The 56,259-nt window shown below is 74.2% G+C and carries 52 protein-coding genes (1 of these 52 only partly in view); 24 read left to right on the top strand and 28 right to left on the bottom strand.

Features of this window, described 5'->3' with window-relative positions:
* Positions 1-493 carry the 3' end of a discoidin domain-containing protein gene (locus Sya03_RS29165; protein WP_203941659.1) on the top strand. 2,543 nt of this gene lie to the left of the window's left edge, so 493 of the gene's 3,036 nt are visible here — the last part of the coding sequence; its start codon lies beyond the left edge, outside the window; the stop codon is at positions 491-493.
* A 12-nt stretch (positions 494-505) separates the two neighbouring features.
* Here Sya03_RS29165 and Sya03_RS29160 read toward each other — a convergent pair whose 3' ends face one another.
* Genes Sya03_RS29160 through Sya03_RS29145 form a run of 4 tightly spaced genes read right to left on the bottom strand, consistent with a single transcriptional unit; the run spans position 506 to position 5,865 of the window.
* The gene (locus Sya03_RS29160; RefSeq protein WP_203941658.1) at positions 506-1,114 is read right to left on the bottom strand and encodes a prepilin-type N-terminal cleavage/methylation domain-containing protein; all 609 of its coding nucleotides are present in this window, start codon (positions 1,112-1,114) and stop codon (positions 506-508) included.
* The gene (locus Sya03_RS29155) at positions 1,111-2,670 is read right to left on the bottom strand and encodes a ricin-type beta-trefoil lectin domain protein (protein ID WP_203941657.1); all 1,560 of its coding nucleotides are present in this window, start codon (positions 2,668-2,670) and stop codon (positions 1,111-1,113) included. The genes Sya03_RS29160 and Sya03_RS29155 overlap by 4 nt, the downstream gene beginning before the upstream one ends.
* Positions 2,667-3,269, bottom strand: coding sequence for a type II secretion system protein (locus Sya03_RS29150; RefSeq protein WP_203941656.1), 603 nt, complete (start codon positions 3,267-3,269; stop codon positions 2,667-2,669). The genes Sya03_RS29155 and Sya03_RS29150 overlap by 4 nt, the downstream gene beginning before the upstream one ends.
* Before the next feature lie 19 nt (positions 3,270-3,288).
* On the bottom strand, positions 3,289-5,865 hold the full coding sequence (locus Sya03_RS29145; RefSeq protein WP_203941655.1) for a LamG-like jellyroll fold domain-containing protein: 2,577 nt from the start codon (positions 5,863-5,865) through the stop codon (positions 3,289-3,291).
* Positions 5,866-6,130: 265 nt separating this feature from the next.
* On the opposite strand from Sya03_RS29145, the gene Sya03_RS29140 reads away from it, so the two are divergent.
* Positions 6,131-6,514, top strand: a complete 384-nt coding sequence (locus tag Sya03_RS29140; RefSeq protein ID WP_203941654.1) for a hypothetical protein — start codon at positions 6,131-6,133, stop codon at positions 6,512-6,514.
* Positions 6,515-6,825: 311 nt separating this feature from the next.
* Positions 6,826-7,347 (top strand): carbohydrate-binding protein, encoded by a 522-nt coding sequence (locus Sya03_RS29135; protein ID WP_203941653.1) that lies wholly within the window; start codon positions 6,826-6,828, stop codon positions 7,345-7,347.
* 24 nt (positions 7,348-7,371) lie between these two features.
* Here Sya03_RS29135 and Sya03_RS29130 read toward each other — a convergent pair whose 3' ends face one another.
* The 4 genes from Sya03_RS29130 to Sya03_RS29115 form a co-directional block, all read right to left on the bottom strand.
* A complete protein-coding gene (locus tag Sya03_RS29130) occupies positions 7,372-8,349 on the bottom strand; it encodes a glycosyltransferase family 2 protein (RefSeq protein ID WP_203941652.1) in 978 nt (325 codons plus the stop codon).
* Positions 8,349-9,338 (bottom strand): glycosyltransferase family 2 protein, encoded by a 990-nt coding sequence (locus Sya03_RS29125; RefSeq protein WP_275411490.1) that lies wholly within the window; start codon positions 9,336-9,338, stop codon positions 8,349-8,351. The genes Sya03_RS29130 and Sya03_RS29125 overlap by 1 nt, the downstream gene beginning before the upstream one ends.
* 102 nt (positions 9,339-9,440) lie before the next feature.
* On the bottom strand, positions 9,441-10,040 hold the full coding sequence (locus Sya03_RS29120; protein WP_203941651.1) for a hypothetical protein: 600 nt from the start codon (positions 10,038-10,040) through the stop codon (positions 9,441-9,443).
* A 180-nt stretch (positions 10,041-10,220) separates the two neighbouring features.
* Positions 10,221-10,817 (bottom strand): hypothetical protein, encoded by a 597-nt coding sequence (locus Sya03_RS29115; protein WP_203941650.1) that lies wholly within the window; start codon positions 10,815-10,817, stop codon positions 10,221-10,223.
* A 123-nt stretch (positions 10,818-10,940) separates the two neighbouring features.
* On the opposite strand from Sya03_RS29115, the gene Sya03_RS29110 reads away from it, so the two are divergent.
* The gene (locus Sya03_RS29110; RefSeq protein WP_203941649.1) at positions 10,941-13,652 is read left to right on the top strand and encodes a GH92 family glycosyl hydrolase; all 2,712 of its coding nucleotides are present in this window, start codon (positions 10,941-10,943) and stop codon (positions 13,650-13,652) included.
* A 39-nt stretch (positions 13,653-13,691) separates the two neighbouring features.
* Here Sya03_RS29110 and Sya03_RS29105 read toward each other — a convergent pair whose 3' ends face one another.
* The 7 genes from Sya03_RS29105 to Sya03_RS29075 all read right to left on the bottom strand — a co-directional run bounded on the left by Sya03_RS29105 (position 13,692) and on the right by Sya03_RS29075 (position 19,052).
* Positions 13,692-14,540, bottom strand: coding sequence for an ABC transporter permease (locus Sya03_RS29105; protein ID WP_203941648.1), 849 nt, complete (start codon positions 14,538-14,540; stop codon positions 13,692-13,694).
* Entirely contained in the window at positions 14,537-15,508 is a 972-nt protein-coding gene (locus tag Sya03_RS29100) for an ABC transporter ATP-binding protein (protein WP_203941647.1), read from the bottom strand. The genes Sya03_RS29105 and Sya03_RS29100 overlap by 4 nt, the downstream gene beginning before the upstream one ends.
* The gene (locus tag Sya03_RS29095; RefSeq protein WP_203941646.1) at positions 15,505-16,596 is read right to left on the bottom strand and encodes a hypothetical protein; all 1,092 of its coding nucleotides are present in this window, start codon (positions 16,594-16,596) and stop codon (positions 15,505-15,507) included. Before Sya03_RS29095 ends, Sya03_RS29100 begins: the two co-directional genes overlap by 4 nt.
* Positions 16,580-17,191 carry a sigma-70 family RNA polymerase sigma factor gene (locus tag Sya03_RS29090; protein WP_203941645.1) on the bottom strand — a complete coding sequence of 204 codons (612 nt, stop codon included), beginning with the start codon at positions 17,189-17,191 and terminating at the stop codon, positions 16,580-16,582. The genes Sya03_RS29095 and Sya03_RS29090 overlap by 17 nt, the downstream gene beginning before the upstream one ends.
* Positions 17,192-17,325: 134 nt before the next feature.
* Positions 17,326-17,631 (bottom strand): BON domain-containing protein, encoded by a 306-nt coding sequence (locus Sya03_RS29085; RefSeq protein ID WP_203941644.1) that lies wholly within the window; start codon positions 17,629-17,631, stop codon positions 17,326-17,328.
* Positions 17,632-17,758: 127 nt separating this feature from the next.
* Entirely contained in the window at positions 17,759-18,379 is a 621-nt protein-coding gene (locus tag Sya03_RS29080) for an NADPH-dependent FMN reductase (protein ID WP_203941643.1), read from the bottom strand.
* Between the two features lie 64 nt (positions 18,380-18,443).
* Positions 18,444-19,052: a maleylpyruvate isomerase N-terminal domain-containing protein gene (locus tag Sya03_RS29075; protein WP_203941642.1), complete on the bottom strand. Its 609-nt coding sequence runs from the start codon at positions 19,050-19,052 to the stop codon at positions 18,444-18,446.
* A gap of 112 nt (positions 19,053-19,164) precedes the next feature.
* Between Sya03_RS29075 and Sya03_RS29070 the strand changes: the two genes are divergently transcribed.
* From Sya03_RS29070 to Sya03_RS29055, 4 genes are read left to right on the top strand one after another with little or no spacing between them, the layout of a single operon-like run.
* A complete protein-coding gene (locus tag Sya03_RS29070) occupies positions 19,165-20,382 on the top strand; it encodes a GAF domain-containing sensor histidine kinase (RefSeq protein ID WP_203941641.1) in 1,218 nt (405 codons plus the stop codon).
* A gap of 43 nt (positions 20,383-20,425) precedes the next feature.
* Complete coding sequence (locus Sya03_RS29065; protein WP_203941640.1) at positions 20,426-21,043, top strand: hypothetical protein; 618 nt, start codon at positions 20,426-20,428, stop codon at positions 21,041-21,043.
* The gene (locus tag Sya03_RS29060) at positions 21,040-22,533 is read left to right on the top strand and encodes an RICIN domain-containing protein (protein ID WP_203941639.1); all 1,494 of its coding nucleotides are present in this window, start codon (positions 21,040-21,042) and stop codon (positions 22,531-22,533) included. The genes Sya03_RS29065 and Sya03_RS29060 overlap by 4 nt, the downstream gene beginning before the upstream one ends.
* The gene (locus Sya03_RS29055) at positions 22,530-23,138 is read left to right on the top strand and encodes a type IV pilus modification PilV family protein (RefSeq protein ID WP_203941638.1); all 609 of its coding nucleotides are present in this window, start codon (positions 22,530-22,532) and stop codon (positions 23,136-23,138) included. The genes Sya03_RS29060 and Sya03_RS29055 overlap by 4 nt, the downstream gene beginning before the upstream one ends.
* 5 nt (positions 23,139-23,143) lie before the next feature.
* Here Sya03_RS29055 and Sya03_RS29050 read toward each other — a convergent pair whose 3' ends face one another.
* Complete coding sequence (locus Sya03_RS29050) at positions 23,144-23,635, bottom strand: MarR family winged helix-turn-helix transcriptional regulator (protein WP_203941637.1); 492 nt, start codon at positions 23,633-23,635, stop codon at positions 23,144-23,146.
* Positions 23,636-23,728: 93 nt separating this feature from the next.
* Here Sya03_RS29050 and Sya03_RS29045 point away from each other — a divergent pair, with 93 nt between their 5' ends.
* Positions 23,729-24,802: an EamA family transporter gene (locus Sya03_RS29045; RefSeq protein ID WP_203941636.1), complete on the top strand. Its 1,074-nt coding sequence runs from the start codon at positions 23,729-23,731 to the stop codon at positions 24,800-24,802.
* 147 nt (positions 24,803-24,949) lie between these two features.
* On the opposite strand, the gene Sya03_RS29040 is transcribed toward Sya03_RS29045, so the two are convergent.
* From Sya03_RS29040 to Sya03_RS29015, 6 genes are all read right to left on the bottom strand, one after another.
* Positions 24,950-25,255: an SCO0607 family lipoprotein gene (locus Sya03_RS29040; protein ID WP_203941635.1), complete on the bottom strand. Its 306-nt coding sequence runs from the start codon at positions 25,253-25,255 to the stop codon at positions 24,950-24,952.
* Between the two features lie 74 nt (positions 25,256-25,329).
* Positions 25,330-27,747: a VIT domain-containing protein gene (locus tag Sya03_RS29035; protein WP_203941634.1), complete on the bottom strand. Its 2,418-nt coding sequence runs from the start codon at positions 27,745-27,747 to the stop codon at positions 25,330-25,332.
* A 75-nt stretch (positions 27,748-27,822) separates the two neighbouring features.
* Positions 27,823-28,665, bottom strand: coding sequence for a MerR family transcriptional regulator (locus tag Sya03_RS31425; RefSeq protein WP_239107933.1), 843 nt, complete (start codon positions 28,663-28,665; stop codon positions 27,823-27,825).
* A gap of 102 nt (positions 28,666-28,767) precedes the next feature.
* Positions 28,768-30,189: a DEAD/DEAH box helicase gene (locus tag Sya03_RS29025; protein WP_239107932.1), complete on the bottom strand. Its 1,422-nt coding sequence runs from the start codon at positions 30,187-30,189 to the stop codon at positions 28,768-28,770.
* A 586-nt stretch (positions 30,190-30,775) separates the two neighbouring features.
* On the bottom strand, positions 30,776-31,618 hold the full coding sequence (locus tag Sya03_RS29020) for an ABC transporter permease (RefSeq protein WP_203941632.1): 843 nt from the start codon (positions 31,616-31,618) through the stop codon (positions 30,776-30,778).
* Positions 31,615-32,595: an ATP-binding cassette domain-containing protein gene (locus Sya03_RS29015; protein ID WP_203941631.1), complete on the bottom strand. Its 981-nt coding sequence runs from the start codon at positions 32,593-32,595 to the stop codon at positions 31,615-31,617. Before Sya03_RS29015 ends, Sya03_RS29020 begins: the two co-directional genes overlap by 4 nt.
* Positions 32,596-32,708: 113 nt before the next feature.
* Here Sya03_RS29015 and Sya03_RS29010 point away from each other — a divergent pair, with 113 nt between their 5' ends.
* Positions 32,709-33,515: a zf-HC2 domain-containing protein gene (locus tag Sya03_RS29010; RefSeq protein ID WP_203941630.1), complete on the top strand. Its 807-nt coding sequence runs from the start codon at positions 32,709-32,711 to the stop codon at positions 33,513-33,515.
* 16 nt (positions 33,516-33,531) lie between these two features.
* Here the strand turns inward: Sya03_RS29010 and Sya03_RS29005 are convergent, their stop codons facing one another.
* The 4 genes from Sya03_RS29005 to Sya03_RS28990 all read right to left on the bottom strand — a co-directional run bounded on the left by Sya03_RS29005 (position 33,532) and on the right by Sya03_RS28990 (position 35,122).
* Positions 33,532-33,846: a hypothetical protein gene (locus tag Sya03_RS29005; RefSeq protein WP_239107931.1), complete on the bottom strand. Its 315-nt coding sequence runs from the start codon at positions 33,844-33,846 to the stop codon at positions 33,532-33,534.
* Between the two features lie 83 nt (positions 33,847-33,929).
* Entirely contained in the window at positions 33,930-34,163 is a 234-nt protein-coding gene (locus tag Sya03_RS29000) for a hypothetical protein (RefSeq protein ID WP_203941629.1), read from the bottom strand.
* A gap of 55 nt (positions 34,164-34,218) precedes the next feature.
* A complete protein-coding gene (gene mscL, locus Sya03_RS28995) occupies positions 34,219-34,662 on the bottom strand; it encodes a large conductance mechanosensitive channel protein MscL (protein WP_203941628.1) in 444 nt (147 codons plus the stop codon).
* Positions 34,663-34,768: 106 nt separating this feature from the next.
* Entirely contained in the window at positions 34,769-35,122 is a 354-nt protein-coding gene (locus tag Sya03_RS28990; RefSeq protein WP_203941627.1) for an STAS domain-containing protein, read from the bottom strand.
* A gap of 184 nt (positions 35,123-35,306) precedes the next feature.
* On the opposite strand from Sya03_RS28990, the gene Sya03_RS28985 reads away from it, so the two are divergent.
* The 9 genes from Sya03_RS28985 to Sya03_RS28945 are packed head-to-tail and all read left to right on the top strand — an operon-like array spanning position 35,307 to position 43,670.
* Positions 35,307-36,167: an STAS domain-containing protein gene (locus tag Sya03_RS28985; RefSeq protein WP_203941626.1), complete on the top strand. Its 861-nt coding sequence runs from the start codon at positions 35,307-35,309 to the stop codon at positions 36,165-36,167.
* 1 nt (position 36,168) lies between these two features.
* Positions 36,169-36,582, top strand: a complete 414-nt coding sequence (locus tag Sya03_RS28980) for an STAS domain-containing protein (protein ID WP_203941625.1) — start codon at positions 36,169-36,171, stop codon at positions 36,580-36,582.
* Entirely contained in the window at positions 36,579-36,983 is a 405-nt protein-coding gene (locus tag Sya03_RS28975; RefSeq protein WP_203941624.1) for an anti-sigma regulatory factor, read from the top strand. The genes Sya03_RS28980 and Sya03_RS28975 overlap by 4 nt, the downstream gene beginning before the upstream one ends.
* The gene (locus Sya03_RS28970) at positions 36,980-38,002 is read left to right on the top strand and encodes an ATP-binding SpoIIE family protein phosphatase (RefSeq protein ID WP_203941623.1); all 1,023 of its coding nucleotides are present in this window, start codon (positions 36,980-36,982) and stop codon (positions 38,000-38,002) included. The genes Sya03_RS28975 and Sya03_RS28970 overlap by 4 nt, the downstream gene beginning before the upstream one ends.
* Positions 37,999-39,333, top strand: a complete 1,335-nt coding sequence (locus tag Sya03_RS28965; RefSeq protein WP_203941622.1) for an ATP-binding protein — start codon at positions 37,999-38,001, stop codon at positions 39,331-39,333. The genes Sya03_RS28970 and Sya03_RS28965 overlap by 4 nt, the downstream gene beginning before the upstream one ends.
* 5 nt (positions 39,334-39,338) lie before the next feature.
* On the top strand, positions 39,339-40,904 hold the full coding sequence (locus Sya03_RS28960; RefSeq protein WP_203941621.1) for a SpoIIE family protein phosphatase: 1,566 nt from the start codon (positions 39,339-39,341) through the stop codon (positions 40,902-40,904).
* A 32-nt stretch (positions 40,905-40,936) separates the two neighbouring features.
* On the top strand, positions 40,937-41,473 hold the full coding sequence (locus Sya03_RS28955; protein ID WP_203941620.1) for a PadR family transcriptional regulator: 537 nt from the start codon (positions 40,937-40,939) through the stop codon (positions 41,471-41,473).
* Positions 41,470-42,159, top strand: coding sequence for an ABC transporter ATP-binding protein (locus Sya03_RS28950; protein ID WP_203941619.1), 690 nt, complete (start codon positions 41,470-41,472; stop codon positions 42,157-42,159). The genes Sya03_RS28955 and Sya03_RS28950 overlap by 4 nt, the downstream gene beginning before the upstream one ends.
* Positions 42,156-43,670 (top strand): FtsX-like permease family protein, encoded by a 1,515-nt coding sequence (locus Sya03_RS28945; RefSeq protein ID WP_203941618.1) that lies wholly within the window; start codon positions 42,156-42,158, stop codon positions 43,668-43,670. The genes Sya03_RS28950 and Sya03_RS28945 overlap by 4 nt, the downstream gene beginning before the upstream one ends.
* Here the strand turns inward: Sya03_RS28945 and Sya03_RS28940 are convergent.
* Positions 43,667-45,727: a S9 family peptidase gene (locus tag Sya03_RS28940; protein ID WP_203941710.1), complete on the bottom strand. Its 2,061-nt coding sequence runs from the start codon at positions 45,725-45,727 to the stop codon at positions 43,667-43,669. The two genes, Sya03_RS28945 and Sya03_RS28940, sit on opposite strands and share 4 nt — an antisense overlap.
* Before the next feature lie 172 nt (positions 45,728-45,899).
* On the opposite strand from Sya03_RS28940, the gene Sya03_RS28935 reads away from it, so the two are divergent.
* The 3 genes from Sya03_RS28935 (at position 45,900) to Sya03_RS28925 (ending at position 49,024) form a co-directional block, all read left to right on the top strand.
* A complete protein-coding gene (locus Sya03_RS28935; protein ID WP_203941617.1) occupies positions 45,900-47,048 on the top strand; it encodes an FAD-binding oxidoreductase in 1,149 nt (382 codons plus the stop codon).
* Between the two features lie 714 nt (positions 47,049-47,762).
* A complete protein-coding gene (locus Sya03_RS28930; protein WP_203941616.1) occupies positions 47,763-47,990 on the top strand; it encodes a hypothetical protein in 228 nt (75 codons plus the stop codon).
* A 467-nt stretch (positions 47,991-48,457) separates the two neighbouring features.
* Complete coding sequence (locus Sya03_RS28925) at positions 48,458-49,024, top strand: hypothetical protein (protein WP_203941615.1); 567 nt, start codon at positions 48,458-48,460, stop codon at positions 49,022-49,024.
* A gap of 139 nt (positions 49,025-49,163) precedes the next feature.
* On the opposite strand, the gene Sya03_RS28920 is transcribed toward Sya03_RS28925, so the two are convergent.
* Positions 49,164-51,200: a SpoIIE family protein phosphatase gene (locus tag Sya03_RS28920; protein ID WP_203941614.1), complete on the bottom strand. Its 2,037-nt coding sequence runs from the start codon at positions 51,198-51,200 to the stop codon at positions 49,164-49,166.
* A 125-nt stretch (positions 51,201-51,325) separates the two neighbouring features.
* Between Sya03_RS28920 and Sya03_RS28915 the strand changes: the two genes are divergently transcribed.
* Both Sya03_RS28915 and Sya03_RS28910 read left to right on the top strand, forming a co-directional pair.
* Positions 51,326-55,705 (top strand): hybrid sensor histidine kinase/response regulator, encoded by a 4,380-nt coding sequence (locus Sya03_RS28915; protein WP_203941613.1) that lies wholly within the window; start codon positions 51,326-51,328, stop codon positions 55,703-55,705.
* Positions 55,706-55,710: 5 nt separating this feature from the next.
* The coding region (locus tag Sya03_RS28910; protein ID WP_203941612.1) for a response regulator at positions 55,711-56,259 on the top strand (549 nt) is incomplete at its 3' end.

Genomic DNA, 56,259 nt, shown 5'->3' with positions numbered 1-56,259 from the left:
GTTCTCCGTCGCCGACTCGCACCACGTCACCGTCACCGCCCCGGCCGGGGCGGCCGTCGACGTCACCCTGACGGCGGGCGGCTGGTCGGCGCCGGCGCAGGTGCCCGCCGGCGCCACGCGCAGCTTCGCCAGGCCGGTCGCCGGCCCCGTCACGCCGAGCACCGACCTGGCGCGCGGGCGGATCACGTTCCCCACCTCGCCGCTGCCCGCCGGCATGGGCGAACCGGCCCGCGCCGTCGACGGCGACCCGGGCACCGCCTGGCGCCCCGGCCCGGACGGGCGGATGGTCGTCGACCTCGGCACGGCGCGCACCGTGACCACGGTCGCGCTCACCTGGACCGGGGGCGCCCGCCCGGCGGCCGTCGTCACGACCTCCACGGACGGGGCGACCTACACGCCCTTCGCCGGGCCGGCGAGCGCCCGCTACGTCGCGGTGGCCGTGCCCGGCTGGCGGGCCGGCGGCCCGGAACTCGTCGAGCTGGCGGTGCGCTGACGGCCGGAGCGCTCACTCGAAGGCGGGGTCGGTGCGGTCGACGTTGGCGAGCATCGACTCGACGTGGAAGCACTGGCCGCCGTCGCAGTCGGCCGACGCCCACTGCACCGCGACGACCACGCGGAACATCGCCACCCGGGCGGGCCGTTGCGCGGCCGGCACCACGACGCAGTCACCGCCCGTGGGCTGCTGCCAGCACCGGCCGACGTACCAGTGCCGGGTGAACTTCGTCGGCGCGCCGCCGTCGGTGACCCGCTCCGGCGCGGTGGGCAGTCCCTCGACGGCGGCCGTCTGCGCCGACCAGGCCATCTCGGTGCGGGTCGCGGCGAGCAGGGCGTCGACCTGCGGCGGGCGCGACCGGCTCCACTGGGCCTGGACCGCCGCGTGCGGGCGGTTGACGAGCACGGCGGTGCCGGGCAGCAGGCTCACCCGCTCCATCGCCACGACGGCGTAGCGGGTGGCGGCCTGCCGGTCGGTGTGCACGCGGGTCGTCTCCACCGCCCGGACGAAGAAGGCGAGCAGGGACGCCAGGGCGGCGGCGATGACGGCGAGGGCGACGACGACTTCGAGCAGCGTGACGCCCGCGTCGCCGTCCCGCTCGGGGGCGAGCCGGCGGGTCATCGCTCCACGACGCCCGTCAGGCCGCCGGCGGCCGTGCGCGCGTCGGCGTTCCACTTCTGGGCCGCGTGGCCGGTGCACGGCTCGAAGCCCACGACGACGCCCTGTTCGCCGGCCTGCCTGCCCAGGGTGCCCATACACGTGCCGGCCCAGGTGCCCGTGCCCTCGATGCGGTACGCCTCGTCGAACGTGGGGGTGTCCGCGCCCCGGTTCACGAACAGCATGTTGCGGGGGAGCACGGCCGGGCAGTCCACGATGCCGGCCTTCAGGTCCTCCGAGTCGGTGGCGTGGGGGTTCGGCGGCGCCACGATGCACCGCTTGGTGCCGCCGGTCGTCAGGTAGTACACCGGGCCCGCCGCCTGGCCCGGCTCCGGCAGGTACCAGATCTGGTTCCAGTAGCTCGTCGAGGCGGGGTCGGGGTGGCCCTTGCACGGGAACGTCTTGACGATGTTGCTGATCGAGTCGTAGTCGAAGCACCGGCTGAACGTCTCGTAGTTGACCAGCTGCCGCGTCGCGGGACCGGCCGGGCCCGAGCCGGTCGGGCCGTCGAGGTGCCAGGACTGGTAGTTGTTCGGGAACGACGTGTTGCAGGCGGAGTTGCCGCCGGTGACGCCGCCGCTGGTGCTGTTGAGCAGGATCTCGCTGCCGTCGGTGTCGCGCTGCTGGACGCTCCAGCAGAAGCTGTTGAACCCGGTGCGGTCGGCGTTGGGGCCGAAGAAGCCGCTGGCGGTGTTGATGTACCACTGCTGGCGGGCCAGGCCGCTGCCGCTTGCGCAGTGCTTGAGGACCAGCTTCTGGTTGAGCGCCTGCGCGCCTACGCCGGACGTGTCGACGCACAGGCCGGTCGGGAACCGGGCCGGGTCCGCGCCGACCAGGTTGATGGTGGCGTTCGGCTGGTAGCCGAACCGCTGCTGCGGGACGGCGGGCTGGGCGAAGTCCGCCGGGTTGCACAGCCGCATCCGCAGCGGGATGCCGGAGTAGACGGTCGCCAGGTTGCCGGCGTCGAGGCACAGCCGGTTGGTGCCGCCCACGTCGAGGACCTTGATGCGGCCGCCGGCGGTGTTCGTCCGGCCCTCCGTCTTGAACACGTAGGTGGCGCTCAGCGTCCGCCGGTTGCCGCCGGCCGTGGTGCCGACCGCCGTCAGGTGCGCGAAGTTGGGCGTGGCGGCGAGCTGGTCGGCGCACGGCCGGCTGTTCGCCTGCACCCAGGCCAGGCTGCGCCCCTCGGGGTCGAGCAGGAGGTACCGGATCGTCACCGCGTACGCCGACGACCCGGAACCGGCGGTGCCGGTCACCGCGGGGCCGCCCGCCGGGAGGCACGGCAGCTCGCCGGTGTCGCCGCCGCCGCCGGACAGCCGGGCGGCCCGCAGGGTGCCCAGCGCGCTGCTGAGCCCGCTGCGCGCCGCGAGCAGGGACGCCGCGCGCCCGCTGCTCGTCCGGGTCTCCGTGATGTTGACCAGCAGCGCGTTCGACATGAGCAGGCCGAGCCCGGCGCCGACGATGACGATCAGCATCGCCAGCGGCATCGACCCCTCGTCGCCGGCGCGGCGCCCGGTCACGGCCGGCCCAGGCCGGCGCACACCGGCTGCTCGGTCGCTGTGCCGGTGTGGGTGTTCAGCGCGGTGAAGGTGTACTCGCCGGAGCGGGCGGCGGCGCCACCCGCCGCGACGGCCAGGTTGACGGTGAGCTGCTGGTGCGGGGACCCGCTCGTGGTGGCGTCCCGGCGGGTGAACCGGGCGCCGGCGCCGACGCCGGACGCGAGGGTCCGCCACCCCCCGGCCGCGGCCGCGCCGTCCCTCGACCGGGCCTGGAAGGTGCCCGGCGAGCCGCCGACGCGCAGCTGGGTGCACCGCCGCACCCCGTCGGCGTGCAGCTCGTACTCGACGTAGCGGTAGCCGGCCGGCGACAGGCCCGTGGCCGGCTCGGTGATGCCGTACGCGTACCGGATCTCGCGGTCCAGCCGCTGGAACGTCACGTGCAGGCCCGACGACACGGCCGACAGGTCGCCGACGGAGGCCGTCGTGCGGCGCAGCTGCACGATCCCCGCGAGCGCCAGCGCGCCGACGAGCGTCATGACCGTCATCGCGACCAGGGTCTCGATCAGGGTCATGCCGCCGTCACCGGCGAGGCGCAGGCGGGGCGCGCGCGGCTCGTTCATCGACCAGGTTCCCTTCTGCTCAGCCCTGTCCGCGGCCGAGGTTGTGGTGGGCGAGGATCTCCTGGGCGGACAGCTCGCCGTGGTAGACGGCCACCTCGTCGAGGGACCCCAGGTAGGCGTTGGCGCCGTCGCTGGCCCGTCGGCCGAACCGGATGAGGGTGCCGGCGTCGCGGGTGGTGGCCGGGCCGGTGCCGGTGGCCTGCAGGACGCCGTCGACGTACAGGGCCAGCGCGCCCGTGACGCCGTTGCGGGTGAAGGCGACGTGGTGCCAGGCGCCGTCGTTGAAGCCGGTGGCCGACTGGATGGCGACGTCGGAGCCGCCCGCGTCGCCGACACCCGCCACCACCCGGCCGTCCGACCGCAGGCTGCTGCCCCAGTCGTCGGCCGCGCCCGTGGCGTCGGCGTCGACGAGGGCGGCGCCGCCGGCGAAGCCGGGGTTGAGGTAGAGGCCCTGGGTGGACTTGAACCAGTACTCGGCGGTGAAGGTGTCGAGGACCGGCCGCGCGGCACGGCTGGAGTCCTGGCCGCCGTTGTAGGCGGCCGCGGTGTTGCTGTCGCCGGTGAGCGCCCCCGAGCCGCCGAGGGTCGTCGTGACGTAGTACAGCCCGTCCGCCGCGCCGGTCTCGTCGGCCATGGGCGGGGTGACCCGGAAGTTGTCGAAGTGCAGGCCGTGGCTGTTGGTGTGGGTGTTGGCGATGGCGCCCAGGGCGTCGCCGAGGGTGATGCCGGCCCGGCCCGCGGCGGTGATGCGGTTGGCGGTGGTGTCGACGTAGCTGATCCGCTCCAGGCCGTCCTCCAGCACGCGGATCGTGGTGCCGTTCATGTCCAGGCTCAGGTTGAACCAGTCGCCGATCGGGTTCATGCCGATGCCGGCGTACTCGCCGATCTTGGTGGGGGTGCCGTTGACGACGCGGTAGAGCCGCAGGTAGCCGGTGCTCGCGTAGTGCTCCCGCCGGGCCATGTAGTAGGAGTTCGTGCCGGTGTTGACCCGGCCGACGAGCCCGCCGGCGTCCTCGGTGAGCCGGATGTCGTTGTCGGCCTTCTGCGAGGAGTACGCCTCCACCTTGTAGTCGGCGCTCGGCGGGATCGCGTTCGTGTAGTACACGTTGCCGTACGTGCTGTTGCCGCCCTTGCGCAGCCGGCCGAGGTCGGTGATGATGCCGTCCGCGCTGCCGAGCAGCTTCGTCCAGGTGGCGGCGGTCTCGCCGGCCCGGCTCTGCAGGGTCGCGCCGGTCGCGCCGGTCATGTTGTCGGCCGAGATCGTCGCCTCGCCGAGCCGGTACCAGCGGCCCAGCGACGGGGCGCCGCCGACCGCCGCGGCGTACGTGCTGTACCGCTTGGCGACGTTCGCGCTGCCGTAGGTGGTCGTGTTGCCGAGGACGTCGGCCACGACGTACTGGTAGCGGTAGCAGCGGCCGATCGCCGGGGTGGCGTCGGTGAACGGCGAGGACGGGTTCGTCCCGCCGGTGACGGTCGCGAACGCCCCGAACGACCCGCAGGTGTTGCCGGTCAGCGTGGCCTGGGCGCGCTGCAGCAGCGGTGCGGCGCCGAGCACGCCGACGCCCGCGTCGGTCCCCGCGCTGAAGGTGACCGTGATCGAGGCGGGTGCGGCGCCGTTCACGAAGTCGACCGAGCCGCCCGCGGGCCCGGTGTTGTCCGGGGTCGCCGAGAACGGGGCCGACGCGGACAGCCCGGCGGCGTTGTGCGCGGTGACGGTGACGGTGCCGGGGACGGCGGGATGGGCCGACGACCACGCGTAGGTCTGCGGGCTGGTCGTGCCGGGCGCCGTCCAGCCGGTGCCGAGGTTCGGCATCGCCCACGAGCCGATCCCGGACTGCGCGTCGGACGAGCTCGCCGTCACCGTGAACGAGCCGCCGGACTGGCCGCCCCGGTACCAGACGGTGGAGCCGCCGCCGTTCCAGTACGCGTTGGACAGTGCCGAGAACGACAGCACCGGCGTGCCCGGGGCGGTGGTGTCGATGGTGACGGCGCGGGTGCCGGTGGCGGACGAGTTGCCGGCGACGTCCGTCGCGACGAACCGCACGGTCGTGCTGGACGTCACCGCGAACGGGGCCGCGTAGGTCTGGGCGGTGCCCGACGACACCGGGTCGGAGCCGTCGGTCGTGTACCGGATCTGCGCGACTCCGCTGCCGGACCCGTCGGTGCCGGCGAGAGTGACCTGCACGGGGACCGAGCTGTGCCAGCCGTTGCCGTTGGCGGCCGGGCTCGCCGACGAGGACACGACCGGCGCGACGGTGTCGACGACGATCGGGACGGACGCCTGCGACCCCTGCCCACCGATCGCGTGGACGACGTGGGCGCCCTCGGCCGCCGCCGGGATCGACAGCGACGTGATGCCCGCCGCCCCAGCGCCGTCGACGGCCGCGGGGGAGCCGGTCAGCGCGGTCGCCGCGTCCAGCCGGTAGGTGACGGTCTCGTTCGGCAGAAAACCGGTCAGCGAGCCGGTGAGCGCCCGGGGGAACGGTCCCCTGACCGCCGTGTGCGACAGCGTGATCGCCGGGACGTTCGCCCGCCACACGTTGCCGGGGTTGCTCGTCGTCCCGGAGAAGGCACTCCACGTATCGTCCAGTGTCAACGCCGTACCCACCAGTGCGAGGGCAGGCAGGGACGCCAGAAGGGCGCGCGACGCGAGCTGTCGCCTGCTGGTTCCCATGTCATCACTGTTCGGCGTCACCCATGCGGACCTGCGCGATCAGCGCCAAAGAATCGTCAATTCCGGAAACCAATATTATTAGCTGCGCCGCCGTGTTCCGGGGCCATTTCCACGAAATCGAAAACTGCGGAGCAATCAATCTTCAAAGACCTCTGACAACCGTTGACCGCGGGCCGGCGGCTCCGGTGTGTGGCAGGACGACGGCGCCTGCGGCGGCGGCCCGGACGGCGGCAGCCTGAGCGTCCGGACGTCGTCCGTCCGGCAGGGCGAGAGCGTCCAGGCGGACTTCCGGGTCGGCGCGGCGGACCCCACCAACTGGGTGGGCGTCTGCACCGACCCCGGCAACGGCCCCGTCGACCAGACGTTCGTGGGCGAGCCGCACCGGTGGCAGTACGTGCGGGCCAAGCAACTGCGGTTCCTGGTCGAGCGCGCCGTCGACGTGGTCGGATTCCAGGAGAACGACCGCGCCGCGGCCGCTCTGGGTGCGGCGCTGGGCTGGTGCCACCACGACGACGGCGCCGACGTGGGCATCCTCAGCTCGACCGGTCCGCCACCACGCCGGTGCTGTTGACCGGCAACTTCAACGCGCGGGTCGACACGTCCGGCAGGTCCACAGTGACCCGGGCGTCTACGCCAAGTGCGGCTGGCCGGTCCTCGGCTCATAGGCGCTCGTCGTCGGCGCCCCGCAGGCCATCCCGAACCACGGCGCCAACGCCTGGACGTCCGACCACGCCGCCGTGCTGACCACGTTCCAGGTGCGTCAGGGCAGGACTTCGTCGTAATTCTTGACGCCGTAACGGCTCATGAAGTGAAATTCTTTCCGGCGGGCTGCCGCCACGGGGGTACCCGCCCCGCCACCGCCGGCCGGAAGGACCCACCCCCATGAGCCGTCTGATCCGCACCATCGCCTCCGTCGGCGCCGCCGCGGCCCTGGGCGGCGGGCTGCTCGCCGCCCAGCACCCCGCTGCCGCCGCCGACACCCCGCCGGCCACCCGGTTCGCGGCGCGGGTGCAGGCCGAGCTGCCCAACGCGCAGCACGGCGTCGTCAACGAGCCCACCACCGACGTCGACGGCGGCCAGAACGCCGCCTACATCGCCGCCGGTGACTGGCTGCGGTTCGACGACGTCGCCTTCCCGCGCGAGTTCCCGTTCAACTTCTTCAAGGCCCGCGTCGCCTCGGGCGCGCGCCCGCACGTCACCGGCACCGTGCAGGTGCGCCTCGACAGCATCACCGGGCCGGTGATCGGCGAGATCGCCGTCGGCAACACCGGCGGCTGGCAGAGCTGGCGCACCGACACGGTCGCCATGACCCGGTCGGTCGGCGGGGTCTACGACGTGTACGTGACCTTCGCCGGTGAGTCCCGCGCGGACTTCGTGAACGTCAACTGGATCGGCTTCTCCTGAGCCGGCCGGCGGCCGGCCGTCCCGTCAGGTCGTGACCAGGGACGGCTCGGTCGCCGGGTGGGGCTCCCGCCGGACGCCGCCGAGGGCCTCCACCGCGCCGCCGACCGCCGCCGCCGTCACCGCGGCCAGCACCGTCCCGGCGCGGGCGGCGTGGCCGGCCCGTCCGCGGCCGGTGGGGCGCACCACGCCCGACGCCTCCCGCAGCACCGCGCGCGGCAGGGTGCGGCTGACGTACGAGCGCTCGGCGCCGAGGGAACGCGACCCGCGCAGCAGCCGGGCCATCTGCACCTTGCCGCGGCCCTCGGCGTAGCAGCGCTGCATCAGGAAGCGGAACGTGGACCGCTCCCGCGGCACGTCGTGCTCGACGACGGCGCCGGGCACGTACATCCAGTGGCCGCCGCCGGCGCTCATCCGCAGGCACAGGTCGGTGTCCTCCGGCCGGTTGCGCTTGCCGATCTTGCCGAAGCCGTCGCGGAAGCCGCCGACCGCGGTGAACGCGTCGCGCCGGACGGCCATGCTGGCCGACCAGACGTTGCGCACCGGCGCGGTCGTCGTGGGCATGCCGGTGTACGAGGCGCCGACCGCCCACAGCAGCTCGTCGGGCAGCCAGCTCGGGCGCGAGCGGCTCCAGCCGGCCGCGATGGCGCCGCCGGTGCCGACCACGTCCGGGTCGGCGAACGGCTCGGTGAGCTGGGCGAGCCAGTCCGGGCCCGCCGCGATGTCGCAGTCCAGGAACGCGATCAGCGGGGTGGTGGTGTGCTGGGCGCCGGTGTTGCGGTTGCCCGAGGCGCCCTGCTCGAAGCGGTTCTCCAGCACGGTGACGGAGGTCAGCTCGCGGCGGGCGCGCTCGAACAGGGCCGGGTTGTGGTCCACCACCACGACGACCTCCACCGGCGCGACCGGGTGCTGGCCCAGCGCCGCCGCGACGGCGCCGACCAGGGTGTCCCAGTTGCGTTCGGTGTGGCACGGGATGACGATGCTGACCTCGGCGGCGCCGCCCATCAGGCCGCCTCCGCCTTCTCCGTGGCCTTCTTCTCGGCGGTGAGCAGGGCGTCCACCCGGCCGAACCACTTGCCGCCCGGAACGGCGAGCACCGGCACGGTCTTGCTGACCGTCCGCCGCTTCGACGGCGCGGCGGCCTTGGCGGCGGCCCGGCGCCGCACGGCGCGGCGGTGGAACTCGCTCAGGATGGTGCGCAGCACCCGCGTGCCGTCGCGGAAGGTGTTCAGGTTGCTGGTGCCGTGGATGCGCAGGTGCTCGATGCTGGAGACCTCCTTCACCCGCATCCCGCTGCTCGCCACCCGGATGTTGATCAGGGTCTCGATCTCGAAGCCGTCGCCCCACAGCTTCTTGCCGTCGGGCCCGGGCGCCAGGTCGGTGGAGGGCAGGTCCATCACGGGCACGACGCGACGCCAGAAGGCGTTGTAGCCGTAGCAGAGGTCGGTGAACTTGGTCGTGAAGAGCTTGTTGACGATCAGGTTCAGCCCTTCGTTGCCGACCCGGCGCAACGGGGTGATGTCCTTGCTGTGGCCGCCCTCGCCGAAGCGCGAGCCCTTGGCGAACTCGGCGCCGGCGACCAGGGTCTCCACGAACTTCGTGATCTCGGCCGGGTCGGTCGAGCCGTCCGCGTCGATCATCACGATGGCGTCGCCGGTGCAGGCGTCGAACCCGCTGGCCAGGGCGTTGCCCTTGCCCGTACGCGTCTGGCGCACGACCACCACGTCGGGCCGCAGCCGGCGGGCGACCTCGACGGTGTCGTCGGTCGAGCCGCCGTCGACCAGGACGACCTCGTGCAGCCCGTCCGGCAGCGCGCCGAACACGTGCGGCAGGTTCCGGGCCTCGTTGAGGGTCGGGATGACCACGCTGACCCGCGGCGCCCGCCGGGGGGCACCCCGGGGCGTGCTGCGGCGGTCGCGGGGACCCGCCGTCTGCGGGGCCTTGCGGCGCTCGGGGCGGGCCGCGTCGGGCGGCGTCGTGCGGTCGTCCATCATCGCGGGGGCCTCTCGTCGAGTTGTGCTCGACGTGCTGTCGGCATCCGCGGGGGCAACCTGAGACGACTGCCCCCGCCCGGACCCCCGGCGCGGACGTGACCGTCACAACCCCCCGAGAACCTCGACCCGCCCGCGGGTGCGCTGCCGGACGTGCCGCTTCAGGCGCTTCTCGTCGATGCGCCAGCCGAACACCTGCCGGTACACCGCCACGCCGCAGGGCGCCTCGTCGGAGCCGAGCAGCCGGCCCAGCCGGGGCCAGAACCCCCGCTCCGACGGCTCCCCGGACGGGAGCGCCGCCCCGGCCCGCAAGCGCAGCCCGACGTACGCCATCGACGACCCGTTCGAGGTCCCGACCCGGTAGAGCACCACGGCGTCGGTGTCCTCCCACGGCACGGTGACCTGCGGGGTGCGCCACGCCCACCCGTGGTGGGAGACGAGCCCGGCCGAGCGGCCCAGGGTCACGCCGTGACCGTCGACCCGCAGGGCGAGCGGGTGGCGCAGGACGTCGGCGAGGATCGCGACGCCCACCCCGCCGAACACGGCGACCGGCACGAGGATGACGGCCCAGCCCTCGGCGTCGCCGCGCATGGCCGGGTCGGTGCCGAACAGCGCCGCCCAGACCACGGCGACGACCAGGAAGAACCCGATCGCCAGGACGACCGTTGGCGTGAACCGAACCCGCTCCTCGTACAACTCCGGCATCCCTTCGGCGGCCCGCGCTGCCCGGGCGGTCGGCCCGCATCGTGCCATCGCCACGCCCGCCCGAAAGGGCACGGCGGCAGGGCCGTCAGCGCCCCAGCCGTGGGAACGCCGCGCGCAGGTCGGCGAAGAACTGCCGGTACCCGTCCTCGCCGTGGGCGCCGGCCGCCGCCCACAGGGCGTTCATCGCGGCCGTGCCGCGGCCTTGCGGCGGCGGCGCTCCGCCTTGCGCAGCTTGCGTTCCGCCCGCTCCGCCGCGGTGGGTGCGGGTTTCCGGGGTTTGGCGTGGTAGCGGGCGGCGATGTCGGTGGTCTGCCGGACGACCCGGTCCGGCGCCGGGTCCGCCGGCCAGAACTGCAGCAGGTACGCGTCGACGATCTCGTCCCTGCCCGCGGTGTCCTGGCGCCGGCCCTGCTCCATGCCGCGGGCGCAGTAGCGCACCCGGTAGTCGCCGGGCGGCAGCCTCGCCGGGTACGTCCGGTCCATCAGGCCGCCGACCCACAGCTTCTTGGCGCGCTGCCGGAACGGGGCCTCGACGGCGTCCTCCCACTCGTCGCCGAGCGGCGGCTCCGCCGGGTGCAGCTCGACCGTCATCCGCACGTACCCGGTGTGCAGGCCGGTCACCAGCACGAGGTGGCCGCGGACGGCGGCGCCGCACAGCCCGTTGGCCTGGCCGCGCCAGTACCGGTCCGGCTCGTGGCCGGCGTCGTCGCCCGGGTTGGCCCGGGCCGTCGCGTACGACACGAAGACGGCGCGGTCGAGCAGGACCGTCCCCGGCATCCAAACCCCCGTTGGCTGCCCGACCGGCCACTCAGGACCGTCGACTATTGACTCGCTTAAATGTTACGTGTCAGCGTGCAGTTCATTGCACACCGGTGACGCCGGCCGCGCGAGGAGACTGCCATGCTCGGTGCTCGTTTCTGCAGGCGCGCGGCCACCGCCGCGCTGCTGATCGCCGGGTCGCTGGTGGTGACCCCCGCCGCCCCGGCCGCCGCCGCCGAACCGTCGGCCCTGGTCAACCCGTTCGTCGGCACGCAGAACTTCGGCAACACGTTCCCCGGCGCCACCGCCCCGTTCGGCATGGTCCAGGTCAGCCCCGACACCGGCGGCCAGGGCGGCTACGACTACCAGCAGAACGCCATCCACGGCTTCAGCCAGACCCACCTGTCCGGGGTCGGCTGCGAGGTCGCCGGTGAGTTGCCGATCATGCCCACCACCGGCGCCGTCACCAGCGGCGACCACACCGCCTACCGGTCGGCGTTCTCGCACGACGACGAGGACGCCGAGCCCGGCTACTACCGCGTCGGGCTGTCCCGCTACGGGGTGAACGCCGAGCTGACCGCCACCGCCCGCACCGGCTGGCAGCGGTACACGTTCCCGGCGACGAACGCCGCCAACGTGCTGTTCAACACCGGCAAGGCCAACCAGCGGGTGTTCAGCTCGGAGGTGCACGTCGTCGGCGACCGCACCGTCGAGGGGCGGGTCGAGGCCGGCAACTTCTGCGCCGGGCAGGACCGGCACACCGTGTACTTCAGCGCCACGTTCGACCGGCCGTTCCGGGCCCACGGCACCTGGCGCGACACCACCCTGACGCCCGGCGGCCGCGACGCCGCCGGCGCCGGCGGCAACGGCGCCTGGGTCACGTTCGACGCCACCGGCGACCGGGACGTCGTCGTCAAGGTCGGCCTGTCGTACACCGGTGTCGACGGCGCCCGGCGCAACCTGGCGGCCGAGACCGGCAGCTCCTACGACTTCGGCGCCACCCGCGACCGGCTGCGCGAGACCTGGCGGCAGCACCTCGACGCGGTGCGGGTCACCGGCGGCTCCGAGCAGCGGCAGACCGCGTTCTACACCGCCCTCTACCACTCGCTGCTGCACCCCAACCTGGCCGGCGACGTCGACGGCCGGTACATCGGCTTCGACCGGCAGGTGCACACCGCGAACGGCTACACCCCGTACCAGAACTTCTCCCTCTGGGACACGTACCGCCCGCACCAGCAGCTGCTCCAGGTGCTGTACCCGCAGGTCGCCCGGGACGTGGCACTGTCCGTCGTGGCGATCGGCCGCGACGGCGGCTGGCTGCCCCGGTGGGCGCTCGTCAACAGCGAGACCAACATCATGACCGGCGACCCGGTCACCCCGTTCCTCGTCGAGGCCTGGTCGAAGGGCCTGCTCGCCGGGTACGAGACCGAGGCGTACGAGCTGATGCGCCGCAACGCCACCAGCACCCCGCCCGCGTCCTCGCCGTTCAACGGCCGCAGCGGCGTCGCCCACTACCTCAGCCGCGGCTACATCCCGTCCGGGCTGCGGGTCGGCACCGACTGCGCGCACAAGGGCGGCGACAACGACTGCGCCCACCCGGCCTCGGCGACGATGGAGTACGCGCTCGCCGACGCCGCCCTGGCCGTGATGGCGGGCGCCCTCGGCCGCACCGCCGACGCGCAGCTGTTCGCCGCGCGCGGCCAGTGGTACCGCACCCTGTGGGACACCGGCACCAGGCACTTCCGGCCCCGCACCACCGACGGCGGCTGGCTCACCCCGTACGACCCGGTGGCCGCCGACCGGCAGTTCCACGAGGGCGGCGCCTACCAGTACCAGTGGCTGGTGCCGCAGGACCCGGCCGGGCTGGTCGCCCTCATGGGCGGGCGGGCCGCCACCCAGCAGCGGCTGGACGCGTTCTTCGCCTACGACCGGCTGCTCACCGACCCGGCGGGCACCGCCCGGTCCGCGTGGATCACCCAGCCGTACGACTACTACGGCAAGCCCACCTACAACCCCAACAACGAGCCCGACCTGCTCGCGCCGTACATGTACCACTGGGCCGGCGCCCCCGCGAAGACCGCCACGGTCGTACGCGCCGCGATGACCCTGTTCACCACCGGCCCGGACGGCATGACCGGCAACGACGACCTCGGCACCATGTCCGCCTGGTACGTCTTCTCCTCGCTCGGCCTCTACCCGACCACCGCCGGCGGCAACTTCTTCGCCCTGTCCAGCCCGCAGTTCCCCTCGGCGCAGGTGCGCATCGGCGGCCACACCAACGGCCAGGGCGGCACGCTGACGATCAACGCCCCCGGCGCCACCGACACCGTCCGCTACATCCAGTCGGTGACGCTGGGCGGCGCCCCGGTGACCCGGTCCTGGCTCGGCTGGGACGCGCTCGCCCGCGGCGGCACCCTCGCCCACACGCTGGGCGGCAGCCCGTCGGCGTGGGGCACCGCCGCCGACGCCCAGCCCCCGTCCGGCGGGGCGGCGAACCAGCTCCAGGCCGGCCAGCGGCTGACCGCCAACCAGCGCCTGGTCTCGCCGAACGGCCGCTACACGCTGCTCATGCAGCCCGACGGCAACCTGGTCCTGTACGACGGCCCGCCGCAGCAGAACCCGATCTGGGCCACCGGCACCTGGAACCTGCCGGCCGACCGCCGCCCGACCCGCGCCGACCTGCAGCCCGACGGCAACCTCGTCCTCTACACCGACGCGGGCCAGCCGGTGTGGGCGTCGGGCAGCTGGGGCGCGAACCGGATCGCCCCGTACCTGTCCATGCAGGACGACGGCAACCTGGTCATCTACCACCACGCCCGCAGCCCGCTGTGGGCCAGCGGCACCGCCCGCTGACCGGTCCGCGGGTGGCCCCGGCCGGGGCCACCCGCGCGGTCAGAGGTCGCGGCGCTGGAACGACAGTGCCGCCAGGGTGAGCACCCCGACGACCCAGAACCCCGCCCACGCCAGGTACGCGCCGGTGAGCGGCGCCTGGCTGAGGAACGGGTGACCCTCGGCGGGGGAGCCGGCCAGGGCCAGCAGGGACGGGTCCTGGAAGGCGTACATGGCGCCCCGCCACAGCCCGTCGGTGGGCAGCATGACCTGGGAGACGGTGCCGACGCGGGCCAGGGACTCGTTGTCGAAGATGGCGCCGACGCCGCCGACGACGCCCGCGATCCAGGTGGCGCAGAACAGGCCGACCGACACGATGCCCGACGCCATCGGGGAGATGACGGTGGACAGCAGCAGGCCGAGGGTGAGCAGCGCGGTCGTCTGGGCGGCGAGCAGGGCCAGGCCGGCGACGGGGTCGGGCGGCCAGTAGCCGACCGTGCTGCGGACGACGACGAACTCGGCGGCCCCGGCCAGGATGACGAACGCGCTGCCGAAGGTGACCAGGCCCAGCCACTTGCCGACGAGCACCGCGGAGCGGCGGACCGGCCGGGCGAGCACGGCGAGGGCGATGCCGGACTCGGTCTCGCCGGCCAGGGTGGGGCCGGCGAGGAAGGCGGTGCCGAGGGCGGCGATCAGGCTCAGGCCGAACATCACCAGGTTGAGCACGGTGGACGCGGCCATCTTGGACTCGCCGCTGGTGAACGTGCCGAACTCGGCGTCGAGCAGCGAGAACCCCCACGCGCTGAGGGCGAGCAGCGCCACCATGAGCACGGCGAGCGAGCGCACCACCCGGCGGCGGCCCGCCTCGTGCAGGGTGAGGGCGGCGACGGTGAGGACGATGCGGGCGGTCATGGGTGTTCCTCCGTGTCACCGGCGCGCAGGATGTCGAGCAGGCGCTCCTCCAGGCTGATCCGGCCGGGTTCGACGGCGTGCACGCGCACCCCGAGGCGCACCAGGTCCGCGACCAGGGCGGGCACGATCGCGGCGTCGTCCTCGGCGGGCAGCGTGACCGTGAACGCGTCCCCGCTGCGGGTGAGGGCGCCGGCGGCGGCCAGCCGGGCCTCCGCGTCGGGGCCGACCCCGTCGAGGCGCAGCCGCAGCTCCCGCCGGCCGAGCAGTTCGGGCAGCGTGCCGGACGCGGCGACGCGGCCCTTGTCGAGGATGACGACCCGGTCGCAGACCCGCTCGACCTCGCCGATGAGGTGCGAGTTCAGCAGGACGGCGACGTTGCGGTCCTTCAGCGACAGCAGCAGGTCGCGCACGTCGGCCCGGCCGAGCGGGTCGAGGGCGCTGGTCGGCTCGTCGAGGACGACGAACTCCGGGCGGGCGACCAGCGCGACGGCCAGGCCGAGGCGCTGCTGCATGCCCTTGGAGAAGCCGCCGACCCGGTCGCGGGCGCGGTCGGCCAGGCCGACGAGGGCCAGGCACTCGCGCCGCTCGGCGGCCGGCACCGCCGCCCCGGACAGCCGGACGTGCAGGTCGAGCACCTCGGTGGCGGTCAGCCACGGCTGGTAGCGGAACAGCTCGGGCAGGTAGCCGACCCGGGCGCGGGACCGCGGGTCCCGGGCCGGCCGCCCGAGCAGCAGCACCTCGCCGGCGTCGGGCCGGACCAGCCCGAGCAGGATCTTGATGACGCTGGTCTTGCCGGCGCCGTTGGGCCCGAGCAGGCCGAGGACCTCCCCGCGGCCGACGGTGAACGACACCCCGTCGACCGCGGTCTGCCGCCGGTACCGCTTGCGCAGGCCGGAGCACCACACCGCCGGTGTCTCGGGCAGCTCGGCGAGCACCCGGTCGACGGCGTCCAGGGCGGGGCCGGTCACCGGTCCTCCAGGTCGCGGGCCACCGACAGGACCTCCTCGGTGCTCAGCGAGCCGGCGACGGCGGTGACGACGCCGTCCTGCACCCAGACGACGGCCGTCAGGGCGCCGTCGCGGGAGCTGAACACGGTGGCGGGCACGCCGTCGACGTCGGCGGAGGCGCTGGTCAGCTCCTCGGCCAGCACGTGCACCGGCAGGGTCCGGCCGTCGGCGGAGAAGGTGCGCAGCTGCGACTTGACGTGCTCGGGCAGGCCGGACAGCGACAGCAGGTAGTCGCGGGCGGTCTCGAACGGGACGCCCGTCGAGTAGCCCTTGGGCGCGACCACGCGGGCCACGAGCATGGCGGGCAGGCCGCGGGCCTCCTGCCAGACGGCGGCGACGCCGGGCCCGACGGTCAGCCGGAAGCTGCTGCCGTCCAGGCCGGCGGGCGCGGGCGGCAGGGTGTGCCCGGCCGCGGCGGCCGCCTGCCGGGCCTTGGCCTCGGAGAACGTGAAGACGGCGCTGGCCCGGTCGCCCACCTGGAACGAGGGTTCGCCGGTCACGCCGCGCGGCAGGTCGTCGACGCGGGGGACGTCGAGGCCGGTGGCCTGCCGGGCGGCGGCCGCGTCGGCGACGCCGCGCAGCTGCACCTCCTCGGTGACCTCCAGGTCGCCGTACCCGGAGAGGTCGGGCAGCTTGAGCAGGTCGGCCTGGGAGATCGAGATGGGGGCGATGCGCTCGGTCCGGAAGATCGGCAGCCAGTCGGCGGCGGCCGCGGCGCCGGCCCCGGCGAGCAGCGTCACCACGGCGACGCCGGCGATGACCGGGCTGCGCAGGGCGGTCCGCCAGCGGGAACCGGCGGCGGCGGTCTGCGGCCGGCGGCCGTCCGCGGCGGTCGCGGCGGTCGCGGCGGACAGGCGCGACCAGGCGCGGTCGACGTCGACGTCGGCGTCCATGTCCAGGGCCGCGCCGGTGAGCGCCGCGTCCCGCTGGGCGGCGGCGAGCCCGGCCCGGCACACCGCGCAGCCGGCGACGTGCTCACGGTCGGCGTCGGCGACGCCCGCCGGCTCGTCGAGGAGGCGGCGCAGCGTGCCGTCAGTCGGATGACGCATGACGGTTCAACTCCTTGCGTAGGGCGGATTCGGCGCGTCGCACAGTGGTGCCCACGCTGCCGGGGGAGAGGTCGAGGGCGGCGGCGACGTCGGCGTAGCTGACGCCGCTGTGCCGCAGGACGAGGGCGACGGCCTGCTTGCGGGGGAGCCGGGCGAGCGCCGCGCGCACCCGGCGCCGCTCGTCGAGGGTGACGACGGCGTCGGCGACGTCCGGCGTCACGGTGGCGCCGTCGCCGGCGGCCACCTCGCGGTGGGCGCGGCGGCGACCGGAGCGCAGGTGGTTCAGCGCGGTGTGCGCGGCGGCCACGGACAGCCAGCCCAGCGCCTCACCGGCGGGCACGGACGAGCGCCCGAACGTGAGGAAGACCTCCTGGGCCACGTCCTCGGCCTCGTCGCGCGACCCGAGGACCCGGGCGGCGACCGCCACGACCCGCGGGTAGGCGGCCCGGAACACCTGTTCGAGGTCGGCCCGGACGGCCTCGCGCCCCGGAACAGTCGCCACGGCCTCGCCCTTCCGCCCGGCCCGCCCGGAGGGCAGCCCGCGGCCGCCGGGGGACAGGACCGACCAGGCGGCCCGGCCCCGCACAAGTTCCACGTCATGCTCCACACCCGGTAAGCACCACCGGCGCCGCGGATGTGACACATCGGCCGGGAATTTCTTCCCACGCCGATCCTCACCCGGGGCGGCGCCGGGCGGGCGTCAACCGGGGAACGGGGCGGGGCGGGGGCTCAGGGCGCGAGGTCGTTGCGGGGGGTCTCCTCGCCGGCGACGGCCAGGCGGTTGCTCACGTCGAAGACGCCGGTGGTGTTCCAGGCCAGCTGGTGGGCGAGCAGCCGCACCGGCGCCGACCGCACCGTCCCCTCGAGGATGACGACCCGGTTCTGCACCTCGACGCGGATGTCCGCCAGCGCGGTATGGGCGTGCTCCGTGAGCCGGCCGACGACCAGGCGCTGCACGCCCCGGTCGCTCAGCGGCGCCGCGGCGGACCCGTGATCGGGACGTCCGGGGGGCCACTCGTCGGGGCGTTTCGGCATGGTCACCACCCACCTGTGCTCGGGATCGTCGCGCGTACCCCCGGTGGTGTGCCCCGCCGGCGGCCCGTTCAACGAACGACACCGATGATTCGGAGCACATCGGACGGCGGCTGGGTCCGGCGCGGCGTCAGCGGCGGTGGTGCCGGCCCTCCGGCGGCCGGCGCATCACCATCGGGTAGACGCTGGAGTACGCCTGCCAGGACGGTTCCTGCCGCTGGTGCGGGGGAGCGGCCGAGCGGGCCAGCGCGGGCAGCATGTCCTGCAGCGCCCGGTGCAGCTGCGGGTCGCCGATCAGGCCCTGCCCGTCGACGGCGCCCGGCCCGAGCGGCACCCGGATGCAGGCGGACCGCAGGAGCTGGGCGTTGCCGTGGTCGAGGGCGGTCTCCAGGGTGGCGCGGGCGCCGTCGTCGCGGCCGGGCGGGGACACCGACAGCCACGCCGCCGGCTTGCCGTCCAGCGCGCGGGCGTCGACGAGCCAGTCGAGCAGGTTCTTCAGCGAGCCGGGCAGCGAACCGGCGTACTCGGGGGTGGCGAACAGCAGGGCGTGGGACGTCTCGACGCAGTGCTTCAGCAGCATCACGGCGGCGGACGGGCTGGTCGCGCCGGGCACGTACGCGGGCAGGGTGCGCAGCCCGTCGTACAGGATCGTGGCGACGTCCGGCGGCGCGTGGCGGGCGGCGGTGCGCAGGGCGGCGGTGTGCAGTGAGCCGTCGCGGGTGCTGCCCGAAATCAGCACGATGCGCGTCATGGCGGACACCCTACGTCGATGCGGGGCCCGTTTTGTGGTGCTGCGCCGGGCGGGTCGCGCCGGCTCAGAGCACCGTGAACCGGCCCGCGGGGCGTCCGGTGGCCGCCAGCAGCAGCGGGGCCGCCCGCCCGTCGGCGACCGCCAGTTCCGTGACCAGGTGCAGCGCCTGCGTCGCCGCGTCCGGCGGCAGTTCCGCCGGTGTGCCGAGCGCAGCCGCCAGGTCGGCGGTGTGCACGGCCAGCTCGAAGACGCGGGTCGGCAGGTAGTCGACGAGCCGCATGCCGCCCGCGATCGTGGTCAGCAGCTCCGTGCCGTCGCAGGCGTCGACCAGGGGCAGGACCCGGCCGGCGATCTCCGCCACCGCGGCCGCCGGGTCGTCGCCCAGCGCCTTGCCGGCGGCGACGCCGCGCGGCGCGACGTCCGGACCGGCGGCGATCGCCCGGGTGGCGCGCACGTAGTCGGCCGCCGAGGCCAGCTCCGCCGACGCGGCCGGCCGGCCGAGGTACTCCTCGACGGTCAGCAGCGACCGGCTGGTGTGGCCCACGAGGGCGCGGACGTCCCACTCGCCCAGGCCCGGCTCGTCCCACCGGCCGGCGGCCCGGGAGGTCACGCCGACGAAGGCGACGGCGGCGGCGGCGAACGCCCGGCGGGAGTCGTCCCAGGAGAACGTCATGCGGGTCAGGGTAGTCGGCCGGCGCAGTCCGCCTAAACCACCTTCTAGCAGCGCAAAAGCAGTAAAGTCTGACCGACGTCGCCGGGTGCCGGCGGAGGGAGGCCCGGGCACGATGAAGGCGCCCCTGCCCCACGACGAGCCCGGCCGGCTCGCCGCGCTCGCGGAGGCCGCCGTGCTCGACACCCCGGCCGAACCGGCGTTCGACGAGATCGCCGGGGTGGCCGCCGAGACCTGTGCGGCGCCCGTCTCGCTCGTCACCCTCATCGACGCACACCGGCAGTGGTTCAAGGCGCGGATCGGCACCCGGGTCAGCGAGACCCCGCGCGACCTGGCCATGTGCGCCCACACGATCACCGTCCCGGGGCTGCTGGAGGTGCCCGACACCGCCGCCGACCCGCGGTCCGCCGGCAACCCGCTGCTGACCGCGAGCGGCATCCGCCACTACGCGGGCGCGCCGGTCGTCCTCCAGGACGGCCACGCCGTGGGCAGCGTGTGCGTCGTCGGCGAGGAACCGCGCACGCTGGGCCCCCGCGAGCGCCGCACCCTGCGGCTGCTGGCCGACCACGCCGGCAGCCTGCTCGACCGGCGCCGGCAGGAGGGCCGCGCCCGCGCCGCCGAGGAGCGCCTGCACGAGCTGGAACGGCTGAAGGCCACGTTCCTGGCCACCGTCGACCACGAGCTGCGCACCCCGCTGTCGTCGCTGTCCGGGCGCCTGGAGGTCCTCCTCGACTCGCTCGACGACCTGACCCCCGAGGTGGTCGCCAAGCACCTCGGCGTGATGCGCCGCAACGCCGACCGGCTGCGCCACCTCACCGACGACGTGTCGCTGGTGGCGCAGCTCGACCAGGGCGGCGTGCGCCTCACGCCGGCCCCGACCGACCTCGCCGCCGTAGTCCGGCGGGCCGTCGCCGCCTGCGAGCCGCTCGCAGCCCGCCGCGGCGTCCCGGTGCACGCCGTGACCGGCGCCGCCCCGGTGCCGCTGACCGCCGACGAGAACCGGCTGCTCCAGGCCTTGCGGCACCTCGTGGTGAACGCGATCACGTTCACCGTCGGCGGCGGCGAGGTGGTGGTCACCGTCGACGGCAGCGACGGGACGGTCGCCCGGATCCGCGTCGCCGACCAGGGCATCGGCATCCCGCCCCCGCTGCTGCCCCGGCTGTTCGAGCCGTTCCAGCGCGCGCCCGCCGCGTACGACCTGGTCGCGCAGGGCCTGGGGCTCGGCCTGACCACGGTCCGGGGCATCGTCGACGCCCACGGCGGCACCATCGACGTCGACAGCGCCCCGGGCGTCGGCACCACCGTCCGGATGTGCCTGCCGCGCCACCCCTGACCGATTGCTCATGGCCGGGGCCACCACGGCCGAAGTACCGGACGTGAGGCGACGGGCTCAGCGGGTTCCGGCGGCGCCCGCCCCGTCGCGCCCGCCGCGCGACGACGAGGGTGCGGCCCTCGTCGAGCTCGTCGTCGTGCTGGTGGTGGTGAGCCTGGTGGGGGCCCTGTTCACCGGTGGGATGCTGCAGATGCGGGCGAGCGCCGACAGCAACGAGCGGCTGGCGGTCGCGCAAGCGCAGCTGCACGCCGCGTTCCAGCGCCTCGACCGCGAGATCCGGTACGCGGACGGCATCAGCCCTCCCGGCCGGGCCGCCGGCGCCTGGTACGTGGAGTACTCGGCCACCACGGCCGGCGTGCCGTCGTGCACCCAGCTGCGGATGGCGGACGCCACGGGCCGGCTGGAGAGCCGCGGCCGGCGCGGCGGCGGGCCGGTCGGGTCGTGGCGCACGCTGGCGTCGTTCCTGTCCGGGCCGCGGGACTTCGCGCGCACCCCGGCGACGGCCGGCGGGGCCCGGCACCAGCAGCTCACCGTGACGCTCACCCTGGCCGCCGGATCCCGCGGGGCCCCGGCGAGCCGGCCGGCCGCGTTCACGTTCACGGCGCTGAACACGTCCGCCGGCACCGGCGACGACGTGTGCGGCGACCTGGTGCGCTCGTGAGGGCCACGGACCGCGGCTCGATGCCCCTGGCGATGCTGCTGACCGTCGTCGGGGTGGGCATCAGCCTGCTGCTGTCCACGACCGTGCTGCAGTCGATCTCGACGACCCGCACGGAGCGCGGCCGGGCGGCGGCGCTGCTCGCCGCCCGCAGCGGGCTGGACGACGCGCTGGCCGGGATCCGCGCCGCGCAGGACGCCGACGGCGTCGGGCTGGTCGACGGCCTGCCGTGCGGCCCGGCCGGGGTGCCGCAGCTCACCGGGTCGGTGGTGGGCGGCGACGTGCGGTACGAGGCGACGATCACGTACCTGACGCAGGACCCGACGGGCCACGACGCGGCGTGGGCGCGCGCGGCCGGGCGGCCGTGCGCGGCGCTGCTGGGTGCGGTGCCGCGGTTCGCGTACGTGGAGGCCACCGGCATCGCTCCCGGCGGCACGCACCGGCGGCGGCTGTACGGCACGTACCGGTTCAAGACGGCGATGAGCGGCAACGTCAGCGGCGGCGACATCCGCGGCCTCGCCGGGGTCGGCCTGTGCCTCGACGCGGGCCCGGCGCCGATGGCGGGCACGGTGGTCCGGATGCAGCCGTGCGCGACGGACCCGGACGGCGGGCCCGTGGCCCGGCAGACGTTCGCCTACCAGCCGAACGTGACGCTGTCGCTGGTCGGCGCGGACCTGTGCCTGGACGCGGGCTGGCCGCAGGCGGTGGGCAACGTCGTGACGCTCCAGGCGTGCGGCGCGACGACGCTGCCCCGGCAGCAGTGGAGCTTCAACTTCGCGGCCTCGTACGTGGGCACCGACGACGGCGTCACCACCAACGACAAGTGCTTCGCCCGGGAGCAGGGCAACGCCGCGGGCACCCGGCTGGTGCTGAACGACATGGCCGACAGCCTGGGCCTCGGCACGTACCGGTGCAACGAGCGCCTCAAGGGCCCGCACCACACGTGGGACCCGGCGCCGGAGGTGGGCGCGGCCGCGGCGGTGCTGCCGGTCACGAGGCAGCTGGTCAACTTCGGCAAGTACGGGCGCTGCCTGGACGTGCAGCTGGAGGACCCGGACCTGCCGTTCGAGGTGCTGTTCCCGTGCAAGCAGACGCCGGACCCGACGGTGCGGGACTGGAACCAGCAGTGGCAGCTGCCGGCCGACGGCACCGGGCCGCTGTGGTCGGACACCCCGAAGGGCCCGTACTGCCTGACCCTGCCGCCGCTGCAGGGCGGCGTGCTCGCGGCGGACGCGCGGCCGTGCACGCCGGCGTTCCCGGGCGCCGACATGACGTGGCTGGTGCGCGGGGCGGACACCTCGACGTACGACGAGGCGTACCGGATCGAGGGGACCGGCCCGTGGGCGGGCTGGTGCCTGACGCCGGTCGAGCCGATCTGGGACGGCACGGCCGACAAGGCCGGCATCGCCCCGTGCGGCGGCGACCACCGGCAGAAGTGGAACGCCGAGCCGGAGTCGTCCGCGCCCCGGTTCGCCGGGATCGGCGAGCGGTGAGGGCCCGGCCGGGCCGCGACGACGACGGCCACACCCTGCTGGAGACCCTGGTTTCGCTGGGCATCCTGGCCACCGTGCTGGCCGCGCTGACCCTGTTCTACCTGGCCTCCACGGCCGCCACCCGGCGGCAGGCCGACGCGCAGGCGGCCACGCAGCTGGCGGTGAGCGGCATGGAGCGGGTGAGCCTGCTGACCGGCGCGGCGCTGCTGGCGGGCCGCACCGAGCAGGCCGTCCGCCAGCAGGTGCGGGCGCCCGGCGTGGACGCGTACCTGGACCCGGCGAAGACGGCCCTGGTCTGGCAGGACCCGGCGGCGACCGGCGGCCCGGCGGCGGCGCTGTCCCTGCCCACGAGCCCGCAGCCGGTGCTGGTGGGCGGCGCCCCGACGAAGTTCCGGCAGTCCTGGTACGTCGGCGAGTGCTGGCGACCGGCGTCCGGCGGCGACTGCGTGGTCGTGCCGGCGGACCAGCGGGCCGGCCGCGTCCACCTGTACCGGGTGGTGGTGGCGGTGACCTGGCCGTCGCGGGACTGCCCGGGCGGCACGTGCGCGCAGGTGACGGCGATGCTGCGCGCCCCCGGCTCGGCGGACCCCACCTTCGGCCTCTGAGCCGGCTACCCCTCCAGCTGGGTGAGGACCTCGCGGAGCAGGTCGCCGAGCTGCCGTTGCCGGTCCTTCGGCAGGTGGGCGAGCAGCTCCTGCTGCCGCCCGAGCCCCGCGCCGACCGCCTGGTCGATCAGCTGCCGCCCCGCGTCGGTGAGGCTGACGAGCACCCCGCGCCGGTCCTGCGGGTCGGGCGAGCGCCGCACCAGCCCGGCCTTCTCCAGCCGGTCGAGCCGCGCGGTGGTGCCGCCGGAGCTGAGCATCATGGAGGCGGCGAGGGCCCCGGGCGACAGCTGGAACGGCGCCCCGGACCGCCGCAGCGTGGCCAGCACGTCGAACTCGGGCCGCCCGATGCCGAACTCGGCGTAGGCCCGCTCGACCACGTCCCCGGCGAGCTTCGCCAGCCGGTAGATCCGGCCGAAGACGGCCATCGCGGTGGTGTCCAGGTCGGGCCGCTCGCGCCTCCACTGCTCGACGATCAGGTCGACGCCGTCGTGTGCCATGCGCCCATTCTCTCGACATCAAGCTTCTTGACAAGGAGGCATCGCGGAGAGACTCTCTTTACGTCGAGATACTTTCCGTCGAAGGAGTTTCTCATGCGGTCCACGGTCCTGCTGGTCACCGCCGTCACCCCCGCCGTCTGGGGCAGCACGTACGCGGTCACCACCGAACTCCTCCCGCCCGACCGCCCCCTCCTCGCCGGCACCCTGCGCGCCCTCCCCGCCGGCCTGCTCCTCCTCGCCATCACCCGCCGCCTCCCGACGGGCGACTGGTGGTGGCGCGCCGCCGTCCTCGGCACCCTCAACATCGGCGCCTTCTTCGCCCTGCTGTTCGTCGCCGCGTACCGCCTCCCCGGCGGCGTCGCCGCCGTCCTCGGCGCCGCCCAGCCCCTGGTCGTCGCCGCCCTGACCGTCCTGCTCCTCACCGAACGCGTCGCCCTGCGCACCGTCCTCGCCGGCCTCACCGGCGCGGCCGGCGTCGCCCTCACCGTCCTCACCGCCCAGGCCACCCTCGACCCCATCGGCATCGCCGCCGGCACCCTCGGCACCGCGTCCATGGCGTTCGGCCTCGTCCTCACCAAGCGCTGGGGCCGGCCCGCCCCACTGCTCACCGTCACCGGCTGGCAGCTCACCGCGGGCGGGCTGGTGCTGCTGCCGCTGACCCTGGTCGCGGAAGGCCTGCCCCGCATGCTCACCCCCACCAACCTCACCGGGTACGCGTACCTGTCCCTCGTCGGCACCGCGCTGGCCTACACGCTGTGGTTCCGCGGGCTGGAACGCCTGCCGGCGGCGTCGGTGTCCCTGCTCGGGTTGCTGTCACCGCTGGTCGCGACGGTGATCGGGTGGGTCGTGCTGGGTCAGAGTCTGACGGTGGTGCAGGTGGTGGGGATGGTTGTGGCGCTGGGTGGGCTGATCCTGGGCCAGAACGTGTCGGTCCGCAGGCGGGGCACTGTGGACGGTGTGTCCGGCGGTGCGGCGGTTTCGCCGGGCGGGAGTGCGGCGGCGGCCATGCCGTCGTCTGGTGTGGCGGTCGTGCCGTCGTCTGGCGCGGCGCTGGGGCAGAGGCCTCCGGCTGCCTGTGCTCCGGGGCCGAAGGCGGTGTTCGTGGGCGGTGAGCCGGCGGCGCGGCCCGACCGGTTGGCGTCCGTGACCGGCGGCACGGTGGTGTAGTCCGCCGGCACGGCGCGGACGCCGGATCTGCCGGCGTCTGCCGTGGCTCTCACTGCCGGCGGCGTGCTGGCGGCAGCTGCCGTGGCTCCCGCCACCGCCGGCGGCCTGCTGCCGGCTCCGAATGTGTGACCCGCGGCGCGCGGCGGGTCAGCCCTCGCTCACCACGGCGCCGTTGCCGTCGACGACGACCGTCCGCCAGTAGCGGTCCCACTTGTCGTCGACGTGCCGCGGTTCCTTCCCGGCCGGATACCGCACGTACCCGGCGGGCGGCTCCTCCCCGTCCGGCACGCACGCGGCGCCGGTCGTGTTCCCCACCGCCTTGACCGGGTACTCGCCCGACCGGCAGATCGCATCCGGCCCCAAGCATCCGGCGACGGCGCCCGTCGCGGCCGTCACGACCGCGGCCGCGGCGGCCCAGCGCAGCGCCGTCCCGGCCCACCCGTTCCGTCTCATCCCGCCAGTGTCCCCGCAGCCCGCCACCACCGGCCCGGGTGCGGCTCCCGGGCCGGTCACGGTGGGCGGCGGGATCAGCGCCAGAACGCCCCGCGCCGCTTCCCCTCGCCCGCCGGGGGCTGCGCGGGAGTGGCGGGCGACTGCCCCGTGCCGGCGTACTCGTCGAGCAGCCGGATGATCTCCGGCCAGTTCGCCTCGATCTCGCCGGACCGCCGCATCAGCTCGAGCGCCCTGACGACCGGACTGTCGTCGGCGCCCTGGCCCGGGGTGCCGAGCAGGACGGTCAGGCGGCTGAGCAGGTCGGCGACCAGGCGGCGCTTCTCGGCGACGCCCTGGCCCGCCGCCGCGCGCAGGCGGTCGGCCTCCAGCGCGACGATCTGGCGCAGCGAGTCGTCCGGGGCGGCGGCGTGCGGCCGCGCGCCGGGCGGCGGGGTCGGTGCGCCCCCGCGCTTGGGCGCGCCGGCGCGGGCCGCCGCGGCCCAGAGCCTGCCGACCGGCCCGCCCGCCGCCATCGGCATCGGGGCGGCCATCGGCGCGAGGCTCGTGGTGAACTGGGCCGTGCCGGGCGGCGCGGCCGCGTACGCCATCGGGGCGAACGACGGCGCGGCCGGCGCCTGCATGTCCCAGCCCGCCGGCATCTCCACCGGCTGCACCACCCGGTGCGGGGTGCCGTCGGCGACGACCTCCGTGTCGACCGCGACGAACGCGGTGAAGCGGCACAGCACGCCGTGCTTCAGCGACGTCGCGACGATGCGGTCGGCCAGGTCGCGGCTGCCCGTCACGTACCGGTCCTCCAGGTCGCGCAGGTGCGCGCGGGCCCACTGGTGCGCGATCGCCGGCTCGTCGCGGCGCTGCACCGGGACGGTCGCCGACCAGTCCCGGTCGTCCGCGGTGCGGCCGCGCAGCGTCAGCGACCCGGCGGCCGCGCCGCGGTAGCGGCCCGTGACGACCAGCGGCACACCCGGGTAGATGGCGGCCGCCTTCGACGGCGTCCGCGTGTCGTCCACGAGGGACAGCCCGTCGGCCGTCAGCGACAGGTCGGTGACCAGGGGTGCGCCGATGCGCCGCTGGATGTGCTCCATCGCCTCGTCCAGCCGGTCCTCGCTCTCGACCAGCTCGCACCGGCCGCCGCCGACGGCCGCGAGCCGCGCCAGGAAGCCCGCGTTGACCGCCATGTCGATGCCGACCGTGTGCACGCGCGTGCGCCCCACCAGCGGCGCGATCTCGCGCAGGATCTGGTCCTCGTTGCCGACCTGCCCGTCGGTGACCAGCACCAGCACCCGGTCGCGCGCACCGCCGGCCTCGTCGCCGCCGCCGAGCAGCTGCAGGCCCGCGCGCAGCGGTTCCAGCAGCACGGTGCCGCCGCGCGCCTCCACCCGGGCCAGATGCTCGACCGCGCGGTACCGGTGCCGGTCCGACGCCGCCACCAGCCCGGCGCCCAGATCGGCGGGGTGGTCGATCCGGTCGTCGAACGTCACCACCGAGAAGCGGTCGTCCGCCGTCAGCGAGTCGACGATCCGGGCCGCCGCACGCCGCGCCGCCACCATCGACCAGCCGCCCATGCTGCCCGACCGGTCGAGCAGCAGCACCACGTCCCGCGGCCGGGCCGGCGCCGCGTCCGCGGGCGGCAACACCGTCAGCCGGTACGTGCCCTCCTCGGCGTCCCCGGCGGAGTCGGGCGCGCACACCGCCGCCGAACCGTCACCGGCGTACGGCAGCCGCAGCACGAAGTCGCGGTCCGCCCGTGCGCCCGGCGTGATCGTCAGCCGGTCGCCCTCGGCGGTGACCGTGTGCAGGCTGGACCGGACTTCGCCCAGGTCGAGCCCGCCCGCGTCGATGCCCACGCCGATCGTCAGGCGCAGCGGGTTCGGGAAGCCGGGCAGCAGCACCGGCGGCGAGATCCGCGACGCGTCCGGCACCGCGTCCGTGTCCGGCACGAACCCGTCGCCCACGGACGGCCCGTCGAGCGGCACGCCCGGCACGTACCGCGGCGCCACCACCAGCGGGAACCGGAACGTCGCCGCCCCGTCCTCCCACGCCAGCGGCCCGACGAGGCGCAGCTCCACGGTCACCCGCTCGCCGGGCAGGATGTTGCCGACCCGCATGGTGAACACGTCGGGCCGCTCCTCCTCGGCGATCGACGCGCGCCGCCCGCTCGCCACCGCCTCCGCGTACGCCTCCCGCGCGGCGCCCCGCTCCTGCAGCTCCGCCTCGACGGTGCGCCCGTCCGCCGTCATCGTCATGCCGGTCACGGCCGCCCGGTCCGGCAGCGGGAAGACGTACGTGGCCTCGAGTGCCGTGTCGAACACGTTGACGAACTCGGTCGTCAGCCGCACCCGCCCGACCAGGCCGGTGATGTCGGCCTGCACGTCGAGGCGGTCGAGCGGCAGGTTGCCGCGCTCGGTCCGCAGCGCACCGAGCCCGGAGTCCGGCGCGGCGCGCCCCACCCGGTCGAGTTCGGCCGGGCTCATCGGGCTGATGGAGAAGGTCATGACGAGCTCCTGTCGGGCGGTTCGCGGTGCGGTGCGGGGTGGTCGTTCCTGCGTGGTGTGGTCTGTTGGATCGCGTCAGCCGGCGGGATGTTCCCGTCCGTCCGGCTCCGTTCCGGGCGGATGGGCGAGCAGGCCGCGGTGCAGTAGCTCGGTCATGAGGGGGCGGGCGGCTTCGGCGATGGCGGCGCAGTCGGCCTCGCCGGCCTGGCCGGGCAGGAGCAGCACGGCCCCGCCGCCGAGAGCGACGGCCCCGAGCGGGACGGCCGCCGCCCCGGTGGGGTGCTGGGACCAGGGGGGCGGTGTGGAGGTCGACGGCCCGGTCGAGGCGGGTGAGTCGGTTCCGACATGGACGGAGGTGGGCCATGCGCCGCCGCCGGCGGCCGAGGCGGGGGAGTCGCCGGCGGCGACCGAGGCAGGCGCGGTGTCGGCCGCGGCCGCTGACCCGGAGGCCCTGAAGCCTCTCCGCGGCGGTCGCCCACCCGCCGTGCCGCCAGGCCCGGCCGCAGCCGGGGAGGTGGAGGAAACGACGGTCGCGGGGGCGTCGTCGGCCCAGAACCGGGGCCGGTCGGGCTCCGCCGCCGGCTCCCCGAAGTCGTCGGCGATCCGGACCTGACCCGGCGGGATGCGGGCGATGTCGATGAGGGCGCGGTTCGGGGCGCCGGTCAGCTCCGCCTGGATCTCGGCGAGGGTCAGCCCCGCCGCCTGCCGCCGCTTGAGGGCCACGAGCTGCAGCAGGTGCCGCATGCCGTACTGGGCGGTGCGCCCCTGCATCGTCGGCCGGTCGATGAGGCCGGTGGTCGCGTACCACCGGATGGCGCGGCGGTCGGGCACGTCGCGGACGCGGCCGTTCGGCGCGCCCGGGTACTCGGCCTCCAGGGCCGCCCGGACACGCTCCACCAGTTCGTCGATCGTCCACACGCCCATAACGTTGACACTGTCACCGTGACACTGTCAAGATGCGCCGACAGAAACGGCCGCGGTAGTGTGCCTGCCGCGGCCGTACTGGTGGAGAGGTCGGGGTCAGCGCCCTCGGCGACCGCCGACGCGCGTGCCGGCCGAGAAGGCCGCCGCGCTGCGCGGGGCGGCCGACGGGGCGGCGCCGCGGCCGGAGCCGCTGCCCTGGGAGGACGCGGAGCGGGTCGTGCCGGAGCGGCGGCGGCCACCGCCGCCTCCGCCGGTGGACGACGACGGGCGGCCCTGCGGCTGCGGGGCGGCCGCGGGCGGCGGGGTGACGAAGACGCGCTCGCCCGGGGCCAGCTGGGCGAGCAGGGCGTCGCCCGGGCCCAGCGGGGTGACCGTCGGGTTGATGCCGGCCTGGCGGGTCAGGGCGCGGACGTCCGCGGCCTGGTCCTCGGTCATCAGGGTGACGACCGTGCCGGCGGCGCCCGCGCGGGCGGTGCGGCCCGAGCGGTGCAGGTACGCCTTGTGCTCAGCCGGCGGGTCGGCGTGGATGACGAGGCTGACGTCGTCGACGTGGATGCCGCGGGCGGCGATGTCGGTGGCGACCAGCGTGTGCGCGTCGCCGGTGGAGAACGCGGCGAGGTTGCGGGTGCGGGCGTTCTGGGCGAGGTTGCCGTGCAGCTCGACCGCCGGCACGCCCGAGGCCACCAGCTGCTTGGTCAGGCGCCGGGCGCCGGACTTGGTGCGGGTGAACACGAGGGTGCGGCCGGGCGCGGCGGCCAGGTCGACCAGCACGGGCAGGCGGTCGTCGCGGCGGACGCGCAGCACGTGGTGGGTCATGGTGGCGACCGGGCTCTTCGGCGAGTCGATGCTGTGGGTGACCGGGCGCGACAGGTACCGCTTGACGAGGACGTCGATGCCGGCGTCCAGGGTGGCGGAGAACAGCAGCCGCTGGGTGCCGGCCGGGGTGGCGTCGAGCAGGCGCTTCACCACGGGCAGGAAGCCCAGGTCGGCCATGTGGTCGGCCTCGTCGAGCACGGTGATCTCGACCGCGTCGAGGGCGGCGTCGCCGCTCGACATGTGGTCGGCGAGGCGGCCCGGGCAGGCGATGAGGATGTCGACGCCGGCGCGGAGCGCGTTGATCTGCGGGCGCGGGCCGACGCCGCCGAAGACGGTGAGGGTGCGCAGGTTCAGGGCGGCGGCCAGCGGGGCGATGCTGGCGTCGATCTGGGAGGCCAGCTCGCGGGTGGGCGCCAGGATCAACGCGCGCGGGCGGCCGGGGCGGCGCGGGGCGCCGGACGCGGCGAGGCGGGCGAGCACCGGGATGGCGAACGCGTACGTCTTGCCGGAGCCGGTGCGGCCGCGGCCGAGGACGTCGCGGCCGCGCAGGGCGTCGGGCAGCGTGGCGGTCTGGATCGGGAACGGGGCGTGCACGCCCTGCGCCGCGAGGGCCTGGACCAGGGCGGCGGGCACCCCGAGGTCACCGAACGACGAGCCCTCGGCGGCGGCCGGAGCGTCGGCGACGGGAGCGGCGTCGACCACGGGAGCGGCGGACGGCGCGGAGGCCGCCGACGGCGCGGAGGCGGCGGACGAGACGGCAGCGGCGCCGCCACGGCGACCGCGCGACCGCGACGACCGGGAAGGCGCAGACCCAGCGGCCTCGGCACTCGCCCCGGAGGCCGGGGCAGAAGCGGAGACAGGGGCAGAAAGGGAAGCCCGGCCGGCGTCACGGCCCGAATCACGGCCCGCGACACGATCGGCGTCGCGGCCGGCGACGCGACCCGAGTCGCGGCCGGCGGAGCGGCCAGAGCCGGCAGCGCGGCCGGCATCGGCGCCCGAAGTGCGAGTCACGGCGGGCGCGGTGAAGGAGAGGGTGCGGTGGTCGTCCGAGCGGGCTTCCGGGGAAGCGGCGGGCGACAGCGTGTTGTTTCGAGGGCGGCGGGCCGCCATGCGGTTCTCCGAACGTAGAGGTGAGTCAGCCGGACGGCGCTGACCGTTGGGTCGCGGCACGTGACGGCGACGTCAGACGAGGGCGGGCGGGGCCGAGACCGGACCGTCAGGGACCGGAACCTCCAGCCCGCACCGCCCTACACTACCGCGATCACGGGTGGCTACGCACCTCACATGATCAGCGGCGGTTGTACAGGCGCATGGTCAGCGTGCCGAAGACGGCCACGAGAACAGCGCTGGCCACCACAACCCACAGCACCTCGCCGGTGTTCCAGCCGCCGTCCATGAGCGTGCGCACGGCGGTGACCAGCCGGGTGACGGGGTTCGCCTGGACGAAGGCCTCCAGCACGTCGGGCATGGTGCTGGGCTGCACGTACACGTTGCTGAGGAACGTCAGCGGGAAGATGACCAGCATGCTGACGCCCATCACGGACTTCTCCGAGCGCAGCAGCAGGCCGAACATCGTCCAGATCCACGAGAACGCGAACGAGAACAGGATGAGCAGGGCGATGCCGGCCGCCACCCCGAGGACGCCGCCGGCGGGGCGGAAGCCGAGGGCCAGGCCGATGCCGAGGATGACCAGCGACGCGATGGCGTAGCGCAGCATGTCGCCGAAGATGGCGCCGACCAGGGCCGCGGGGCGCCACACGGGCAGGGTGCGGAAGCGGTCGAAGACGCCCTTCTCGATGTCGGTGTTGACGCCGACGCCCGTGTACATGGTGATCATGACGACGCTGGTCACCATGATGCCGGGCAGCAGGAACTGGATGTACTCGCGCGGCGAGCCGGCGAGCGCGCCGCCGAACAGGTACGTGAACAGCAGCACCATGATGATCGGGAACGCCGTCACGTCGAACAGCTGCTCGGGGACGTGCTTGATCTTCAGCACGGCGCGCCAGCCGAACGTGACGGACGCGGACCAGGCGCTGGGGCGCTTGGGGCGGGGCCCGCGCGCCAGCACGTTGGTGAGGTCGGCGACGGGCGCCTCGGTGACGGTGGTGTTGTCCGCGACGGTGCTCACGCCGGTACCTCCGTGCGGGCGGTGAGGGCCAGGAAGACCTCGTCCAGGCTGGGCTGGCCGAGGGAGAAGTCGTCGACGACGATGCCGGCGGCCGCCAGGGCGGCGAGGGCGGCGGAGGCCTGTTCGGCGGCGCCGCGGTCGCTGCCGTGGGCGCCGGCGCGGGCGGCGAGCGCGACCGGGTCGGCGTCGAGCTGCACGTCGCCGGCGAGGGCGTCGGCGAGGATGCGGGCGGCCTCGGCGCGGCGGTGCGGGTCGCGCAGGCGGACGTGCACGCTGCCCGCGCCGACGGAGCTCTTGAGCTGGCCGGGGGTGCCCTCGGCGATCACCCTGCCGTGGTCGATGACGGCGATGCGGGAGGCGAGCCGGTCGGCCTCGTCGAGGTACTGGGTGGTGAGCAGCACGGTGGTGCCGTGGGCGACGACCTCGCGGATGATGTCCCACACCTGGTTGCGGCTGCGCGGGTCGAGGCCGGTGGTGGGCTCGTCGAGGAACAGCAGGTCGGGCGTGTTGAGGATGCTGGCGGCGATGTCGATGCGCCGCCGCATGCCGCCCGAGTACTTCTTGACCTGGCGGTCGGCGGCCTCGGTGAGCCCGAACGCGGCGAGCAGCTCGGCCGCGCGTTCCCGGGCGGCGGGTTTGCGGTGGCCGAGCAGGCGGGCGAGCAGCTGGAGGTTCTCCGAGCCGGTCAGGTCCTCGTCGACGGAGGCGTACTGGCCGGTCAGGCTGACCCGGCGGCGCACCTCGGCGGCCTCGCGCACCACGTCGTGGCCGAACACGCGGGCCTCGCCGCCGTCGGGGCGCAGCAGCGTGGCCAGCATGCGCACGACGGTGGTCTTGCCGGCGCCGTTGGGGCCGAGGACGCCGTAGACCGAGCCGGCGGGCACGGTCAGGTCGACGCCGTCGACGGCGCGGTTGTCGCCGAACGTCTTCACCAGCCCGGAGGTCTCGATCGCGGGACCGGTGGTGCGGTCGCTCATCGCCACAGCGCCTTCCGTAGCCGACAGGACGCCCTCATTCTGCAACCGGGGTACGACAAGACAAGCGGTTTACCGGCGGGAACCAGCGGGGCCCGCCGCGCGACCATAGGACCATGCGGTGTGATGACTGGCGTGATCTGCTGTCGGCGCAGCTCGACGGCGAGGACGACCCGGCCCGCCGGGACGACGTCGACGCGCACCTGGCCGGCTGCGCGGACTGCCGGCAGTGGCTGGACCGGGCGGCGGCCGTCAACCGGCTCACCCGGACCGGGCCGGCGGTCACGCCGCCGGACCTGAGCGCGGCGATCCTGGCCGCGCTGCCGCCGGCGGCGGCGCCGCGGCGCCCGCGCCGCCTGGTGACCGCCCTCTACGCGGCGCTCGGCCTGGTCGGGGCCGTCCAGCTGGTCCTGGGCCTGGCCCAGGTCGGCGGGGGTACGACGGGCGCGCACTCGCACGCGGGCGCCGGCCTCACGGCGACCGCGGGTCACCTGTGGCACGAGTCGGCCGCGTGGAACGTGGCGCTGGGCGCGGGCTTCCTGCTCGTCGCGCTGCGGCGCAGCCGCCCGACCGGCCTGGTGCCGATGCTGACGGCGTTCGTGGCGATGCTGGTGCTGCTGTCGCTCAACGACCTCACGACCGGCCGGGTGGACGTGCAGCGCCTGGTCAGCCACGGTTTCGTGCTGGCGGGCTACGCCCTGGTGGTGGCGCTCAACCGGCGCCCGGCCGGCCCGGCGGACCCGCGCGACGGGCTCGGCGAGCCGGCGCCGTGGCGCGCGACGTTCCCGGACGAGCACGAGGCGGCCCCGGAGCCGCAGCCCGGCCCGCGCCTGCGGCTGCTGCCCGGCGGGCCGCCGCCCGCGACGGCCCGCGCCGGCCACCCCGCACCGGGGTCGCCCCGCGCGCCGCGCCGGGCGGCGTGACGCCGCTACGGGCAGGTCAGGGCGTGCCGCCCTGGCCCGCGCGGGGCAGCTGCTCCTTCGGGACGCGCAGGGTGACGACGCCGCCGTCGACCTCGCTGACGTCGGCGATCTCGCTGCCGGAGACGTACGCGTCGGCGCTGAGCACGCCGCTGGTGTCGACGCGCAGGTAGCCGTCGGCCATGTAGCCCTCGGCCTGGCCGGCGACCAGCTCGGGCCGGACGTCGGTGCCCGGCGTCTGGACGGCGGTGACGGTGCCGACCTTCTCCCCGGCGACGTCGAACACGGTCATCCCGTCGTTGACCTGCGCCAGGGGGTCGGGCTCGGTGGGCATGCCCGGAACGTTCGAGGTGTGCGGATGCATGATCCCGGCGTTCCCCGTCCGGCGGACGGCTACACATGTCCCGGCGGGGCGCGTCAGACGCCCGGCGGGCGGGGGCTCAGCTCCCGCCAGTCGTCGGCGCCGACGAGCAGCGCGCGGACGGTGTCGAGGGCGGCGTCCTCGCTGTCGTACTCGAAGAAGTGGGAGACGCCGTCCGCGCCGCCGGCGCGCTGCTCGACGTACCACTGATCGCCGTTGGTCCGCAGGTAGACGTCCTTGCGGACCGCGCGGCCCCACTTGCCGTTCCACCAGTGCTTGCGCTGTTCCATGCCCCGCACTCTAATCGAACATGTGTTCGAACGGGTGCGGGGCACGGCGACGTTTCTACTGCTCGCGGCGTTCCCGGTTCAGCACGTCGTCGAGGGCGGACCGGCGGTCGCCGGACAGCTGGGCGCCGACGAGCGCGTCGCGGATCTCGGTGAGCAGCTTGACCTCCTCGCTGGGCGCGGAGGGCGGCGGCTCCTCGCCGCGCTTGCGGCGCTCGGCGAGCCGGTTCAGCGGGTAGACGACGAGGAAGTAGATCACCGCGGCGGTGAGCAGGAAGGTGATCACGGCGTTGATGAAGGTGGCGTAGTCGAACTTGACGCCGTCGACGTCCCACGAGCCCGCACCGACGCCCGTGCCGCCGCCCAGCAGCTGGATCAGCGGCTTGAGGAACGCGTTGGTGAAGCCGGTGACGACCGCTGTGAACGCCGCGCCGATGACGACACCGACCGCCAGGTCGACGACGTTGCCGCGCATGATGAAGTCTTTGAAGCCTTTGAGCATCTGCACTCCTGCGAGAGCCGTGGGGATCGAGGGCGAGCACCGCGGTTCCCTCGACCGGTCGACGACAAACTATGCCGAACGGGCCGCGCAGGGGGAGGGCCCGGCCTCAGTCGAGGGCGGGCTCCTGTGCCGTCACGGCCTCGTCGACCGTCGGGTAGGTGCGCAGCACCTCGACCAGGCCGCTGACCTCGAGGATGCGCAGCACGCCGCGCTGCGGGGCGGCGAGCCGGACGACGCCGCCGGCCTCGTCGGTGCTGTTCTTGGCCCGGACGAAGACGCTGAGCCCGGTGGAGTCGCAGAACGACACCTCGGCCAGGTCGAAGACCAGGCGGGTGCGGCCCTTCTCCAGCAGGTCAGTGATCTGGTCCTGCAGGCGCGGGGCCGTGGCCATGTCGAGCTCGCCCGCCACCGACACCACCACCACGTCGGCGCGCTGCTCCGTCTGCACGGTCAAAGACATCGGACGACCTCCTGTCATCGAGAAAGGTACTCCACGGCGGCCGTCCACCGCCGGACGGGGAGGATCATCTGCCACGGCGATGTTAGTTGCCGCACGACAAGTGATCGATTGCGCCCGGTGATAGAGTCCGCGCGTCGTCCGGCTACGGTTTTCCCTGGCCCGTGACAAGGCGGAGGAGACACCGATGGCGCTGGGTACGGACGAGATCGGCCGCTTCGCGGGCTTCCTCAAGGAGCACGAGGCCGCGCTCGTCGAGAGCTGGTCGCACCGGGTTGCCGACGGCCTGCGCGGGCGGCTCAGCCAGACCGAGCTGAACCGCCAGATCGAGGAGCTGTTCCGGGCGCTGAGCGAGGCGCTCGACGGCGGTGCGGGCACGGTCGAGGACCCGAACGCGGCGGAGCTGCGCGCCGTGCTGTCCGAGCTGTCGCGCAGCCGGGCCCGGCAGGGCTTCACCTCCACCGAGACGGCCGTCAGCGTCTTCGCGCTCAAGGACGCCCTGCTCGCCGCCATGGACGCACGGCAGGCCGACGCCGGCACGCTGCGCGACTTCATCGCCTTCTCGGCCCTCATCGACGAGCTGGGCCTGTTCACCTTCGCGAGTTACGCGGCGGCCCGCGAGGAGCTGATCGCCGACCAGGCGGAGGAGCTGCTCGAGCTGGCCACCCCGGTCGTGAAGCTGTGGGAGGGCGTCGTCGCCGTGCCGCTGGTCGGCACGCTCGACTCGGCCCGCGCCCAGGTCGTCATGGAGCGGCTGCTCGACGCGCTGGTCACCACCGGCTCGCCGTACGCGATCATCGACATCACCGGCGTGCCGGCGGTCGACACGCAGGTCGCCCAGCACCTGCTGAAGACGGTGGTGGCCGCCCGGCTGATGGGCGCCGACTGCATCATCTCCGGCATCCGGCCGCAGATCGCCCAGACGATCGTGGCGCTCGGCATCGAGTTCGGCGACATCGCCACGAAGGCGAGCCTGGCCGACGCCCTGCGGCACGTCCTGCGCCTGTCGGGCGTGGACACCCGCCGCAACGGCCGCAAGGACGGCTGACGTGGAGCGCGTGCCGGTTCTCAAGATCGGCGACATGCTGCTGGTCTCCATCCAGGTCGACATGGAGGACCAGACCGCGCTGAACCTCCAGGAGGACCTGGCCGACAAGATCGTCGCCACGGGCTGCCGCGGCGTCATCATCGACATCAGCGCCCTCGACATCGTCGACTCGTTCGTCGGCCGGATGCTGGCCACCATCGCCGGCATCTCCAAGGTGCTCGACGCCGAGACGGTCGTCGTCGGCATGCGGCCCGCCGTGGCCATCACCCTGGTCGAGCTGGGCCTGTCCCTGCCGGGCATCCGCACCGCCCTGAACGTCGAGCTCGGCATGGCGCTGCTCGCCCGGGCGCGGTTCGAGGCCGAGGGCGGCGGCGACGCCGGCGAGGACGACGAGACCGTGGCCGCCGCGTCATGAACGCCGAGCCGCAGCGGCTCACCGTGGCCTCCGACCAGGACGTGGTCCGGGTGCGGCAGCTCGTCCGCACGGTCGCGGTCGCGGTGAAGCTGTCGCTCGTCGACCAGACCAAGCTGGTCACCGCCGCCAGCGAGCTGGCCCGCAACACCCTGGTCTACGGCGGCGGCGGCACCGTCGAGGTGGACCGCGTCGACAACGGCCGCCGGGCCGGCATCCGCATCGCCTTCGTCGACTCCGGCCCCGGCATCGCCGACGTCAACCTCGCGCTGACCGACGGCTACACCACCGGCGGCGGCCTCGGGCTCGGGCTGAGCGGCGCGCGCCGGCTCGTCGACGAGTTCGACATCGACACCGAACCCGGGCGCGGCACCAGCATCACGGTCACCAAGTGGTGTCGATGAGCCTGGCGCCGGACGAGGGACTCGCCGAGTCCGGCCTGTGGTTCCGGGTGGAGGCGAGCAGCACCGCCGCGGCCGTGCGCCGCGCCGCCGAGCGCGTCGCCGCCGAGCTGGGCCTGCCGGAGGCCCGCGCGAACGACCTGGCGATCGTGGCCGCCGAGGTGGCCGGCAACCTGGTCAAGCACGCCGACCAGGGGGTGCTCGTGCTGCGGCCGGTGCGGACCGCCGGGCAGGCGGGCGTCGAGCTGATCGCCGCCGACAGCGGGCCGGGCATGGCCGACGTCGAGCGGTCGCTGAACGACGGCCACTCCACCTCGGGCACGCTCGGCATCGGGCTGGGTGCGGTGGCGCGCCTGGCGTCCTGGTGCGACCTGCACTCCGTACCCGGGAAGGGAACCGTGCTGGCCGCGCAGGTCTGGCCCGGCGAGGTGCCGCCCCCGGCGTGGGCGGCCGGCCTCACCCGGCCGCTGACCGGCGAGACGGTCAGCGGCGACGGCTACGCCACGCGCGAGGCCGGCGGCCGCCGGCAGGTGCTGGTGTGCGACGGCCTCGGGCACGGCCCGCTGGCCGCGGCGGCCACCCAGGCGGCCGTCGCCGCCTTCCACACCGCGCCGGCGGGGCCGCCGGCCGCGGTGGTCGAGCACCTGCACCGCAGCATGCGGCACACCCGCGGCGCCGCGCTGGCGGTCGCGGAGCCGGGCGACGGCGTGCTGCGCTACGCCGGCCTGGGCAACATCGGCGGCACCATCGTGCCGCCCGGCGGCCAGCGCCGCGGGCTGGTGTCGCTGCCGGGCATCGCGGGCCACCAGCGCCGGCAGGTCCGGGAGTACGAGTACGAGCTGGCGCCCGGCGCGGTGCTGGTCATGCACTCCGACGGCGTCGTCGACCGGTGGGACCTGGCCGTCTACCCGGGGCTGGCGTCGCGCAGCCCCCAGCTGATCGCGGCGACGCTGCTGCGTGACGCCGGCACCCGCCGCGACGACGCGTGCGTGCTGGTCGCCCGGGCCGGGACCCTGGCGTGACGCCGTCGGGCGGCGAGCCGCTGCTGCAGGTGCGGGTGCGCGCCGAGCCGGACATCTTCGTCGCCCGCAAGCTCGGCCGCGAGGTGGCCCGCGCGGTCGGCCTCGAACGGCAGGACCAGACCCGGTTCGCGACGGCGCTGAGCGAGATCGGCCGCGTGCTGCTCGCCGCGGGCGGCGCGGCCGACATCGCCTTCCTGCCGGACGGGGCGAACCCACCTACTCTGTGGGTGGTGATGGTCAGTCCGGCGGCGGCGCCGGACGCGGTGACGCAGGGTACGGCGCCGGTGCGCCGGCTCGTGGATTCGCTGGAGGTGTCGGATGCCCGGTTCGGGACAGTCGTCCGGTTGTCTCGCCGGCTGCCGACACAGGCGCCGCCCTTGACCCGCAAACGTTTGGACGAGATCCGCGACGAGCTGGCCCACCTGGCGCCGGGTTCGCCGCTGGAGGAGCTGGCGGACCAGAACGAGCAGCTCATCGCCGCGCTCGACGAGGTGCGGGCCCAGCGCGACGAGCTGGCCCGGCTGAACGCCGAGCTGGAGGAGACCAACCGCGGCGTGATGGCGCTGTACCACCAGCTGTCCGACGAGCTGGAGGAGACGAACCGCGGCGTGGTGGCCCTCTACGGCGAGCTGGACGAGAAGTCGGTGCAGCTGCGCGCCGCCAGCGAGGCCAAGAGCCGGTTCCTGGCGAACGTCAGCCACGAGCTGCGCGCCCCGGTCACCGCGATCATCGGGCTCGGCCGGCTGCTCACCGACTCGGCGTCGGACCCGCTGACCGAGGAGCAGTCCCGCCAGGTGGAGCTGATCCGCGGCTCCGCCACCGACCTGCTGACGCTGGTCAATGACCTGCTGGACCTGGCGAAGGCGGAGGCCGGCCGGATCGAGCCGGAGATCTCCGACGTCGACCTGAAGGTGGTCTTCGGCGAGCTGCGCGGCACGCTGCGCGCCCTGGCGACCCGGCCCGAGGTCGAGCTGATCGTCGAGGACCCGGACCCGGTGACGCTGCGCACCGACGAGGTGCTGCTGGCCCGGGTGCTGCGCAACCTGATGACGAACGCGCTGAAGTTCACCGAGCGCGGGTCGGTGCGGCTGTCCGCCCGCGGGTCGGTGTTCACCGTCGCCGACACCGGCGTGGGCATCCCCGAGGAGCTGCAGGAACGCATCTTCGAGGAGTTCTACCAGGTGCCGTCGGGCGTGACGGCGCGCGGCACCGGCACCGGCCTGGGGTTGCCGTACGCGCGCCGGCTGGTCACGATCCTCGGCGGCACCCTCACCCTCCAGAGCACGCCGGGCGTGGGCAGCACGTTCACCGTCACCCTTCCGGAGGCGTAGCAGACATGGTGGCCGAGCCGGGCACCGTGCTCGTGGTCGACGACAGCGCGACCAAGCGTTACCTGCTGGTCAGCTGGCTGACCCGGGCCGGGTTCGCGGTCCGGGAGGCGCAGACCGGCCTGTCGGCGCTGGAGCTGCTGGAGGGCGCCCCGACCGAGGTCGACCTGGTGGTCCTCGACGTCAAGCTGCCCGACATCAGCGGCTTCGAGGTGTGCGAGCGGATCAAGAAGAGCCCCCGCCTGAGCGCCCTGCCGGTGGTGCACGTGTCGGCGCACGCGGTGGACGTGGTGGACCGGGCGCAGGGGCTCAACCGCGGCGCGGACGCGTATCTGGTGGAGCCGATCGAGCCGGATGAGCTGATCGCCACGGCGCAGGCGGTGCTGCGGTACTACCGGGCCCGGCAGCGCGCGGAGCTGCTGGCCGGGCGCATGCTCCAGCTGGCCGAGACGACGCTGGCGGTGAACTCGTCGGCGACGCTCGTCGGCCTGATGCAGGCCGCCGCGGTGGGCGCGAGCCGCATCTTCGGCGGCCCGGCGGCGGTCGTCACCGAGACGTCCGAGGGGGAGTCGCTGGCCGCGGTGGTCGAGCGGGCCGGCTCCGCCGCGGTGGTACGCCCCTGGACGGTGCCCGACGGCGTGGCCGGGGTCGGCTCGTCGCTGCGCACGGACCAGCCGTCGGCGTGGGACCTGGCGCAGTGGCCGGACGGGGACGCGGTGGCGGTGGCGTCGGCGCGGCTGCGGGCTGACCGCCCGCCGGCCTACGTGGCCGTCCCGCACAGCGCGAACACGCCGGGCGCCCCGGTGCTGCGCCAGCTGGCCCAGGCGGTCGCGGCGGCGGTCGAGGCGCAGCGCTCGTTCGACGAGGAGCACCGCATCGCGGTGACGCTGCAGCGCAGCCTGCTGCCGTCGCGCCTGCCGGACGTGCCGGGGGTGGACCTGGCGGTGCGCTACGAGCCGGCGGGCGCCCAGACGGAGGTCGGCGGCGACTTCTACGAGCTGACGATGATCGACGGCCACCTGCTGGTGGCGATCGGCGACGTGGCGGGTCACTCGCTGCACGCGGCGACGGTGATGGCGGAGCTGCGGCACGCGGTGCGGGCGTACGCGGTGGAGGGCCACTCGCCGAGCGCGGTGCTGGAGCGGGTCAACCAGCTGATGCGCACGGTGCTGCCCGTCGAGTCGGCGACGATCTGCCTGCTGATGCTGGACCCGGCGACGGGCCGGGTGCGGATGGCCAGCGCCGGGCACCTGCCGCCGCTGCTGCACTCGGCGGACGGCGTGTCGTTCCTGGAGCAGCGCGGCCCGCTGCTGGGCCTGACGGCCGACCGGCCGGGCGACACGGAGTTCGAGCTGCCGCCCGGCGGCACCCTGGTGCTCTACACCGACGGCCTGATCGAGCGGCGCGACGCCGACATCGACGTGGGGCTGGCGGCGCTGGCCCGGTGCGCCGAGCAGGTCGAACCGAGCCTCGACGCGTTCTGCCAGCGCCTGCTGGTGTCGCTCGCGGGCAGCCAGAACCAGGGCGACGACATCGCGGTCGTCGCCCTGCGCCGCCACCCCGAAGGGGCTTGACGCGGCTATTCACTGAGTGAATAGTACCGGCCATGTCCACCCCGCACGTCCTGCTGGGGTTGCTCGCGGGCGGCCCCAGGCACGGCTACGAACTCAAACGCGCCCACGACGAGCGCATGCCCCGCGCCAAGCCGCTCGCGTTCGGTCAGGTCTACGCCACCCTCGGCCGGCTCGAACGCGACGGACTCGTCGAACAGGCCGAGAAGGACCAGGACGGCGGGCCCGAACGCGTCGCGTACGCCCTCACGTCCCGCGGCCGCGTCGCCCTCGACGAGTGGCTGCACACCGTCGAGACGCCCGCCCCGTACGTGGTGAGCGCCCTGTTCAACAAGGTCGTCGTCGCGCTGCTCGCCGCCGACGCCGACCGCGCCCGCAGTTACCTGGCCGACCAGCGCGCCGCCCACATGGCCCGGCTGCGCGAGCTGACGGCCGCCAAGACCGCACCCGGCGCGAGCGTGGGCGACGTCGTCGCCGCCGACTTCGCCATCGCCCACCTCGACGCCGACCTGCGCTGGCTCCAGGCAACCCTGCTGCGCGTCGCCGACCTGTACCGGGAGGTACACGCATGACCCCGATCCTGCGCGGGAGCGCACTCACCCGCAGCTACGGCCCCACCCTCGCCCTGCGCGGCGTCGACGTGGAGCTCTCCCCGGGCGAGATCCTGGCCGTCACCGGGCCCAGCGGCTGCGGCAAGTCCACCCTGCTGCACTGCCTGTCCGGCATCCTCACCCCCGACTCCGGCGCCGTGCACTACCGCGACGCCGACCTGACCACGCGGTCCGAGGCCGACCGCTCGAAGCTGCGGCGCACCGAGTTCGGCGTGCTGTTCCAGTACGGCCAGCTCGTGCCGGAACTCACGGCCGCGGAGAACGTCGCCCTCCCGCTGCTCCTCGCCGGCACGGGGCGGCGAGCGGCGCGGGAGGCCGCGACGTCCTGGCTCGACCGGTTCGGCGTCGCCGACTGCGCCGACCAGCGGCCGGGCACCATGTCCGGCGGCCAGCAGCAGCGCTGCGCGGTCGCCCGGGCGCTGGTCACCGAGCCCGCGGTCCTGTTCGCCGACGAGCCCACCGGCTCCCTCGACACCGTCACCGGCGAGACCGTCCTCACCGAGATCGTCCGCACCGCCCGCGAGCGCGGCATGGCCGTCCTGCTCGTCACCCACGACGCCCGCGTCGCCGGCTACGCCGACCGCGAGCTCGTCCTGCTCGACGGCGCCGCCGACCCGAGCGGCCTCGGCATCGGGATCGGCTCGTGAAGCCGGGGACGATGCTGCGGCTCGCCTACGCGGGCACCCGCACCGACCGGCTGCGCGCCGCGCTGACCGCGCTGAGCGCCGCCCTCGCCGCGGTGGCGCTGCTCGCCGCCGCCACCGTCGCCGCGATCCGGCCGGGCGCCCCCGGCACCTGGCCCGAGCCGTACACCAACGCCCTGCTCAACGAGGCGGGCCTGCGGCCCGGGGTGATCACCGCCCTCATCCTGCTGGGGCTGCCGGTGCTGGCCCTGGCCGGGCAGTGCATCCGGCTCGGCGCTCCCGCCCGGGACCGCCGGCTCGCCGCCGTCCGGCTCGCCGGCGCCACGCCGCGCCAGGCCGTCTGGATCGCCGCCGCCGAGACCGGCCTCGCCGCGCTCGCCGGGACGGTCGCCGGGCTCGCCGCCTTCCTCGTGCTGCGCGCGACCCTCGACCGCCGCGACCCCTCCGGCCAGCGGTACCTGCCCACCGACGTGCTGCCGTCGCCCGTCGCCGTCGCCGCGGTCGTGCTCGCCGTCCCGCTCGCCGCCGCGCTGATCGGCGCGCTGCTGCTGCGCCGCGTCATCATCACCCCGCTCGGCGTGACGCGGCGTGTTCGCGACCGCGCGCCGCGGGCCTGGACGGGCGCCCCGATCGTGCTGGGCGTGCTCATCGTCGCCTTGATCCCCGTCTACCGCGACGACCCGCCGCTCCCCGTGCCCCGCAACGCCGGCTACACGCTCGCCATCCTCGGCGTGCTGCTCGTGACCCTGGGCATCGTCTTCGGTACCGGCTGGATCGCGTGGACCGCCGGCCGCCTGCTCGTCCGGTACGGCCGCCGGCCCGCCGCGCTGCTCGCCGGCCGCCGCCTCATGGCCGACCCGTGGAGCGGCAGCCGCACCCTCGCCGCCCTGCTCGCGGCCGTGGTGTTCGGCGCCGTCGCGCTCGGCGTGCGGCAGTACTTCGTCACCGAGATCGCCGCCATGGACGAGGCCAACCGGCTCGCCGGCGCCACCGACGGCAGCGGCATCAGCCTCGGTGGCGACACGTCCTTCTACCTCAACGCCTTCGCCCTGGTGAACGTGGCCGTCGGCATCGGGCTCATCCTCGCCGCCGCCGGGCTGCTGGTCGCGATGACCGAGGGCATCGTCGCCCGGCGGCGCACCGAGGCCGCGCTGCTCGCCGCCGGCGTGCCGCGCCGCACCATCGCCGGGGCGCTCGCCTGGCAGGCCCTCACCCCGTTCGTGCCGGCCGTGCTCGTCGCCCTCACCGTGGGCACCAGCCTGCCGCGCACCGTGCTCGGCACCGAGGTCACCACCGGCCGCGCCGGCACCTGTTCGGGCACCGACGCGCAGTGCGCCGACGAGTCGTCGCCGTTCTGGACGTGGACGCCCCAGGTCGTCCGGGACATCCCCGTCCCGCTGCCCGAGCTCACCCTGCTCGGCGGCGGCACCCTCGCCCTGATGCTGCTGGCGCTGGTGGCGGGCCTGGCGCTCATGCGGTCCGCCACCAGCGTCGAGGAGCTGCGCGCCGGCTAGGCCCGGCCCACCCGGTCGAGGATCCAGGCGACCACGAACGCCTCCTCCTTCCAGGAGTCGTACCGGCCGCTCGGGCCGCCGTGGCCGGCGCCCATCTCGGTCTTCAGCAGATAGTCGCCGCCCGGTGCGGTCGCCCGCAGGCGGGCGATCCACCGGGCCGGCTCGTGGTACAGCACGCGGGTGTCGTTCAGGCTGGTCACCGCCAGGATCGCCGGGTACGCCACCGGCGCCACGTTCTCGTACGGGGTGTACGACTTCATGTACGCGTACACCTCGGGCGACTCCAGCGGGTTGCCCCACTCCTCCCACTCCGTCACCGTCAGCGGCAGCGTCGGGTCCAGGATGGAGTTCAGCGCGTCGACGAACGGCACCTCCGCCACGATGCCCGCGAACGCGTCCGGCGCCAGGTTCGCCACCGCGCCCATCAGCAGGCCGCCCGCCGAACCGCCCCGCGCCACCAGCTTGTCCGCGCTGGTCCAGCCCGCCGCCGTCAGGTGCCGGGCGCACGCCACGAAGTCCGTGAACGTGTTGCGCTTCGCCAGCATCTTGCCCTGGTCGTACCAGCGGCGGCCCAGCTCGCCGCCGCCGCGCACGTGCGCCACCGCGAACACCACGCCCCGGTCCAGCAGCGACAGCCGGGCGATGGAGAACCACGGGTCGAGGCTGTGCTCGTACGAGCCGTAGCCGTACAGCAGCAGCGGCGCGTCCTTCGGCGTGCCCCGGCGCGCCACCAGCGAGATCGGCACCCGGGTGCCGTCCGGCGCGGTCGCCCACTCGCGGTGCTGCTCGTACGCCTCCGGGTCGAAGTCGCCCAGCACCGGCTTGCGCTTGCGCAGCGTCATCGCCCGGGTGGTCAGGTCGTAGTCGTACACCGAGTCGGGCGTGACCAGGCTCGTGTAGTGCAGCCGGATGACGGCCGTGTCGTACTCCGGGTTGCTGTCCAGGCCGACGCTGTACAGCGGCTCCGGGAAGTCGATCTCGTAGCTGTCGGTGCTGCCGTCGGTGATCACCCGCAGCCCGGTCAGCCCGTCGCGCCGCTGCGACACCACCAGGTGCCGGGCGAACGCGTCGACCGACTCCAGCCGGGTGCCCGGCTCGTGGGGGATCAGCGGCACCCAGTCGCCCGGGGCGTCCGCCGACGTGTACGCCAGCGCGAAGTCCTCCGCGCCGTCGTTGTGCAGGATCAGGAACCGGTGCCCGTGGTGCTCCACCGAGTACTCCACGCCCTGCCGGCGCGGCGCCACCACCGTCGCGGGCGCCGTGGGGTCGTCCGCCGGGATCGCGCGCACCTCGGTGGTGACCTTGCTCTGCGCCTCGATCAGCAGGAACTTCTGCGACCGGGTCAGCTCGACGCCCACCCAGAACCGCTCGTCCGGCTCCTCGAAGACCAGCTCGTCCTTCGTGCCGCCGCTGACCGTGTGCCGCCACACCCGGTGCGGGCGCCACGCGTCGTCCACCGTCACGTAGAACAGCGTCGAGCCGTCGGCCGACCACGCGCTGCCGTAGAACACCTCGGGGATCTCGTCGGCCAGCACCTCGCCGGTCGTCAGGTCCTTCACCCGCAGCGTGAACCGCTCGTCGCCGGCGAAGTCCGTCGAGAACGCCAGCCGGGTGCCGTCGGGGCTCACGTCGAACGTGCCGAGCGCGAAGAAGTCCTTGCCCTCCGCCAGCTCGTTGCCGTCGAGCAGCACCTCCTCGCCGGCCGGCGGGGCGCCGTCACCGGTGACCGGCGGCGCCGTCTCGCCCGGCGCGGCCGGGCGGCGGCACTGGATGCCGTACTGCCGGCCCTCGACCGTGCGGGTGTAGTACCAGTACCCGCCCTTGCGGGTGGGCACCGACAGGTCGGTCTCCTGCGTGCGGCCGCGGATCTCCTCGAACACGGCCTCGCGCGTCTTCGCCAGGTGCGCGGTGCGCTGCTCCGTCCAGGCGTTCTCCGCCTCCAGGTACGCCCGGACCTCCGGGTCGTCCTTCTGCGTGAGCCAGACGTACTCGTCGACGACCGTGTCGCCGTGGTGCGTGCGCTCGACGGGAACGCGGCGGGCCGCGGGCGGGCTCATTTCGTCTGTCACGACACCAGACGTTACCGCCCGGTTCCGACAGATCGACGGATTGGCCGACCGGGTGCGTTCGAACATGTGTACGATGGGCAGAGTGAACGATCTTCGGCTGTTCGATGCAGGAATCCGCCGCGAAGCTCGGGGAGGCCGTGATGTCCGGGAATCCAGCGAGATGACCACGCCGCTGCCCTCCCGCGAACCCGTGCTGCGCGCACTGGTCGAGATCTGCGGCCCCCACTTCGCCCGCCCCGGCGGGCCCGCCGACACCGTCGCCGGCCGCCAGGCCCGCTGGGTCGCCGCCCCCGGCACCGACGCCGCCGTGGCCGACACCCTCCAGCTTGCCACCGCCCGCAACCTCGCCGTCGTCCCCCGCGGCTCCGGCACGAAGATCGACTGGGGCTGGGCCCCGCCCGGCGTCGACCTCATCCTCGACACCGCCCGCCTCGCCGGCATCTGGGACCACCGCCCCGAGGCCGGCACCGCCCAGGTCGGCGCCGGCACCCCCGTCCGCGCCGTCCAGCGCGCCCTCGCCCTGCACGGCCAGCGCCTCGCCCTCGACCCGCCGTCCGCCGACGCCTCCCTCGGCGGCGTCCTCGCCACCAACGAGGCCGGCCCGCTGCGCCACCGCTACGGCCCGCCCAGCGCCCAGGTCAGCGCCGTCTCCTACGTCCTGCCCGGCGGCGCCGCCGTCACCGCCCCACCCGACGACCTGCGCCCGCCCGACGGCGTCATCCTCGCCGCCACCGTCCGCGTGCAGACCATCCCCGACACCCGCATCTACGCCGGCTGCCCCGTGTGGACCCCGCTGCAGGTCCACGACCTGGTCGCCCAGATCCTCGCCGCCGACGCCGACCCGTCCGCCATCGAGGTCGACCTGCCCGCCCCCGGCGCCGACCAGCCCGGCACCCTCGTCGTCCTCGTAGAGGGCGGCCCGGTCTCCGCCCGCCAGCGCGCCGCCCGCATCGCCGACCTCCTCGGCCCGTCGGCCACCGTCTCCGGCACCGCACCGCCGTGGTGGGGCCGCTACCCGTTCGGCCCCGACGACGTGGCCCTGCGCGTCACCGTCCCCATCGCCGACCTGCACGCCGCGGTCTACGCCCTGCGCGACGCCGCCGGGGTGGCCGTGCCGGTCCGGGGCAGCGCCGGGGTGGGCTCGGTGCACGCGGTCCTGCCCCGCGGGCTGTCCCCGCTGCGCGTGGAACAGATCCTCGACGCGGCCCGCAGCGTGCTACTGGCCCGCGGCGGCCGGTGCGTGGTGGTGTCGGCGCCACCGGCGATCCGCGCCGCGGTCGACGTGGCCTCCCGCGACGACCTGTTCTAGCCCCTCCCGGCGCGGCGGCCGCTGTGCCTCGGTGCTGCCGGGTGACGGGGCGCGGGGTGCTGCCGGTGCCGGGCCGGGGTGCGGTGCCGGACCACGGTGGGTGCCGGCTGTGCCGGGCCAGGGTGCGATGCCGGACCACGGTGGGTGCCGGCGGTGCCGGGCTGCGGCGCGGTGCCGGCGGTGGCGGGCCACGGCGCGTTGTCGGCGGTGGCGGGCCACGGCGCGTTGTCGGCGGTGGCGGGCCACGGCGCGGTGCCGACGTGGCGGGCCACCACGCGCTGGGCCGCTGCGGGCCTTGGCCTTGCGCGTCTGCGTCGCTCGCAGGCGTGGGTGGCGCAGCGCGCGGTGCCATGTCGGCGTCCGCTTCCGGGTGGTGGTGCTTCCGCGCCGCTGCGCCGGGGGCGGAGTCGGACCGGCACCTGTTCCCGGCGGCGATCATGTCCGGTTCGCGTCACGGAACTCGACCCGTCAGGTCCTCGGGCGTCTCCTGAGGACGTGAGGGCCGGGTCGGTCGCCTCCTCCATGACGCTCCATGTCCGTCCGACCCTTCCGACGTAGGGATCTCCTGTGACCTATCGGCTCTCTGTACGAGGTGGTGTCCTCTTTGCGGCTTTTACTGTGGTGGTTTCCGGCGCTGCGCTGGCCTCGCCGACGCCGTCACCGCGCGACCGTCGCGCGACGGCCACGTCCGTCCTCACGACCTATCTGACCGAGGTGCGCACCGGCGGCGCGCCCGCCGACCTGACCTGCCCGTCCGGGTCGGCGCCCGCGTGGCCCAAGTTCACCGCCTTCGACGTGGGGGAGCCGCGGGCGGGCGCGGGGGAGCTGACGTACCCGGTGCGGCTGACGTTGGCCGGCGGCGACTCCGTGACCCAGTGGGTGACGGTCCGCCTCGGGCCGCAGGGCCCGCGGGTCTGCGAGGTCACCACCTGCCGGGCGTGAACCGAACGCTGTCGAACGAGCAACCCACCGGCCGGACCCCGGCTGGGTGGGCTCGCGCGGCAGGCCGGTGTCGGCCTGCCCAGTTGCGCTTGGTCGGCGTGGCTCGCCAAGAGGCAGCCTGTGCGGCTCGGCCGACGGTAAGCCGGTGCTGCCCGACTCGCCGGACTGGCTGCTAATGCATGCGGTAAGGCGAAGTTCCGCCCTCGGCTTGGGGCATCGCCGCGACTGCACCCGAACGGCAGTGTCGACACGTTCCAGCTGAAATTTGAATGGTCCGGCTAGGCGGTGCTGGAATATCTGGATAGGCTCGCCAATGGTCAGGTTGCCTTTTCCCTTGAGCGGGGGTTGTGTACACAGCTACGGGTCACCACCCTCTATGATTGATAAGCTGAGCGATGCACGGCATTTGCCCATGGCGCCAAGCACCGCTTCGCTGGCGTTTCTAGCAGATCCGAGGGCCTGAGGAAATGAATAAGGCGAACTATTCTGAAAGATTGGCTCCCGCGGGTCTGATCTTTCTCGGGCTGATGGGCCGGGAGAGCCCTCTTGTCCCACCAACACTCGCCGCTCTTGCTCCGGGTTATCCGCCAGAATCTGGTGCATGGCCAAGAGCGGTCGTTGGCACCGACGTTCCGGATTTCATAGCTATTGCGAATGCCGGGTGGTTCGAGATTTCCCTTCGAGGGGGACTCGTCGTTGACGATCGAGAATTCTTGGTCGCCGTCGAAATCTCTGAGGGCGACTGGTGGTGGGCGCACGTGAAGCTTGCCGAATGCTGGGACATGATGGGCGCAGGCTCGGCGGCTGCGCTCGGCACCGGTTTCGGAGTGCCGGATTTCGCCATGCTGTCGCTTGCCGGAGATGTCATTGTTTGTGGCACGGCCGGCGGGGACATGATCGGCGCTGTGGTAGTGAACAAATTTCATGACCTAACTGGACTGCGCGAACTCGCGGATTGGAAGGCCGGCTGGCCTGGAACGCCGCAGCAGGAGAGGCATGCTGCGCGGCGGTGGCTCGAGTCCATCGATCATTGAGGTGGTAGACCGCTTAGGTCGCGCAGTTCACTCGAGGGGAGTGGGTTGCCGGCCGTGTCAGTGCCGTCAAACGTTCGATGAGTTAGATGCTGGTGATGCAGCGATTTGTGACGCTGAGGGCAGAGTTCAGGCTTAGCCGTCAGGCGTCGTTGCGTAGCACAAGGATGGCGATGTCGTCGCGGGGTTCCTCGACGGAGAACGAGATCGTCGCCGCCCGCAGCCGCGCCGCCACCACGTCCGCCGAGTACCCGGCCAGCGGCACGGACGCCTGCCGCAACCGCTCGATCCCGAACAGCTCCCGACCGCGCCGCCGCTCGGTCACCCCGTCGGTGTAGAAGATCAGCGAGTCGCCCGCGTCCAGGGTCAGCGCGGTGGCGGGCGACGTGATGGTCTCGAGCAGCCCGAGTGCGGTGCCGCCTTCGCCGACGAACGAGGTGCGCCCGGAGGCCCGGACCAGCACGGGCCGGTCGTGCCCGGCCAGGTGCAGGGAGACGGACAGCGCCCCGCTGCCGGTGCGGCACACCTCGGCGACGGCGAGGGTGCAGTAGCGGCCGTGGCCGCGTTCGACGAGGGTCTGGTTGAGGCGGCACAGGACCTCGGGCAGCGGTCTGCCGTCGCCGGCGAGGATGCGGATGACGTCGCGGCACAGGCCGGTCACGGTGGCGGCCTGGACGCCCTTGCCGGAGACGTCGCCGACGACGACGAGCCAGCGGTTGTCGGGCAGGGCGACGACGTCGTAGAAGTCGCCGCCGACCTCGGAGCCGGTGGGGACGTATTCGGCGGCGAAGCCGATGCCCGGGACGGTGGGCAGTTTCGGGGGGAGCAGGGACTGCTGGAGGGTGCGGGCGACCTTGTGGCGTTCGTCGTGGATTCTGGCGTTGTCGATGGCGAGGGCGGAGCGGCGGGCGACGTCCTCCAGGACGTTGACCTCGTCGGCGTCGTGGCGGCCGACGGTGTGGCGGCCGACGGCGAGGGTGCCGAGGCGCTGGCCGCGGGCGACCAGGGGGACGGCGAAGCCTTCGAGGGGCGCGCCGAGGAGCACCTGGGTGCCGGTGCGGGAGGCCTCCTGGAGGCGGGCCAGCACGGATTCGTCGCCGGTGAGGGACAGGGTGGCGTGCAGCTGGGCGAGGGCGCTCTCGTCGGCGTGGGTGGCGGACGCCAGGATCAGCCGGCCCCACTCGTCGGTGGTGTGCACGGCGCACCACTGGCCGAGGCGCGGCACCACCAGCTGGGGGATGAGCGCCATGGTGAGGGCGACGTCGAGGGACTGGGCGAGCAGTTCGCTGGCCTCGGCGAGGAACGTCAGCCAGGTCTGGCGGCGCAGGTCGGTGCGGTGCAGGCGGTCGTTCTCGAGGTGCAGCGACAGGCGTTCGGCGACGAGGGCGGCCAGCGGGGCGGTGTAGCCGGTGGGGGCGGCGTCGAGTTCCAGGTCGCCCGCGTACGGGCGGCGGACGGTGAGCGGCACGCGGACGGTCTCGGCGTCGGCGCGCGGGGTGCGGCCGTACCGGGCGAACTGGCGCATGCCGTCGCCGCGGTCGAGGCGGACCACGGCGCCGGACGCGCCGGTGAGGCGGGCCAGGCGGGTGAGGAGTTCGCCGGCGAACTCGGCGAGGGTGTCGCCGGCGGACGACGACGGCGCCGGGGTGGACGGGCCGACCTCCAGCAGTTCCTGCAGGGCGGTGACACCGGGGGCGTCGCTGGCGACCGCGGCGGTGGGTTCGGCGAGGCCGGGCGGCTCGGCGGTGCGGGCGGCGCCGCGGCGGTCGAGGCGGAACCAGACGCCCTTGCCGGCGGCGCTGTGCACGGTGCCCCAGCGGCTGGCGAAGTGGTCGACGAGCAGCAGGCCGCGGCCGCGCTCGGACACCTCGCCGATGTCGGCGGAGTCGTTGCGGGGGCCGACGGCCAGCTGCTCGACGGGGCCGGGGGCGAAGTCGGTGACGGTGACGGTGAGGCCGTCGGGGTCGCCGACGACCTCGATGTCGAGGTCGGTGCCGGCGTGCACGACCGCGTTGGTGGACAGCTCGGTGGTGAGCAGCAGCGCCTCGTTGAGGAGTTCGTGCAGGACCGCCTCCTCGACCACCGAGCGCACGACGGCGCGGGCGGCGGCGGGGGTGCGGCGGTCGTTGGGCAGGCGCACCCGCCGGACGAACTCCGCCGTGGCGGCCTCGACTGACACGCCTGCATCCTCCACCGGCGACCGGCCTGTCACCAAGTTGCCGGGCACGCCGGAGTGACTCCGGCCTGGTTCGGTCTCGCCGCACGCGCCATGATGAAGGACCCAGGATCACTTGTGAGGACGCCATGACCACGGCGAAAGAGGCCGTCGCGGAGGATTCCGCCCTGCTCCGCGAGCTCACCGACGCGCTGCGCCGGGTGAAGCGCGGCGACCTGAAGGTCCGCCTGCCCCGCCGTTCGGGCGCGGCCGGCGAGGTCGCCGACGCCTTCAACGAGGTCGTTCAGCTGCAGGAACGGCAGACGCTGAACGTGCGCAAGATCAGCCGGGTGGTGGGCCGGGACGGCAAGCTGACCGAGCGCCTGGACGAGGAGGGCCTCGACGGGGCGTGGGCGGACAGCGCCCGCGCGGTCAACATGCTCATCGACGACCTGGGGCGCCCGACCACCGAGATCAGCCGGGTCATCGTGGCGGTGGCCGAGGGCGACCTGTCGCAGCACATGGCGCTGGAGATGGACGGCCGGCCGCTGCGCGGCGAGTTCCTGCGCATCGGGCGCACCGTGAACACGATGGTGGACCAGCTGTCGTCGTTCGCCGACGAGGTGACCCGCGTGGCCCGCGAGGTCGGCACGGAGGGCGAGCTGGGCGGCCAGGCCGACGTGCGCGGCGTGGCGGGCACCTGGAAGGACCTGACGGACTCGGTCAACACGATGGCGTCGAACCTGACCCACCAGGTGCGGTCGATCTCGCAGGTGGCGACGGCGATGGCCCGCGGCGACCTGTCGCAGAAGATCACGGTGTCGGCGCGCGGCGAGGTGGCCGAGCTGGCCGACACGATGAACGGCGTGACGGACACGCTGCGGCTGTTCGCCGAGCAGGTCACCCGGGTGGCGCGGGAGGTCGGCACCGAGGGCAAGCTGGGCGGCCAGGCCGACGTGCCGAACGTGGCCGGCACCTGGAAGGACCTCACCGACTCGGTGAACTCGATGGCGTCGAACCTGACCAGCCAGGTCCGCAACATCGCCCAGGTCTCCACGGCGGTGGCGAAGGGCGACCTGTCGCAGAAGATCACGGTGGCCGCGCAGGGCGAGATCCTGGAGCTGAAGGACACCGTCAACACGATGGTGGACCAGCTGTCGAGCTTCGCCGACGAGGTGACCCGCGTGGCCCGCGAGGTCGGCACCGAGGGCCGGCTGGGCGGCCAGGCGCAGGTGCGCGGCGTCTCCGGCACCTGGCGCGACCTCACCGAGAACGTCAACCAGCTCGCCGCGAACCTCACCGACCAGGTCCGCAACATCTCGCAGGTGTCGACGGCGGTGGCGAAGGGCGACCTGAGCCAGAAGATCACCGTCGACGCGCGCGGCGAGATCCTCGAGCTGAAGAACACGATGAACACGATGGTGGACCAGCTGTCGTCGTTCGCCGACGAGGTGACCCGGGTGGCCCGCGAGGTGGGCTCGGAGGGCAAGCTGGGCGGCCAGGCCGAGGTCAAGGGCGTGCTGGGCACGTGGCGCGACCTGACCGACAACGTGAACTACATGGCGTCGAACCTGACCAGCCAGGTGCGCAACATCGCGAGCGTGACGACGGCGGTGGCGAAGGGCGACCTGAGCCAGAAGATCACCGTCGACGCGCGCGGCGAGATCCTGGAGCTGAAGTCGACCGTCAACACGATGGTGGACCAGCTGTCGAGCTTCGCCGACGAGGTCACCCGCGTGGCCCGCGAGGTCGGCACCGAGGGTAAGCTGGGCGGGCAGGCGCAGGTGCGCGGCGTCGCCGGCACCTGGCGCGACCTCACCGACAACGTCAACTCGATGGCGTCGAACCTGACCGCCCAGGTCCGCAACATCGCCCAGGTCTCCACCGCGGTGGCGAAGGGCGACCTGTCGCAGAAGATCACGGTGGCCGCGCAGGGCGAGATCCTGGAGCTGAAGTCGACCGTCAACACGATGGTGGACCAGCTGTCGTCGTTCGCCGACGAGGTGACCCGCGTGGCCCGCGAGGTGGGCTCGGAGGGCAAGCTCGGCGGCCAGGCCCAGGTGCCCGGCGTCGCCGGCACGTGGCGCGACCTCACCGACAACGTGAACTACATGGCGTCGAACCTGACCAGCCAGGTCCGCAACATCGCCTCGGTCACCACGGCCGTGGCGCGCGGCGACCTGAGCCAGAAGATCACGGTCGACGCGCGCGGCGAGATCCTGGAGCTGAAGTCGACCGTCAACACGATGGTCGACCAGCTGTCGAGCTTCGCCGACGAGGTCACCCGCGTCGGCCGCGAGGTGGGCATCGAGGGCAAGCTCGGCGGCCAGGCCCAGGTCAAGGGCGTCTCGGGTACGTGGCGCGACCTCACCGACAACGTCAACCAGCTCGCCTCCACGCTGACCACCCAGCTGCGCGCCATCGCCGAGGTGTCCACGTCGGTGACCCGCGGCGACCTGACCCAGCGCATCGCCGTCGAGGCGCAGGGCGAGGTCGCCGAGCTGAAGGACAACATCAACCAGATGATCGTCACGCTGCGCGAGACGACGAAGACGAACGCCGAGCAGGGCTGGCTGGACTCCAACCTCGCCCGCATCGGCGGCCTGCTGCAGGGCCAGCGCGACGTCGGCGAGGTCTGCCGCATGATCATGACCGAGGTGACGCCCCTGGTGGACGCCCAGCTCGGCGCGTTCTTCCTGGTCGACAACGCGGAGGCGGTGCTGCGGCTGCGGCTGGCCGCCGCGTACGGGTACGTGCAGCGCGACCACGAGGTCACGTTCGGCCCCGGCGAGGGCCTGGTCGGCCAGGCGGCCGTGTCGCGCCGCACGATCCGGGTCACCACCAACTACGACGGCGGCCTCAACATGCGCTCCGGGCTGCTCAGCATGCAGCCCAACGACCTGGTGGTGCTGCCGATCCTGTTCGAGGGGGAGATGCTCGGCGTCATCGAGTTCGCCTCGGTCGCCGCGTTCTCCGCGCTGCACCTGACGTTCCTGGAGCGCCTCGTGGCCACCATCGGCGTCGCGCTCAACACCATCCAGGCCAACCGGCGCACGGAGGAGCTGCTGGCCCAGTCGCAGCGCCTGGCCCGCGAGATGCAGGACCAGTCGGCGGAGCTGCAGCGAACCAACGCCGAGCTGGAGGACAAGGCGCAGCTGCTCAGCGAGCAGAAGGGCAACATCGAGACGAAGAACCGGGAGATCGAGCTGGCCCGGCTCACCCTGGAGGAGCGCGCGCAGCAGCTGTCGCGGGCGTCGGCGTACAAGTCGGAGTTCCTCGCCAACATGAGCCACGAGCTGCGCACCCCGCTCAACTCGCTGCTGCTGCTGGCCCGGCTGCTCGCCGACAACCCGGAGCGCAACCTGTCGCCGAAGCAGATCGAGTTCGCCCGCACGATCCACAGCGCCGGCTCCGACCTGCTGTCGCTCATCGACGACATCCTCGACCTGGCCAAGATCGAGGCCGGCCGGATGGACGTCGAGCCCGACGAGGTGTCGTTCGACGAGATCCGGGGGTACGTCGAGCAGGCGTTCGCGCCGCAGGCGGAGGAGAAGGGGCTGCGGTTCGCCGTCGAGCTGTCGCCGGACCTCTCGCCGTCGATCATCACCGACGCGCAGCGGCTCCAGCAGATCCTGCGCAACCTGCTGTCCAACGCGGTCAAGTTCACCGGCAGCGGCTCGGTGACCCTGCGCATCGCCCCGGCCGGGGCGGACGCCGCCGCCGACCTGCCCGGCCTGTCCGCCGCGCAGCGCGTCGTGGCGTTCTCGGTGTCCGACACCGGCATCGGCATCTCCGACGAGAAGCTGGGCCTGATCTTCGAGGCGTTCCAGCAGGCCGACGGCACCACCAGCCGCAAGTACGGCGGCACCGGCCTGGGCCTGTCGATCAGCCGCGACCTCGCCACGCTGCTCGGCGGCACGATCACCGTGGAGTCGGCGCCGGGCTCCGGCTCGACGTTCACGCTGTACGTGCCGGACGCCCTGGTGCTGCAGGGCGTGGCCGGTCCGGCGGCCGCGACCCCGCAGCCGGCCCTGCCCGCCCTGACGCCGCCGCCGGAGCTGGAGCTGGAGCTGCCGATGCTGACGGCCCGCACCGACCGCGACAACCACACCGTCAGCACGGCCAGCCGGCAGCTCGACGGCGCCACGGTGCTCATCGTCGACGACGACGTCCGCAACGTCTTCGCGCTCACCAGCGCCCTGGAGCTGCACGGCATGCGGGTGCTCTACTCCGACAACGGCGTCGACGGCGTCCGCGTCCTGGCGGAGCACCCCGAGGTCGACATCGTGCTGATGGACGCGATGATGCCCGACCAGGACGGGTACGAGACGACCCGCGGCATCCGCCGGAATCACCGCTTCGTCGACCTGCCGGTAGTGTTCCTCACCGCGAAGGCCATGCCGGGCGACCGGGAGTCCGCGCTCGCCGCGGGCGCCACCGACTACATCACCAAACCGGTCGACCTGGACGAGCTGATCGAGCTGATGGCCCGCTGGGTCAACGCCGACAACGGGAACGGGCGTGGGTGACGGGCGTGGGTGACACCGCCAAGGCACTGCTGGTCGACGACCGCAAGGACAACCTGATCGCGCTGGAGGCGATCCTGCAGGGCCTGCCGGTGCACGCCGTGGCCGTGGAGAGCGGCGAGGCCGCCCTCAAGCAGCTGCTCGTGGACGACTTCGCGGTCATCCTGCTGGACGCGCAGATGCCCAACATGGACGGCTTCGAGACGGCCAGCCACATCAAACGCCGCGAGCGCACCCGGCACGTGCCGATCCTGTTCCTGACGGCCGCCGACCGCGACGCCCAGCTCGCCCTGCGCGGGTACGCGGTCGGCGCGGTCGACTACCTGACGAAGCCGTTCGACCCGTGGGTGCTGCGCGCCAAGGTCTCGGTGTTCGTGGAGCTGTGGACCAAGACGCAGCAGCTCAAGGCGCAGGCGGAGGCGGTGCGAGAGCGCGAGGCGCAGTTCGCGGCGCTCGCCGACCGGGTCGAGGAGGCCACCCGGGTGCTGCGCGGCGCCACGGGCAGCCCGGACGCCTGCGCGCAGGCGCTGGAGATCCTCGAACAGGCCCGCTGGGGC

This window comes from Spirilliplanes yamanashiensis (genome assembly GCF_016863475.1).
GTDB classification, from domain to species: Bacteria; Actinomycetota; Actinomycetes; order Mycobacteriales; family Micromonosporaceae; genus Spirilliplanes; species Spirilliplanes yamanashiensis.
The sequence above is the reverse complement of the archived record's forward strand: the minus strand, read 5'-3'. Positions and strand labels throughout refer to the sequence as shown.

Bases quoted from the DNA above. Each gene is read 5' to 3' on its own strand.
- Sya03_RS29115 (WP_203941650.1), bottom strand. From the start codon at position 10,817: ATGCCGGGGACGGTCCTGCTCGACCGCGCCGTCTTCGTGTCGTACGCG.
- Sya03_RS28925 (WP_203941615.1), top strand. From the start codon at position 48,458: ATGAATAAGGCGAACTATTCTGAAAGATTGGCTCCCGCGGGTCTGATC.
- Sya03_RS29085 (WP_203941644.1), bottom strand. From the start codon at position 17,631: ATGCCGAAACGCCCCGACGAGTGGCCCCCCGGACGTCCCGATCACGGG.
- Sya03_RS28950 (WP_203941619.1), top strand. From the start codon at position 41,470: ATGACCCCGATCCTGCGCGGGAGCGCACTCACCCGCAGCTACGGCCCC.
- Sya03_RS28960 (WP_203941621.1), top strand. From the start codon at position 39,339: ATGGTGGCCGAGCCGGGCACCGTGCTCGTGGTCGACGACAGCGCGACC.
- Sya03_RS29040 (WP_203941635.1), bottom strand. From the start codon at position 25,255: ATGAGACGGAACGGGTGGGCCGGGACGGCGCTGCGCTGGGCCGCCGCG.
- Sya03_RS29150 (WP_203941656.1), bottom strand. From the start codon at position 3,269: ATGAACGAGCCGCGCGCGCCCCGCCTGCGCCTCGCCGGTGACGGCGGC.
- Sya03_RS29010 (WP_203941630.1), top strand. From the start codon at position 32,709: ATGCGGTGTGATGACTGGCGTGATCTGCTGTCGGCGCAGCTCGACGGC.
- Sya03_RS29015 (WP_203941631.1), bottom strand. From the start codon at position 32,595: ATGAGCGACCGCACCACCGGTCCCGCGATCGAGACCTCCGGGCTGGTG.
- Sya03_RS29000 (WP_203941629.1), bottom strand. From the start codon at position 34,163: ATGGAACAGCGCAAGCACTGGTGGAACGGCAAGTGGGGCCGCGCGGTC.
- Sya03_RS28975 (WP_203941624.1), top strand. From the start codon at position 36,579: ATGAACGCCGAGCCGCAGCGGCTCACCGTGGCCTCCGACCAGGACGTG.
- Sya03_RS29125 (WP_275411490.1), bottom strand. From the start codon at position 9,338: ATGATGGACGACCGCACGACGCCGCCCGACGCGGCCCGCCCCGAGCGC.
- Sya03_RS29130 (WP_203941652.1), bottom strand. From the start codon at position 8,349: ATGGGCGGCGCCGCCGAGGTCAGCATCGTCATCCCGTGCCACACCGAA.
- Sya03_RS28940 (WP_203941710.1), bottom strand. From the start codon at position 45,727: ATGAGCCCGCCCGCGGCCCGCCGCGTTCCCGTCGAGCGCACGCACCAC.
- Sya03_RS29080 (WP_203941643.1), bottom strand. From the start codon at position 18,379: ATGACGCGCATCGTGCTGATTTCGGGCAGCACCCGCGACGGCTCACTG.
- Sya03_RS29110 (WP_203941649.1), top strand. From the start codon at position 10,941: ATGCTCGGTGCTCGTTTCTGCAGGCGCGCGGCCACCGCCGCGCTGCTG.
- Sya03_RS28915 (WP_203941613.1), top strand. From the start codon at position 51,326: ATGACCACGGCGAAAGAGGCCGTCGCGGAGGATTCCGCCCTGCTCCGC.
- Sya03_RS29035 (WP_203941634.1), bottom strand. From the start codon at position 27,747: ATGACCTTCTCCATCAGCCCGATGAGCCCGGCCGAACTCGACCGGGTG.
- Sya03_RS29050 (WP_203941637.1), bottom strand. From the start codon at position 23,635: ATGGCACACGACGGCGTCGACCTGATCGTCGAGCAGTGGAGGCGCGAG.
- Sya03_RS29160 (WP_203941658.1), bottom strand. From the start codon at position 1,114: ATGACCCGCCGGCTCGCCCCCGAGCGGGACGGCGACGCGGGCGTCACG.
- Sya03_RS29105 (WP_203941648.1), bottom strand. From the start codon at position 14,540: ATGACCGCCCGCATCGTCCTCACCGTCGCCGCCCTCACCCTGCACGAG.
- Sya03_RS28990 (WP_203941627.1), bottom strand. From the start codon at position 35,122: ATGTCTTTGACCGTGCAGACGGAGCAGCGCGCCGACGTGGTGGTGGTG.
- Sya03_RS29005 (WP_239107931.1), bottom strand. From the start codon at position 33,846: ATGCCCACCGAGCCCGACCCCCTGGCGCAGGTCAACGACGGGATGACC.
- Sya03_RS28985 (WP_203941626.1), top strand. From the start codon at position 35,307: ATGGCGCTGGGTACGGACGAGATCGGCCGCTTCGCGGGCTTCCTCAAG.
- Sya03_RS29075 (WP_203941642.1), bottom strand. From the start codon at position 19,052: ATGACGTTCTCCTGGGACGACTCCCGCCGGGCGTTCGCCGCCGCCGCC.
- Sya03_RS28970 (WP_203941623.1), top strand. From the start codon at position 36,980: ATGAGCCTGGCGCCGGACGAGGGACTCGCCGAGTCCGGCCTGTGGTTC.
- Sya03_RS29120 (WP_203941651.1), bottom strand. From the start codon at position 10,040: ATGCCGGAGTTGTACGAGGAGCGGGTTCGGTTCACGCCAACGGTCGTC.
- Sya03_RS29070 (WP_203941641.1), top strand. From the start codon at position 19,165: ATGAAGGCGCCCCTGCCCCACGACGAGCCCGGCCGGCTCGCCGCGCTC.
- mscL (WP_203941628.1), bottom strand. From the start codon at position 34,662: ATGCTCAAAGGCTTCAAAGACTTCATCATGCGCGGCAACGTCGTCGAC.
- Sya03_RS29095 (WP_203941646.1), bottom strand. From the start codon at position 16,596: ATGCGTCATCCGACTGACGGCACGCTGCGCCGCCTCCTCGACGAGCCG.
- Sya03_RS29045 (WP_203941636.1), top strand. From the start codon at position 23,729: ATGCGGTCCACGGTCCTGCTGGTCACCGCCGTCACCCCCGCCGTCTGG.
- Sya03_RS28935 (WP_203941617.1), top strand. From the start codon at position 45,900: ATGACCACGCCGCTGCCCTCCCGCGAACCCGTGCTGCGCGCACTGGTC.
- Sya03_RS28955 (WP_203941620.1), top strand. From the start codon at position 40,937: ATGTCCACCCCGCACGTCCTGCTGGGGTTGCTCGCGGGCGGCCCCAGG.
- Sya03_RS29135 (WP_203941653.1), top strand. From the start codon at position 6,826: ATGAGCCGTCTGATCCGCACCATCGCCTCCGTCGGCGCCGCCGCGGCC.